The following is a 57,015-nucleotide window of genomic DNA, read 5'->3' as shown; positions in this document are numbered from 1 at the left end:
AACCCCGAGACGAAGGCCCGCACCAACAGCGCCCTGTCGCAGCTGGAAGCAGCCATTTCCGGCCTGCAGGACGATCTCGCCAAGGCCGAAAAAGCCGGCGACCAGCGCAAGATCAAGGGGGCCCGCGAAGCCCTCGAGGCGAGGCAGGCCTGGTTGGACCAGATCCAGCGCTCGGCCAGCGAGCTTTCCTAGTCAGTAGTTTGTAGGACGCCTTTCGTAAGGCGCCTGTCGCAGGACGCATGGGCCCGGTCCCGGTTATCCACATAGCCGGAACCGGGCCTGTGCGCGTTAAGGGAAGGCGCGGCAGGATGGGGGGATGGCCACCTCCCCACCACCCCAATACCCGGACCTGTATTCCCCGGGCAGGCCTTTCGCGTGGCCCGAACTCCAGTCGCTGGCAGCGGACGGTGTCCTGGCGCAGTTCCACCAGCGCGGCTTCACGTTGCCGGATGCTCCCGCGTCACCCCAGGTGCGGGCCAGAACGGTGGCCAACGCGGTTCCGGCGGCCGTCAGGCAACGCGTGGTGGCCGGGCGGATGACGGCGGCCTGGATCTACGGCTGTGCGGCTGAACCGGACCGGCTGGCCTTGCTTGTGGATGCGAAACGGCGGATTTCGAGCCTCCGCAACACAAGGGGCTGCACGCTCCATGAAGTCCGGCTTGGTCCGTTCGACGTTGTCAGCATGGGCGGGCTGATGGTGTCGAGTCCACTGCGCACCGCCGTCGACATCGCCCTGCATGTCGACGCCCACCGGGCCTTGCCGGCGCTGGCGGGGTTGCTGGCCCGCCCGGAGCGGGACGTGCGGCTGCGCCTGCTGATCCTGGCCATTGAGGCCAGTCCGCGAGTCCCCCACAAACGGGCCGCACTGGAAAAGCTGGCCTTGCTAGCTCCGCCGCTTGTTACCGGTGGTCCGGTAGACGTCGAACACGCCGTCGATGCGCCGCACGGCACTGAGGACGTGGCTGAGGTATTTGGGGTCGCCCATCTCGAAGGCGAACCTGGAGATGGCCACCCTGTCGGTGGACGTGTTCACGCTGGCAGCCAGAATGTTGACGTGGTTCTCGGACAGGACACGCGTGACGTCGGAGAGCAGGGACTTCCGGTCCAGCGCCTCAACCTGGATCTCCACCAGGAAAACACTTGACTGGGTGGGTGCCCAGTCCACCTCGACAATCCTGTCGGGCTGGTCCCGGAGATCCGAAATGTTGGTGCAGTCCGTGCGGTGCACCGAAACCCCGGAGCCGCGGGTGACAAAGCCGAGAATCGGATCAGGCGGAACGGGCGTGCAACAGCGCGCGAGCTTCACCCAGACATCGCCAACGCCGCGCACCACCACGCCGGAATCGGAGAACTTGGTTTTGGCCACCTGCGTGGGGATGCTGACTTCAGTGATGTCGTCGTCAGTGCTCTCGTTGCCGCCCAGGCTTTCAACGAGTTTCTCCATGACCGACTGCGCTGACGTATGACCGTCTCCCACACCGGCGTAGAGGCCCGAGATGTCAACGTACTTGAACTCTGCGGCTACCGCCGCGAGTGCCTCGTGCGTCATCAGGCGCTGCAGAGGCAGGTTCTGTTTACGCATCGCCCGTGTCAGGAGTTCCTTGCCACGGTCGATTGCTTCTTCGCGCCGTTCCTTGCTGAACCACTGACGGATTTTGTTCCGGGCGCGGGCGCTCTTGACGAAGTGCTGCCAGTCCTGGCTGGGCCCGGCACCTTCGGCCTTGGAGGTAAAGATCTCAACCCAGTCACCGTGGTTTAGCTCGCTGTTCAAGGGCACGAGCTTGCCGTTGACCCGTGCGCCGATGGTGCGGTGTCCCACTTCGGTGTGGACGGCGTAGGCAAAATCCACCGGAGTCGATCCAGCGGGCAGTGCCATGACTTCACCCTTGGGGGTAAAGACAAAGACTTCGCGGGCATTGATCTCAAACCGCAGCGAGTCCAGGAACTCTCCGGGATCGGACGTTTCCTGCTGCCAGTCAACCAGGGACCTCAGCCAGCCCATGTCACCGTCGCGGGGGCTGCCCGGCCCGACAGCCGTACGGCTGGGCTGATCCTTGTACTTCCAGTGGGCGGCCACACCGTACTCAGCACGGCGGTGCATTTCGTGGGTCCTGATCTGGATCTCCACGGGCTTGCCGCCGGGTCCGATCACCGTGGTGTGCAGCGACTGGTACATATTGAACTTGGGCATGGCGATGTAGTCTTTGAACCGCCCCGGCAGCGGGTTCCAGCGCGAATGCATGGTGCCCAGGGCGGCGTAACAGTCCCGGACCGAATCGACGAGTACACGAACGCCCATGAGGTCGTTGATGTCGTCGAAATCCTTGTCCCGGACGATCATCTTCTGGTAGATCGAGTAATAGTGCTTCGGCCTGCCGGTAATGGTGGCCTTGATCCGGGCAGTACGGAGATCCTCAGTGATCTGGTCCCGGATGACGCCGAGGCTTTTCTCCCGTTCCGGGGTGCGGTCGCCCACCATCCGGACGATTTCCTCATAGACTTTTGGATACAGGGCCGCGAAGGACAGGTCCTCCAACTCCCATTTGATGGTGTTCATGCCCAGGCGGTGGGCCAGGGGCGCGAATATTTCCAGGGTTTCGCGGGCTTTTCGGGCCGATGACTCCGCGGAGACGAACCGCCAGGTCCGGGCGTTGTGGAGCCTGTCCGCGAGCTTGATCATAAGGACGCGGATGTCCTTGGCCATGGCCACAACCATCTTGCGGACGGTCTCTGACTGCGCGGCTTCACCAAAGCTGACTTTGTCCAGCTTGGTGACGCCGTCTACCAGCATGGCAACCTCTGGACCGAAATCCCTTTTGAGGTCCGCCAGTGTGTAAGGGGTGTCCTCGACCGTGTCGTGCAGCAGCGCCGCGGCGAGTGTGGTTCCGCTGAGGCCCAGCTCGGCGAGGATGGTGGCTACGGCCACGGGGTGGGTGATGTAGGGATCACCGCTCTTGCGCTTCTGCCCACGGTGGCTCTGCTCAGCCACCTCGAAGGCGCGCTGGATGAGATCAAAATCTTCTTTTGGGTTGTTCGCACGGACGGTACGCAGCAGCGGCTCAAGAATGGGCGAATAGGTTGCCGTGCCGCGGCCGGTCAGCCGGGCCAGGCGGGAGCGGGTACGTTCGCGGCGTCCGGGAAATGTAGGGCGGGCGCCCGATTTGTCCACGGGAACAACTGGCGCCGGGCGTGCGGAAGCGGTCAGTCCGGTCTGAACTCCGTGTCCCGGACTGTTATCCCCGCCGGCCGTTGGCACCGACGCCGAACGTTCTTCCAATGAAGCACCCCTCACGACTGTTTAATTACCCCAGTCTATTCCCCCGCCAGTTCACTTATGTAACCGGCGCCTAAATGCGAAACGGACCGGGCGACGTCGGTATTCCGACGCCGCCCGGCCCGCTTTGATGCAAAAGGTCAGGCCTCTGCGGGCTCAGCCGATTCTTCGGTCCGGGCGTTGTTGGCGGACCTGCGGTGTTCGACGCGCTTCGCCTGCTTCACCAGGTCAGGTTCGTTCTGGCGCAGCCAGGCATACATCGGGGCAGCGATGAATATGGTGGCCGCCGTACCTATCAGAATTCCGACGAACAGTGCCAGCGACAGGTCGCGCAGCGTGCCTGCCCCCAGGAGGCCGGCCCCGATGAACAGGATGGCACCGACCGGGAGGATGGCCACCATCATGGTGTTGATGGAACGCACCAGGGTCTGGTTGACGGCGAGGTTGACTTCCTCACCGAAAGTACGGCGCGTGGACGCATCGAGATCCGCGGTGTTCTCACGGATCTTGTCGAAGACCACCACCGTGTCATAGAGGGAGTAGCTGAGCACCGTCAGGAACCCAATGATGGCTGAGGGCGTCACCTCGAAGTCACTGAGGGCATACACGCCGGCGGTGATCATCATCGTCACCAGCATTCCAGCCATTGCAGACAGTGACATCTTCCAGGTCCGGAAGTACAGCGCCATCAGCACCGCGGCCAGGGCCACAAAGACGATCAGGCCAATCAGGGCCTGCTTGGTGACATCCGCACCCCAGGTGGGTCCGATAAAGGTTGATGTCACCTCGTTGTCAGTGACGCCGTAGGCCGAGATGAGGCCTTCCTTGATCCGGAGGGTCTCGTCATCCGTGAGCTTGTCCGTCTGGATCCGCATGGTGGTACCGGCGACATTGGCGACACGCGGAACGCTGCCGGCCACAACGTCTTCGACAACTTTTTCACCAAGGGCCGAGTCTGTGCTTTGCACGTTGGAGACGGTGAACTCCGAACCGCCGCGGAATTCGATGCCAAGGTTGAAGCCACCCTTGGCAACCGGAATGAGGATGGACAGCGCCACCGCCACCGCCGCGATGATGAACCACAGTTTCTTGGCACCGACGAAGTTGTAGGAGCGCTTCCCGGTGTAGAGCTCGTTGCCGAAATTGGCGAAGCTGCTGGACATTACTTGTTCTCCTTGGCTGCGCTCTTGGAGGAGCCGGTGAGCTGCTCCTGCTTTTCCGCGAGGCGGCGTTCTGCGATGGTCATGCGTCGTTCAGCCTCGGCCGCCGCGCCTGTGTTCTTGGCGCGGACCACGGACGGCTTGGCCTCCGGCGTGCGCAGGCGCCCGGCGCCGCGGTAGAGCGGCACAACACCCAGCCGCTTGGGATCCAGGCCGGAGAGCCGGTGGCCCTCCCCGAAGAACTTGGTGCGCGCCAGGAGCTGCAGCGTCGGGTGCGTGAACATAAAGACCACGATGAGGTCGGCAATGGCCGTCAGACCCAGCGTGAAAGCGAACCCACGGACGTTGCCGACGGCCACAAAGTAAAGCACCAGCGCGGCCAGCAGGTTCACGGCCTTGGAGGCCAGGACAGTGCGCTTGGCCCGCTTCCAGCCGTTCTCCACCGCAGAGACCAATCCACGGCCTTCGCGGAGTTCATCGCGGATGCGTTCAAAGTAGACGATGAACGAGTCAGCGGTCTGGCCGATGGCGACGATGAGGCCAGCCACGCCGGCCAGGGAAAGCCGGTAGTTTTCGGTCCAGCCCAGGAGGGCGATGGCCAGATAGGTCAGGGCGCCGGCCACCACCAGCGATGCAATGGTCACCAGGCCCAAGGCCCGGTACTGGAAGAGTGAGTAGACCACCACCAGGAGCAAACCGATGATGCCTGCAAGGAGGCCCATACGGAGCTGTTCGCCACCCAAGGTGGCGGAGATCTGCTGGTCGCTCTGGATCTCGAAGCTGATGGGCAGTGCACCAAAGCGAAGCTGGTCGGAAAGGACCTTGGCGGTCTGTTCGGTGAATCCGCCGGTGATCTGCGGACGTCCGTCGGTGATGACGGCCAAGGAGCGCGGCGCGGAAATGACCTGGTCGTCGAGAACGATGGCGAACTGAGCCTTGGGGTCGTTGCCGGTTTCGCCGCCGGCTGCCACATAGAACTGGTTCAGGCGTTCGGTGACCGACTTGAACTTGGCGGTGCCTTCGTCGTCGAACTGGATGTTGACGGCCCAGTCGTTGGTCACAGCGCCCTGCGCACCCTGCTGCAGCTGGAAGGAGGACGTGACAATGTTGCCGCCCTTGACCTCCACCGGACCCAGGATGTACTTGATGGCCGGCGTGGTCTCAGTTGCCGGTTCACACGTAACCAGGGGTTTTGTCGGATCGGAGGCCTCCGGGCTCTCCGGCGCAGGATTGTTGCAGTCCATGGTTTCGAACTGCCGGTAGATGTCCGCGGTGATCCAGTTGATATCGCTGCCGTTGGCGGGCTCCGCCGTGGGCTTCGGAAGCTGATCTTCGGGGGTGAGGGATTCCGTGGGAACGGGCGCGCCGTCCCCGTTCAGCAATACGGGACGGAAGTTCATGTCCGCGGAGGCCTGGATCAGGTCGCGGGTTTCCTTCGTAGGTGTACCCGGAAGGCTGACCACTACGTTGCGGCCTGACTGCGTGCTGATTTCCGCTTCGGCAACACCTGAACCATCCACACGTTGGCGGATGATGGCTACGGCCTGGTTGAGCTGCTCTTCATTGATGTCCGAACCGCCCTCAACCTTGGGCGCCAGGATCATCTGGGTGCCACCCTCGAGGTCCAGTGCCAGCTTGGGTGCCCAGCTTGCCTGTCCGGCAAGGGTGCCGCCGGCCAGGACGGCGGTCAGCACGGCGAGGACTACGCCGAGCCACACCAGTACCCTCAGGCCTGAGTTGTTAGGGCCAGTTCGTGCCATTGTCGATCTTTCTCTTATTTACGGAGGAACCACCGGCGGGAGCTATCTGTCCCACCGGCGGTTGTCCCCAGCCGTAGAGGTGTTGTAACGCGGGCTGCCGTGCGGCGTGGACTAGTTGTCCTTCTTGCCCTCGTCGTTGAGGCGCTTCAGGGTCTCGTCCGGGGTTTCGGCGGATGCTGCCGGGGTGCCTGCTTCTTCAGTGGTGAGTGAGGAGGCGTCATCCGGGACGGCCGGAGTCTCGGCTTCGACGGGCGGTTCCACAATCTTGGTCACAGCCTGGCGGTGGACAGTTGCCAGGTTCCCGGGGGAGAGCTCAAGGACAACTTTGTTCTCGGCGTCGTCCATGGAGACAATCCGACCAAAGAGTCCGAAGCTCGTCATAACCTCAACACCGGGCTCGAACTGGGACTGCAGCGTTGCCTGCTGCTCCTTGGTCTTCTTGTTGCGGCGGAACATCATGAAGATAAAGATTCCGAGCATTGCGAACAAGACGATGTTCATTGGATCCACAGGGAAGATTCCGTTCTGTACTGGCGTATCGGGTGTTTGGCAGCGTCCGCGTCGTTCCCCGTTGCAGAGAATCCTGCCTGGCAGGCAGCGGCTCCTCGAAGCCGTCGCGGGAACACAGACCCGAACGTGCCGGGTGTCATACCAGTCTAAAGGGAAAAGCTGGGAGGACAGTGCTATTGACCGTTCGGTGCCCATTCGGCCGCGGACTCGGCGCTGTCCGGGTCCGATTCGAACAGATCCAACGGCTCCTGCCCGAAAACTCCGGCCGGTACGGCGAAGCCCAAGTGGGTCCAGGCCGGAGCCATGGCGATGCGGCCCCGTGGCGTCCGGCCCAGCAGACCTTCGCGCACCAGGAACGGTTCCGCCACCGTTTCCACGGTCTCGGTCTCCTCCCCCACCGCAATGGCAAGGGTGGAAAGCCCCACGGGTCCCCCGCCGAACTTCGTAATGAGTGCTTCGAGGACAGCGCGGTCCAGCCGGTCCAGGCCTCGCTTGTCCACTTCATACATGTCCAGGGCAGCGGAAGCGGCGCGGGCATCAATCTGCTCAATCCCATGCACGAGTGCCCAGTCCCGGACCCGGCGGAGGAGGCGGTTGGCGATACGTGGCGTACCGCGGGACCGGCCGGCAATTTCGCTGAAGCCCGCAGAGTTGACCTTGAGGTCCAGCAGGCCGGCGGAGCGCCTGAGCACCAGTTCGAGCTCGGCCACGCTGTAGAACTCCAAATGCCCGGTGAACCCGAACCTGTCCCGGAGCGGTCCTGGCAGCAGACCGGCGCGCGTGGTGGCACCCACCAGGGTGAAGGGCGGCAGTTCCAACGGAATGGCGGTGGCCCCGGCGCCCTTGCCCACCACAATGTCCACACGGAAATCTTCCATGGCCATGTAGAGCATTTCCTCTGCCGGCCTGGACATCCGGTGGATCTCGTCCAGGAAGAGGACCTCCCCTTCGGAAAGGGAGGAAAGGATGGCGGCGAGGTCGCCGGCGTGCTGGATGGCCGGACCGCTGCTGATCCGCAGTGGCGCGTTCATTTCAGCGGCCACTATCATGGCCAGGGTTGTTTTGCCGAGGCCTGGAGGGCCGGAAAACAGCACGTGGTCCGCGCTGCGCCCCCGCATCCGGGAGGCCTGCAGGACCAGCGAGAGTTGCCTGCGGACCCGGTGCTGGCCGACGAAGTCATCGAGGTTCTTCGGCCGGAGGGCGGCTTCGATCGCCCGTTCCTCGGGTTCCTCCCCTGCTGCCACCACCGAAGGCTCAGCCACGGCTGCCTACGCGGTTACCGGCCCGCGCGCCGTCCTGGCCCAGCCAGCGCAGCGTGGTCCGCAGGATCTCGGCCACATTGCCACGGAATTCCACCTCGGGATCGTCTGCAAGGGCCTTCTCGATGCTGGCACCGGCATCCTTTTCCGACCACCCGAGGCTGGTCATGGCCGCCACCACCTGGGGCTTCCAGGCCGCTTCGGCCGGAGTGGACACGCCGGTGGCACCTGCCGTTCCGTGGGGCACCAGCTTGCCGGCCAGTTCCAGCACAATCCGGCCGGCCACTTTGGGGCCGATGCCGGGCACCGTGGTGAACGTCTTGCTGTCACTCGTGTGCGCGGCAACCCTGATCGTTTCAGGCTCGTGCACGGCGAGCACCGCCAGCGCGAGCCGCGGACCTACGCCGCTGACGCTGAGCAGGACATCGAAGACCTCGCGTTCGTCGTCGGTGGCAAAACCGAACAGGGTGAGGGAATCCTCGCGCACGATCAGCGACGTGAAGAGCTTGCCTTCCTCGCCGGTGCGGAGGCGGCTGAGGGTCTGCGGCGTGGCGTTGACGCTCATGCCCGCCCCGTTGAGGTCGATCACGGCAGCGGAAAGGCCAACGTGCGCTACGGTTCCGCGAAGGAAACTGATCAAAGCCGGGCTCCTGGTGTACTGCCGGGCTCTTGGGGGTAGGACCGGCTATCCGAACATATCTACGAATACCCTAGCAAGCGCCCCGGACATTCAGCGTGCGCGGCGCGCTTTCGCCTCGGCATCGGCCCACGCGCGCTGGGCCGGCGTCAGCGACAGGCTGCCGGGGCCGGTGGTGGCCACCGCGGCTCCGCTGCCCGCGCGCCAGGCGTGGGTGATGGCAAGGGCCAGGGCATCTGCGGCGTCCGCCGGCCGCGGCGGCGCGTCCAGCCTGAGGATTTTTGTGACGAGTTTGGTCACGGCTTCCTTGTTGGAGGTACCGCTGCCGGTCACCGCTGCTTTCACTTCCGACGGCGTATGCAGAGCCACCGGGATCCCGCGCCGGGCGGCGGCGGCAATCACGACGCCGGAGGCCTGCGCCACGCCCATTACCGTACTGACGTTGAGCTGGGAAAAAACGCGTTCGACGGCGAGCACCTGGGGTTCGTAGCGGTCCAGCCACTCGTCGATGGCCAAGGCAATAACCAGCAGGCGCTGGTCCAGGGTCTCCTCGGGAGAGGTACCCACCACTCCGACTGCCACCATTGTGGCGCGCCTGTTCCGCTCGACGTCGACCACGCCGATGCCACACCGGGTGAGGCCCGGGTCAACACCTAATACGCGCAGGGTCACCCTGGGACATCCGCCTTAGGCCACAAAGCGAAAGGTCACTCAGCTTCCAGGGCGGCCTGGACTTCGTCGCTGAGGTCGGCGTTGCTGTACACGTTCTGGACGTCGTCGAGCTCTTCCAGGGCGTCCACGAGCTTCATGAACTTCTTGGCGGCATCGAGGTCCAGCGGCACCTGCATGGACGGCACAAACTCGGCCTCGTCGGTCTCGTACTCGATTCCGGCTTCCTTGAGGGCATCGCGGATGGCCTGGAGGTCGGTGGGCTCGGAGTGGATCTCGAAGCTTTCCCCGTTGTCCTTGACTTCCTCGGCTCCGGCGTCGAGGACGGCCATCAGGACGTCGTCCTCGCTCAGGCCGTTCTTCGGCAGCGAGACAACGCCCTTGCGGCTGAACAGGTAGCTGACCGAACCGGGATCGGCGATGGTGCCGCCGTTGCGGGAGATCGCCAGGCGGACCTCGGAGGCGGCGCGGTTCTTGTTGTCCGTGAGGCACTCGATCAGCAGCGCCGAACCCTGCGGGCCGCGGCATTCGTACATAATCTCGGTGTAGTCAACCACTTCGCCGGTGAGGCCGGCACCACGCTTGATGGCACGGTCGATGTTGTCGGCTGGAACGGAGGTCTTCTTGGCCTTGGTGACGGCGAGTTCCAGGCCCGGGTTGCCGGCGAGGTCCGGTCCGCCCATACGCGCGGCGACTTCGATGTTCTTGATCAGTTTGGCGAACGATTTTGCACGGCGACTATCGAGGATGGCCTTCTTGTGCTTGGTAGTCGCCCATTTGGAGTGTCCTGACATGCTTTACGCGTCTCCTCTGATCATGCGGATAAAAAGTTCATGTACGCGTTTCTCCCCAGTCACTTCCGGGTGGAAGGAGGTGGCCAGCAGGTGGCCGGAACGCACTGCAACAATTCTAGCTGTCCCCGGCAGAGTCGCCGCGTGGGACGCGTGCTCAGGGTCTGCGGGCTCCACCTGGGCCAGTATCTCCACGCCGTCGCCGACGCGTTCCACCCAGGGGCCGCGGATGAACACGGCGTGTACTGGAGCGACACCGGATTCCGTGGCGCTGAAGTCCAGGCCCTTGAAATCCAGGTCCGTTTCGAACGACTCGCGCTGCCGGCCGAAGGCGTTGCGCCGCACTGTGATGTCCAGGCCACCGAAGGTCTGCTGCGGGTGGCCGGCCAGGTCTGTGGCGGGATCGGCGATCTCGTCGGCGAGGAGGATCATGCCGGCACAGGAACCGTAGACCGGCAGTCCGTCGCGGATCCGGTCCTTCAACGGTCCGGCCAGCTCAAAGGCGCGGGCCAGCTTGTCGATGGCCGTGGATTCTCCGCCGGGAATGATGAGGCCGTCCAGGCCGTCCAGTTCGGAGGGGCGGCGGATTCCGACGCCGGCGGCACCCGCGGCTTCCACGGCCCGGAGGTGTTCGCGGAAGTCGCCCTGAAGTGCCAGGACGCCGATCCGGAGGCCCGAGCCCACGCGTGCAGAAGCAGCCGAAAGGGGGTTTGTCATCCAATCAGCATAATGTGCGCTGGTCCCGGGGCGGCGCCGGAAGCGCTTCCGGGAAGGGTTCTATGCCGTTGCTGGGATATATTACAGAGCATGCTTTACATCAGTGTTCCGCTCGGCAAGCTGGTCCGCCGGGTGTCCCGGCTCAGGGGCGGAGGGTCCGCGCTGCCCGGGCTGGTGGTCGAAAAAATCGATCCCGGCTTTATGCAGCGGACACTCTCCACGCTCCCTCACGGCGTCGCCGTGGTGAGCGGAACCAACGGCAAAACCACCACCACCAAGATGGTGGTGGAACTCCTGGAAAGCCAGGGCCTGAAGGTCTTCACCAACCGCACCGGCAGCAATTTCACCCGCGGCGTGGCGGCCGCCCTGCTGGGCGAAGTGGACTGGCGCGGCAGGCTCAGGGCCGACGTCGCCGTGCTGGAGCTCGACGAAGCCCACGCCACGCATTTTGTGAACCGTGTTCCGCCGCGGTACAGCCTCCTGCTCAACGTCCTGCGTGACCAATTGGACCGGTTCGGCGAGATCGACAAGACGGCCCAGCTGCTGCAGCACATCGCCGACAAAACCACCGGAACAGTAGTCCTCAACCGGGAGGATCCGCGGGTGGCCCGCATCGCGGAAACCCTCACCGGCCAGGACGTCCAGTACTTCGGCCTGGACGATTCGCTCCTGAGCACCTTCCCCAACGACGACGACATGCGGGCAGCGCCCGGCAGCCCCGCCCCCGCAGCGCTCCCCCACAAGCCAGCGGCCGACGTCGTACTCCGCAAAGTGGGGCCGGACACCGCCGATTTTGAGTACGACGGTGCCACGGTCACCACCGCGATGAAGCTCCGCGGCGTCTACAACATCTTTAACGCGGCTGCGGCGCTGACCCTGGCCCGCAGCATCTGTGGTGGCGGTGCCGCCACAGCCGACCACGCCACCCTGCTCACCGCGCTGTCCCAGGTGGAGCCGGCGTTCGGCCGCGGCGAAAGCCTTACGGTGGACGGCCAGCCCCTGGACCTCGTCCTGGTGAAGAACCCCAGCGGTTTCCGGCTGGGACTGAAGTCCTTCCCCGCGGGCGGTTACGCCACCATGATCGCCATCAACGATAACTACGCCGACGGCCGTGACATGTCCTGGCTCTGGGACGTGGAATTCGATTCGCTCCGCGACGGCGGTGTGGACCAGCTGACAGGTTCCCGCGCCTACGACATGGCGCTGCGGCTGCAGTATGACGACGTCCGGATCGGCGGGGTCCAGCCGGAGATCGCGCCCGCACTCGCCGCGTTTATCCGGGACGCCAAGGGCAAACCGAAGCGGATCTTCTGCACCTACACAGCCATGCTGGCCATCCGCCGCGAGCTGTCCAAAATCACCACAGTGGAGGTGGTCTCATGACCGCTGAATCAACCGGCATCGGGCCGGACGGCGTCGAACAGAATTCCAAGGGAACCATCCGGGTCCTGCAGCTCTACCCGCGGGACATGAACATCTACGGCGACTGGGGCAACGCCCTGGTGCTCAAGCAGCGGATCAGCTGGCACGGCTACACCCCGGAGCTGCTGGAGTACAACGTCGGCGACGAATTTCCCGCCGACGTTGACCTGATTGTCGGGGGCGGCGGCCAGGACAGCGGACAGCTGGTCATCAAGGACGACCTCCAGTCGCAGGCCGGCGTCCTCACGAAGCTGGCCGAGGACGGCGCACCCATGCTGGTGATCTGCGGGCTGTACCAGCTGTTCGGGCGCTTCTTCAAGACCCGTTTAGGCTCGGTCATACCGGGCATCGGTGTCCTGGACGTGGAGACACACGGCACGGACGAGCGCCTGATCGGCAACGTCAGGGTGGCCACCGAAGAGTTCGGCGAGGTGCTGGGATACGAGAACCACAGCGGGCAGACCACGCTGGGTGCGGGCGTCCGGCCGTTGGGGACCACCGCGAAAGGTACCGGCAACAACAGCAGCGACGGTCACGAGGGCGCACGCTACAAGAATGTGGTGGCCAGCTACCTGCACGGTTCGCTGCTGCCCAAGAACCCTGCCATCGCCGACTTCCTCATCAGGACCGCCGCCGAGCGTAAATACGGCACCTTCACGGCCGGCGCCCCGGACGACCGCTACGCGGTGCTGGCCCGGGAGCACGCAACGCGCCGACCGCGCTGATCGTTGCCGCGCTGAGTAGCGCTGCGCGGACGATTTCCCCGTCGAACTGTCTCAGGGATCCTTGGTGATCAGCAGTTCATGCGCGCCGGCAGCAGCCGCGCCCATCGAGTCCACCACCGTGGCGGTCCTCAACCTCGTCGCGGCGTCGGCCTCGGGAGTTGCACAGACGCCCTGCGGTGCATCGGTTGCCACCGAGCACCAGCGGTACGGATCGCGGACAATCACCGAGGGGGCCCAGGCCAGGTCCGACGCCGTCCACTTCCCGGCTGCGTCCTGGCTGAACTGTGCCCGCACCAGCAGGCCCTCGTTGTTCACCACATACCAGGGCGACAGTTCGGTTACCCCGTTGCCTAGCCCATAGACGATCCAGGTTCCCTTGTAGTTTTCGATGGGCAGCACCGAGTGGGTGTGGTGGCCGTAGATCATGGTGAACTGGCCGCTGTCCACCAGGGCGTGGGCCACCTCCTGCTGCTGGGCGTTGGCTTCACTGGCATACTCGTCGCCGGCGTGCATGGCACCGAGCACAATGTCCGCACCGAGCGCCCGTGCCTTCACGGCCTTGGCGATCATGGCGGGCGCATCCAGCATGTCCACCTGCCAGCCGTATTCAGGGTACTGGCCGTTGAGCCCGTAGGTGCCCGCGATGATGGCGATCTTGGCGGCATTGGTCTGCAGGATCAGGATTCCCTGCGACTCGGTCTCGGTGCGGTAGGAACCGGTGTGCTTCAGCCCCGCCGCATCCAGGGCGTCCACGGTACGCAGTACTCCGTCCGTGCTTCGGTCGATCGTGTGGTTGCTCGCGGTGGTGCAGGCCCGGTACCCCACCGCCTTAGCGGCTGTGATGATCTGCGGCGGGACGTTGAATGACGGGTACGCGGAGAACGGGCCATCGGGCCCGGCCACAGGCGTTTCCTGGTGGCAGATAGCGAGGTCGCTGGCGTGGATGTACTTTCGTTGGCCTTCGAGGAGCGGGGTGAAGTCCAGCCCTGGTTTGCCTGCTGCGGCGGCATCGTCGCGGGCCTGTTGCCAGAGTTGGGTGTGGACCAGCATGTCGCCGGTCACGACGACGGACGTGCACCGCAGCGTGGGGCAGGCCGGCCCCGCGCCGGGGGTGGGAGTGGGCGTCGGGGTGGGGGACGCCGTCGGGCTTGGCTGCCTTGTCCCGCCGCCGGTACTGGCAGCACCGGAGGACGGAACAGTCTGTTCGGCGACCAGGCCGCATCCTGCCAGCAGGGCAGCGGCCAGGACGCCGGCGGACACCGCAGCAGCGGAACGAACAGCAACAGCGCGCACCGAAGCAGCGCCCAACCTTTTCCCCATAGGCGTCATTGTAGGTCTGGCCGCCGCGCAAATTCGACAAAGCCGCGCGTTGAGAAGCATGCGCCAGTATGAAAGGTTAGCGTGATGACGAATCCCCTCCTCAGCGCCAGCGCCCTGCCCTATGGGCTGCCGCCTTTTGCCCGGATCAAACCATCCGATTACGCCGATGCCATCGACGCTGGCCTGACGGAACATCTGGTGGAAATCCATGCGATCGTGGACAACCCGGCGCCGGCGGACTTCGAGAACACGGCCCTGGCCATGGAGAAGTCCGGCCAACTGCTCCAGCGGGCGGCCGACTCCTTCTTCACCCTTGCCTCAGCCGACGCAACAGACGAAATCCGTGACCTGGAAACCGAACTCTCACCCCGCATTTCGGCGCATCAGGACGAGATCTACCTCAATCGGGCACTGTTCGACCGGTTCGCGGCGATTGATACCTCCGGGCTTGACCCTGAGTCAGTCCGGCTCGTGGAGGAGTACGTGAAGGAGTTCCGCCAGTCCGGGATCCAGCTCGAAAAGCCGGGCCAGGAACGGCTGAAGGAAATCAACGCGGAGCTGTCCAAACTGGGCACGGAGTTTGGCCAGCGGGTCAAGGAGGCCATGAAATCGTCTGCCTTGCTGCTGGACACAGCAGCCGAGCTGGCCGGCTTGCCGGCAGACGATGTCGCCAGCGCCGCTGAGGCGGCCCGCGCCGTTGGCCACGACGGAAAATTCCTGCTGACGCTGATCCAGCCCAGCAACCAGCCCGCCCTGGCTGCCCTCGAAAACCGGGACGTCCGCCGTCGGCTGTTTGAAGCTTCCATCGGCCGGGGCAGCGGCGGCAGCCTGGACGTCCTGGAACTGGCCAGGTCGACGGCACGCCTGCGCGCTGAAAAGGCAGCCCTTCTGGGTTTCGCCAACTATGCCGAACTCGTGGTGGACCGCCAGACAGCCCGCGACTTTGACGCGGTCCAGTCCATGCTGACCAGGCTGGCCCCGGCGGCTGTGCGCAATGCCGACGCCGAGGCTGCGGCCCTGACCGAGGCGGCAGGGCATCCGCTGGAGGCCTGGGACTGGGCGTTTTACTCAGCCAAGGTGCAGCGGGAAAAGTACGCCGTGGACGAGCAGGCACTCCGCCCCTATTTCGAGCTGGAACGCGTACTCCGGGACGGCGTCTTCTTCGCCGCCACATCCCTCTACGGCATCACGTTCCACGAACGCAAGGACCTCGCAGGCTACCACCCGGACGTCCGCGCCTGGGAAGTCCGGGACCAGGACGGCAGCGGACTGGGATTGTTCCTGGGCGACTACTACACCCGCGAATCCAAGCGGGGCGGCGCCTGGATGAACTCGCTGGTGGACCAGTCGGGCCTGCTGGGCACCCGGCCCGTGGTGATCAACAACCTCAACATCTCCAAGCCGCCGGCAGGCGAGCCCACACTCCTGACGCTGGACGAGCTACGCACCACTTTCCACGAGTTCGGACACGCACTCCACGGCTTGTTGTCGAACGTGACGTATCCGCGGTTCGCCGGGACTGCTGTCCCCCGCGACTTTGTGGAATACCCGTCGCAGGTCAACGAGATGTGGATCCTGTGGCCGGAGGTGCTTGCCAATTATGCCCGGCACCACGCCACCGGCGAACCGCTTCCGCAGCAGGTGGTGGACAAGCTGAACGACTCACGGCTCTGGGGCGAAGGCTTCGGGACCACGGAATACCTCGGTGCTGCGCTGCTGGACCTGGCCTGGCATGTGCTGGACGAAACCGAAATTCCCGACGACGTCCTGGCGTTTGAGGCGAAGTCCCTCGCGGCCGCGGGCGTGGCTCATGCCATGATCCCGCCGCGTTACCGCACCGGCTATTTCCAGCACATCTTCGCGGGGGCTGGCTATGCGGCCGGCTATTACTCGTACATCTGGAGTGAGGTGCTGGATGTCGAAACCGTGGACTGGTTCACCGAAAACGGCGGCCTAACACGCGACAACGGCGAACGCTTCCGCCAGGAGCTGCTCTCCCGCGGCAACAGCAGGGACCCGCTGGAATCCTTCCGCGCGCTCCGCGGCCGCGACGCCCGGCTGGAGCCCCTGCTGAAACGCCGCGGCCTGGAGTAGTACCCGTTAACTGACGACGCCGGCCCCTCACCAAGAAAGGTGAGGGACCGGCGTCGTACTTCAGAGACCCCAGGCGCCCCTAAGGCGCCCCAATAAAGCGAGTTACCAGCCGCGCTCGGAGAGGCGGTGCGGCTGCGGGATCTCGTCCACGTTGATGCCGACCATGGCTTCGCCGAGGCCGCGGGAGGCCTTGGCGATGACGTCGGGGTCATCGAAGAACGTGGTGGCCTTGACCACGGCAGCGGCGCGCTGGGCCGGGTTGCCGGACTTGAAGATGCCGGAACCGACGAACACGCCGTCGGCGCCGAGCTGCATCATCATCGCAGCGTCGGCCGGGGTGGCGATGCCGCCCGCGGTGAACAGCACCACGGGGAGCTTGCCGGCGGCGGCAACTTCCTTGACCAGTTCGTACGGGGCCTGCAGTTCCTTGGCCGCGACGTAGAGCTCGTCCTTGGGCAGGGCGGCAAGCTTGGCGATCTCGGCGCGGATCTGGCGCATGTGGCCGGTGGCGTTGGAGACGTCGCCGGTGCCGGCCTCACCCTTGGAACGGATCATGGCCGCGCCTTCGTTGATGCGGCGCAGCGCCTCACCAAGGTTCGTGGCGCCACAGACGAAGGGAACCTTGAAGTTCCACTTGTCGATGTGGTGGACGTAGTCGGCCGGGGTCAGGACCTCGGACTCGTCAATGTAGTCCACGCCCAACGACTGCAGGACCTGGGCCTCCACGAAGTGGCCGATCCGGGCCTTGGCCATGACCGGGACGGACACGGCTGCGATGATCTTGTCGATCATGTCCGGGTCCGACATGCGGGACACGCCGCCCTGGGCACGGATATCGGCCGGAACGCGTTCCAGCGCCATCACTGCAACGGCACCGGCGTCTTCGGCGATGCGGGCCTGTTCAACGTTGACGACGTCCATGATGACGCCGCCCTTGAGCATCTCAGCCATGCCGCGCTTGACGCGGTTGCTGCCCGTGACGCTGTTCGCGGACGAACCGGCTTCGCTGCTTACATCAGGTGTAGACACAAAAACCCCTATGGGTAGATAGATGATCTTCGCCGGGCGTGAGGGCGGCAAGAAACCGAAAGTACACGCACCGGGTTGCCGGATCCATTGACCGGGCAGTCACAATACTAGTCCCACGGCAGGCGGCGGGCTTAATCAGGCTTAATCCGAAGCGGCGGACTCCGCAAAGGCCTGGCGATGGACGGTGGCTACGCGCTGGATGATCGTGATGAGGCTGGCCAGGGCCAGGAGTCCAAGCGTCACCAGAAGAACCACCGGGGGCAATCCCAGGCCGGTAAATCCGGTGACCACCAGCACCGAAACCAGTCTCTCGGCGCGCTCGGCGATGCCTACATTCGCCGTGAAGCCAAGGGATTCGGCCTTGGACCGCGCATACGAGACCACCATGCCCAAAACGAGGCACAGCATGGCGGCGACGGCGATGGCGTAATCGTCGCCCCCGGTGAAAAACCAGATGGCCACACCCGCGAACAGCGCGCCGTCGGCGATCCTGTCCAGGGTGGAGTCCAGGAAGTTTCCCCAGCGGCCGCCGGTGTCCCGCAGCCGGGCCATAATGCCGTCAAGCACGTCCGAGAAAATGAACGCGGTAATGAACAGGGTCCCCCACCAGAGCTGGCCGAGGGGGTAGAAGACCAACGCACCCACCACCACGCCGGCGGTTCCGATGACCGTCACAGCATCAGGGGAAACACCGATTTTCAGGAGCCAGCGCGCAAGCGGAGTGAAAAGCGCGGTGAAAAACCCGCGCGCATGCCTATTCAGCATCCGTCTCCCCGGGCCAGGCCTCTGCAACCTGCTGGCGGACTTCATCCAGGGTCTGCGTGATGGCCTTGGTCTGGGCAATGATGGGGAAGAAGTTGCCGTCCCCGCCCCAGCGCGGCACGATGTGCTGGTGCAGGTGCGCGGCGATTCCTGCCCCGCCCACTACGCCCTGGTTCATGCCGAGGTTGAACCCGCCCGGGTTCGCCACCTTGCGCAGGACCCGCATGGCCGTCTGGGTGATCTCCGCAAATTCCGCGGTCTCCTCCACCGTGAGGTCCGTGTAGTCCGGGACATGCCGGTACGGGCAGACCAGGAGGTGCCCCGGATTGTAGGGAAACAGGTTGAGGACCACGTAACAGGTCTTCCCCCGGTAGACGATCAGGGCTTCCTCGTCAGTCCGGCCCGGACCTACGCAGAAGGGACAGTCGTTCTCGTTCTTGAACTGGTGCTGGCCGCCCTTGATGTAGGCCATCCGGTGCGGAGTCCACAGGCGCTGGAATGCATCCGGCACGCCCGCGAGCTCAAAGTCATCTGTCACACCGGCATCCCCTGGATAGCCTGCGCCTGTGTTCTCCTGCACCGTGTTCTTATCCGTTTCCGCTAGCTGGTCCGGTTACGGACGGCTTCCGTGATCCGCTTGACGGCCTCGGCCACCGGCACGCCGTTGTCCTGGCTCCCGTCACGGAAGCGGAAGGACACCGCGCCCGCCTCGGCGTCGTCGCCGCCGGCGATCAGGACAAAGGGGATCTTGTCCTTGCTGGCGGTGCGGATCTTCTTGGGGAACCTGTCCGAGGACGTATCCACCTCGGCGCGGATGCCCGCCGCCTTGAGCTGGTCAACGACGTCGAACATGTATTCGTTGAACGTTTCGGCCACCGGGATGCCCACCACCTGCACGGGGGAAAGCCACGCGGGGAACGCGCCGGCGTAGTGCTCGGTGAGCACACCCATGAACCGCTCGATGGAACCGAAGAGTGCACGGTGGATCATCACAGGACGCTGGCGCGTGCCGTCGGCTGCCTGGAATTCCAGCTCGAAGCGTTCCGGGAGGTTGAAGTCCAGCTGGATGGTGGACATCTGCCAGGTTCGCCCGAGTGCATCCTTGGTCTGGACGGAGATCTTCGGGCCGTAGAAGGCCGCGCCGCCCGGATCCGCGACCAGTTCCAGGCCGGATTCCTCAGCCACTTCGGCGAGGGTCCGGGTGGCTTCTTCCCAGGCTGCGTCTTCGCCGACGTACTTCTCCGGGTCCTTGGTGGACAGCTCCAGGTAGAAGTCGTTCAGGCCGTAGTCCTTCAGCAGGTCGAGCACGAACTTGAGGGTCTTGGTGAGTTCGTCCTTCATCTGCTCGCGGGTGCAGTAGATGTGGGCGTCGTCCTGTGTCATGCCACGGACCCGGGTCAGACCGTGTACAACGCCGGACTTTTCATACCGGTACACCGAACCGAATTCGAAGAGACGCAGGGGCAGTTCGCGGTAGGACCGTCCACGCGAGCGGAAGATCAGGTTGTGCATGGGGCAGTTCATCGGCTTCAGGTAGTAGTCCTGGCCGGGCTTGCGCACGGTGCCGTCCTCGTTGAGTTCCGCGTCCACATGCATGGCCGGGAACATGCCCTCCTTGTACCAGTCCAGGTGGCCCGAGACTTCGTAGAGGTGGCCCTTGGTGATGTGGGGCGTGTAGACGAACTCGTAGCCGGCGTCGACGTGGCGCTGGCGGGAGTAGTCCTCCATCTCCTTGCGGATGATGCCGCCCTTGGGGTGGAACACCGGCAGGCCGGAGCCCAGCTCGTCCGGGAAGGAGAACAGGTCAAGTTCGACGCCGAGCTTGCGGTGGTCGCGCCGCTCAGCCTCGGCGATGCGCTCCTGGTAGGCCTTGAGCGCGTCCTTGGTGGGCCAGGCGGTGCCGTAGATGCGCTGCAGCTGCTGGTTCTTCTGGTTGCCCAGCCAGTACGCGGAGGAGGACCGGGTCAGGGCGAAGGCGTTGGAGATGAGCTTGGTGTTGGGCAGGTGCGGGCCGCGGCAGAGGTCGCACCAGACCGTGGTGCCCTCTTTGCGCTCGACATTGTTGTAGATGGTGATGTCGCCGGCGCCTACCTCGACGTTGACGCCCTCGCCGGCTTCGGCGGCGTTGTTCTTCTTGCCCAGGAGTTCGAGCTTGTAGGGCTCGTTCTTCATGGCCTCGCGGGCCTCGTCCTCGCTGACCACGCGGCGGACGAATTTCTGGTTCTGGTTGACGATCTTGAGCATCATCTTCTCGAGGGTCTTGAGGTCCTCGGGGGTGAACGGTTCTGCGACGTCGAAGTCGAAGTAGAAGCCGTCGGTGATGTACGGGCCGATGCCCAGCTTGGCGTCCGGGCGCAGCTGCTGCACTGCCTGGGCCATGACGTGGGCGGTGGAGTGGCGGAGGACGTCCAGGCCGTCCGGGGAGTCGATGGTGACGCCCTCGATCTCGGCGCCCTCGGGCAGCTCCTGGTCCAGGTCCTTCAGCTCGCCGTTGACGCGGGCAACAACAACATCGCGGCGCTCAAAGAAGAGTTCCGCACCGGTTGTCCCGGTAGTCACCTTGGTCTCTTCGCCATCGACGATGAGGGTGATCTGCTGGGCATCTGACACGGGTGTCTCCTATTCAAAGTTTTAGGCTTCATAGCTTGTGGCGTACGGGGACCACAGCCAGCCATCGTCAATGCTATCGGTTTCCCGGGAGGCCGACCAACGGGACCCGCGGCCGTTCAGCCGCCCATTCCGGTAATCGCAAGGCTTCGGCTGATCCCGTCCAGGGGATGCGGTACATCGGTGCGTTCCACCCGGTCCGCCGCGAACGGCAGGGATTCCACCCGGCTCAGGTCCCAGGCCATGCTGGCGCTCAGGCTGATTCCCCGGGGACCTGTCCGCCGGGTGGTGCCCCGGATCAGCAGCAGCCTGGTGCCGAACAGCAGCAGCCCCGCCTGTTCCTGGGCTTCGTGGAAGAACACGGAGTCGACGCAGCCGGTGCCGTCGTCGATGCTGATGAACACCACCCGCCGGCCGCCGCGCATGGGCGGTGTCTGGGTGGCGATGCGCACCCCTGCCACCAGCACCTCGGTGTTGTTGCGCAGGCTCAACAGTTTGTCTGCAGTGGTGACCCCCAGCCGGTCCAGCATGGGCCGGTGGCTGTCCATCAGGTGCCCGCTGACATCCATGGCCATCAGGTCCAGTTCGGCCCGGACGTTTTCCACCAGGGTGGGTGCGGGAAGCCCTGGTTTGACGTTCCGCAGTTCCACATCCCCCAGCGGAAGGGACAGCTGCCCTTCCATGATGTCGACGCCCTTCCGGGTACCGCCCGCGGCCTGGAGCTGTTGCAGGTGCTGGACGAGGTCTGCACGGTTGGCGGCGCCGCCCGATTCCCGGTGCAGGGAATCAAAGGCACCCAGCTGGGCGAGCCTTTTGATGCTTGGCTTGCTCAGCCTGGACCGTGCCCGGAGGTCAGCCAGGGAGTCGTAAGGCTGGCCGGCGACAATCCGTTTAAGCTCGGTCCCGGACAGGCCATAGATGCCGTTAAGGCTCAGCCTGATCGCCAGCTTGCCGGCATCCGGCCCGTCCGCGACCCGTTCCACCCGGTACTCGGCCTGGCTGCGGTTGATGTCCAGCGGCAGGATGGGGATGCCCAGCCTGCGGGCCTCTGCCACCAGCAGCCGTTTGGGGTACATTCCGGGATCGTGTTCCCACAGCCCGGCGAGGAAAGCCTCGGGGTGGTGCGTCTTGAGCCAGGCGGACTGGTAGGTGGGAACGGCAAATGCCGCGCCGTGCGCCTTGCAGAAGCCGAAGCTGCCAAAGGCTTTCAGGGTCCCCCAGACCTTGTCCACCACTTCCGGGGAGTACCCCTTGATCCGGGCCTCCTTGCGGAAGAACTCTTCCACTTTCAGCTCGTGGACCTCGTTGCCGAGCGCCCGGCGAAACTCATCCGCGCGCGCCAGGCCGCAGCCGGTCATCACGTGGAAGGTTTTCAGGATCTGTTCATGGAAGACAGTGACGCCATGCGTTTCCTGCAGCACGGGTTTCAGGTCGGGGTGCGGGTAGACCTCCGGCGCGAAGCCGTGCCGGTGCTCCAGGAAAGGCCGCACCATGTCCGATTTCATCGGGCCCGGCCGGAACAGCGAAATGTCGATGATGAGGTCATTGAACTCACGCGGCGCCAGCTTGCCGATCAGCTCGCGCTGTCCGGGCGACTCGATCTGGAAGCAGCCCAGGGTGTGGGTACTGCGGATCAGTTCGTAGGTTGGCTCATCATCCAGCGGCACGGCATTGAGGTCGATGCGGCCGTTCTCGGCGATGTAGTCCGGCCCGGTTCCGTCAGGACCTGCAGGGTGGGCCCCTGCCGCCACCACTTCCGCCTTGGAAGGATGGATCCGGATGACTTCCCGGACGGCAAACGCCATGGCGCTCTGCATCCTGACCCCCAGGACATCAAGCTTGAGCATGCCCATGGGATCCATGTCGTGTTTATCGAACTGGCTCATGGGCAGCCCCAGCCCGCTGGGCTGCACCGGGGTCCGGTCAAGCAGCGTGGCATCGCCCAGGATCACCCCGCAAGGATGCATGGAGATATGGCGGGGCAGCCGGTCCAGCCGTTCCGTGAGGTCCACCAGCAGGTCAAGCTGCTGGTTTTCGGTGAAGTCCCGTTGTTCCACCCGGCCAGCGAACTCCCGTAACTCAGGTTTCTCAACCAATGCCTCACGGAATTTCCGGGCCGAAAAACGCCACAGCTGCTTGGCGATCTCACCGACGTCGTCATCGTCCATCCCCAGGGCCATCCCGGCGTCGCGGACGGCACCGCGGGCGCGGTACCCGTTCTGCATGCTCATCAGCGTGACGCGCTCGGAACCGAAGCGGTCAAAGATCCGCCGGTACACGTTGTGCCGTTCGGCGCTTTCGACGTCGATGTCGATATCCGGCAACGTGGCCCGGTCCCGGGACAGGAAGCGTTCGAAGATCAGGTCGTGTTGCAGGGGGTCCACCTGGCTGACATCAATCAGGTAGTTGACCAGGCTGGAGGCCCCGGAACCGCGGGCGGCTGCCCTGACCCCCATGTCCATGATCATCCGGGAGACCTCCGCGACCGTGAGGAAATAGGAGGAAAACCCGAGGTTCCTGATGATTCCCAGCTCGTGCTCCAGCCGCGAGCGCATGTCCTTGCGGGCTGAGCCTGATATTCCGGGGAACCGCCTGCTGATCCCGGCCTCACAGCGCTGCACCAGTTCATCGTGCGGGTCCTGGCTGATGCCAATGACCGATGCCTCGGGGACCACCGGCTGCTTCCAGCCCATGTCAGTCACCGGGTCAATCCGGCAGAAGTCGGCGAGCGCCTCGGTCTGTGCCATCAGCTGTTTGAGGTCCGCTGCGCCATACCCTGCGGCGCGGATGATTTCCTTGCCGAGCTGAAGCATCTGCGCTGATGATTTGAGCCAGGCCTGCCCGTTGGGCTGGAGCAGCGGTTCGGCCGCGAGTTCGGGGAGGGACTTCAGCGTCCGGGCGGAGTCGAGCACGTCAGCTGTGGCGGCCCCGTCCTCTGCGCAGTAGCGGACCGCGTTGGTGAGCACGGCCGGTACGTGGTGTTCTTCCGCGAGTTTGAGCATACGCACTGCGTGGGCGGTGCTCAGGGGCGCTCCGGGGGCAGTGAGCTGGGAAACGACTTCCGCCACCAGGGTTCTTGGGGGCATGGCGTCCAGCCAGCTTTTGAAAAGGGTGCGCGGACGGAGGTAACGCCGGCCGCTCATGGCCCGTCCGACGTCGGAATCCGGGCCGATCAGGACCGTCAGGACCGGTTTCAGGGTTTTGGGGTCGAGCGTGCGGGAGGCGAGTTCGGCGCGGGTGACCGCCACGGGCACCGCTCCCCCGGCTTTGCCGGAGGTGCGGGCATGGGCATCGGACACCAGCCGGCACAGTGCGCGGTAGCCCGCCCCGTTGTTGTGGCCGCGGGCGAGCACCACTACCCTGCCGGCGAGCTGGGTGCGGTGGTCGCCGTCGTCGTCGAAAACCGCAAGGTCCACCCCCACGATGGGGTCGATGCCGGCTTCCATGCAGGCTTTGAGGTGTTTGATGGTGCCGTAGAGGCCGTCCCGGTCCGTGCAAGCGAGCGCGGTTGCGCCGTCCGCGGCGGCAACCTGGGCCAGTTCGTCGGGCCAGGCAACGCCATAGTGTGCGCTGAAGGCCGTGGAAACGTGAAGGTGGGAGAAGCTCATGCTGTTTGTGGCCGGAGGGCGTCGTGGATCCGCAGGAGCCTCCAGCGGCCGCTGCCGGTATGCCTGCTCAGGTCCAGGGTGAGCGGCTCTCCTGCATCCCGGGGGCCGGTACTCCGCGGGTCCGCCTGCACTTGGACGCGCCAGATTTCGTGGTCCACCAGCCCCGGCCCGCTGCCGAGCGGCGCACGGCGTTCCTCGGCCCACCACTGCCGGCGTTCATACCACCGGACGGGTTCGGCGCACACCGTGTAGTGCCGTCCGGCCCACTGGAGGTTCAGCGGCTGGCCGGCGGGGGTGCAGACGACGTCCACGGACTCGCTGAACATACCCATGGGCGCCTCCCGGAACTGAACGGAGCTGATGCAAAATGCTGATGCAAAAGCAAGGTATTCGAATACATGTTCGAATACCTCGAGTCTACGACGACGCTCCGACAAAACCTAGACAGGGGTGGACGGACGGGCAGCAGGGAGGCAGGATTGTGGCATGAGCACCAATGACGCACTCCTCAAGCACGTAAGCATCAAGGCCCAGGACGAAAAGCTCGTGGCAACCTTTGATATCGACGGCAACATACCGGGGGCAGGTGCGTACGTAGTGGGACTGGTGGCGGCGAGCCCTGATTACTCATCGCAAAGACGCTTGGGCATTGAGTTCATGAACGGGGAGGCCATTGCCTTCTACTCGTTCAGCCATGACCAGAGCGCCGAGGAAAACTATGATCTTGGCGGCGTGACGCACTCGGGCAGCACCATCACCGGCAACTTCCCCGTCGCGGCCGTCCATGGCCTGGGCAAGGGCCACATCATGTCGGCCTTCAGCGAGGCTGACGGCAGGGAGTTCCAGTCGGGCGTCGCCGTCGACGAAGCGCTCTAAGTCGACGAAACGCTCTAGGTCGACGAAACGCTCTAGGGAACACCGAGCAGGTGCTGCCGCAACCGTGTCCGGACAGCACCTGCGGCAGCGTCAGCTGCTTTCTCTGTGGACCTTCATTTCGAGTTTGATGAACCCCGAGATCATGGCCCGGTAAGTTGATTCCACAATGTCCGGATCAATGTCCTTCTTTTTCGCGGCGGCCCGGACATGCTCGATCACCCGTTCCACCCGGCCGGGGGCGCGGACTTCAGCGTCGTCCCCCTTCAGGGTTCCGGCGATCCGGATCAGGCGTTCACGCCGCGCAATGAGGGTGACAATCTGCTCGTCAACTTCGTCTACCGCAATCCGAACGGCAGCGAGCTGTTCTTTGTCGGCCAAAGCGTCCCTATCGTTTCCTTGAATTGTTGCCATCTTCTGACAGTATCGAAGCATGCAGCCCAGAGTCGACTTCATCTCACTAGGCGTTCGCAGTGTTGACGCCTCCCGCCGGTTCTACGCGGAGGGCCTCGGCTGGCCTGTCCACCGCGAGTTTCCCGGTGATGTGGTGTTCATCCAGGTCAACCACGGCCTCATCCTTTCCCTGTGGGACGCAGCGCAGATGCACGCCGAGGCGGGGGTAGGTGTCCCCGGCCCGGTCCCCTGCATCACGCTCAGCCACAACCTGCCCAGCACCGAGGCGGTGGACCGGGTCATGGCGGAAGCGGCATCGGCCGGGGCCACTATCGTCGCCGCGCCGGTCACCCAGCCCTGGGGCGGGTACAGCGGCTATTTCGCCGATCCGGACGGCTTCCGCTGGGAAGTTGCCTACAACCCCACGTGGACAGTGGACGACGCCGGCAAGGTCACCGTTTAGGGGCATGCCGCCCCGAATGCCGGTTTAGAACAAGGCTTCCACCGGCCGGATCAGTTCCGGGGAGTTGTTGCGTACGTTGCCCACCTCGGTGCCGACCGAATCCACATGCCAGTCGGCCGCGACTTCCTTCACGTGGGCCCGGACCAGGTCCACGAGGAAGGCGGCGTCATCGATCTGCGGATCAAGCCACGACGCCATCGTGGCCCGGTCCATGGGCAGCGGCACGCGGTCGTGCAGGGCGGTGAGCTTGCCGAAAATTGTGGACTCGGCACCGGGCGGCGGCGTATCTGCCGTCAGGATGGATGTGGAGAGCATCCACCGTCCGGGATCGCCCTCGGCCTTGGACGGATCCTTCCACCACTCATACAGGCCCGCGAACACCAGCCCGCTGCCTTTGCCTGGATGGACGTAGTAGGGCTGCTTGGCTTTGCCGGTGCCCTGCTTCCATTCGTAGTACCCGTCCGCCGGGACAGCGCAGCGACGTGACTTCACGGCCTTGCGGAAGGCCGGCTTCTCCAGCACAGTCTCGCTCCGCGCGTTGATCATCTTGGGGCCGATACCAGGATCCTTCGCCCAGGACGGCACCAGGCCCCAGCGGGCAACATGCAGCTGCCGCACGGGGCCGTCGTCGATCAGCCGTTCCAGGACGATCGGCACGTCGTCGGTGGGCGCCACGTTCCATGACGGGGGAAGATGCACTTCCTCCTCCAGCTGGGCATCAAAGTCGGCCAGCAAGTCACCCACGGCCCGTGCCATCACATAGCGTCCACACATGGCTCCAGCATGCCATCAGCGTTATGTGCTGTCATCCGGCACCGCATCTGCCGGGGCCGGCTCAGGGAATAGCCCGCCCCGGGTTACCGTTGACGGGAACGAACCCCCTCAACGATTTCAGGAGAGCTCCGTGGACTTTACCCCCGAGAACGGCACCATCACCATGTTTTCCACCACCTGGTGCGGCTACTGCAACCGGCTGAAGAAGCAGCTGGACGCGCAGGGCATCGGCTACACGGAAATCAACATCGAAGAGGTGGAGGGCACAGCCGACCTCGTGGAGAAGCTCAACGGCGGCAACCGCACCGTCCCCACCGTGCTCTTCCCGGACGGCACCGCCGCCACCAACCCCTCCGCTGCCGAGGTAAAGAGCCGCCTCGCAGCCTGACCACGGCAGCTCGTGTGGTAGACAGAACGGGACCAACATCCGTGTTGGTCCCGTTCTGTCTATCTGCATTGAGGGAGCCTTTCGTGGTCCATAAAGTCAAAGGTGTCGTAGCCCGCTCCAAAGGGGCCCCGGTCACTCTGGAGACCATCCTGGTCCCGGAACCGGGCCCGGGCGAGGCCCTGGTGGACATCATCACCAGCGGCGTCTGCCACACCGACCTGCACTACAAACTGGGCGGCATCAGCGATGACTTCCCGTTCCTCCTGGGCCACGAGGCCACCGGAGTGGTCAGCGCCGTGGGCCCCGACGTCACCGACGTCGCCCCGGGCGACCGCGTGGTGCTCAACTGGCGGGCCGTCTGCGGCAACTGCCGCGCGTGCAACCGCGGCCAGGCACAGTACTGCTTCAACACCCACAACGCCACCCAGAAGATGACGCTTGAGGACGGCACCGAACTGTCCGCCGCCCTGGGCATCGGCGCGTTCATCGAAAAGACCCTCGTGGCCGCCGGTCAGTGCACCAAGGTGGATCCCGAGGCCGATGCTGCCGCCATCGGCCTGCTCGGCTGCGGCGTCATGGCCGGACTGGGCGCCGCCATCAACACCGGGGGCGTCAAGCGCGGTGATACGGTCGCCGTCATCGGCTGCGGCGGTGTGGGCGTGGCCGCCATCGCCGGCGCCGCGCTCGCCGGCGCAACCACCATCATCGCCGTCGACATCGACGCGAAAAAGCTGGACCGCGCCAAGGGCCTCGGCGCCACCCACACCGTGGACTCCTCCGCAACCGACCCCGTGGAGAAAATCCGGGAACTCACCGGCGGCTTCGGCGCTGACGTGGTGATTGACGCCGTCGGCCGTCCCGAAACGTACAAGCAGGCGTTCTACGCCCGCGACCTCGCCGGCACCGTGGTGCTGGTGGGCGTCCCGACGCCGGAGATGACCCTGGAGCTGCCCCTGCTGGACGTCTTCGGCCGCGGCGGCTCGCTGAAGTCCTCCTGGTACGGTGACTGCCTGCCGTCCCGGGACTTCCCCATGCTGATCAGCCTTTACAAGCAGGGCAAGCTGGACCTGGATGCGTTCGTCACCGAGCGGATCACCATCGACCAGGTGGAGGAAGCGTTCGAGAAGATGCACTCCGGTTCCGTGCTGCGTTCGGTGGTGGAACTGTGAGCGTCCGGATCGATCGTCTCGTCACGTCCGGAACGTTCTCGCTCGACGGCGGCACCTGGGATGTGGACAACAACGTCTGGATCGTGGGCAACGATGAGGAATGCGTGGTCATCGACCCCGCGCACGACGCCAAGGCCGTTGCTGCCGCCGTGGGTGGCCGGAAGCTCAAGGCGATCCTGCTGACCCACGGCCACGACGACCACATCCGGTCAGTAGCTGACTTCTGGGACCTCGTCCAGGCACCGATCCACCTTCACCAGGACGACTGGATGCTGTGGCACAGCGTCTACCCTGACGTGGAACCCGATGTCGCCATCAAGCACGGCGACGTCATTGAGGTGGCGGGTGCCAGCCTGACGGCCCTGCACACGCCCGGGCACTCGCCCGGCTCGGTGTCCTTCCACCTGGCTGACGGGCCCGACGGCGAGGGCTCGCTCTTCAGCGGGGACACCCTGTTCCAGGGTGGCCCCGGCGCCACTGGCAGGTCCTACAGCGATTTCCCCACCATCATCGAGTCGATCCGGACGTGGCTGCTGCCGCTGCCGGCCGAAACGGTGGTCCGGACCGGCCACGGCGACAGCACCACCATCGGGGCCGAATCCCCGCACCTGGACGAGTGGATCGCCCGGGGCCACTAAGAGCCCCGGCCGGCCCGGCAAGCGCGGGCTACGCCTCCCGAGTATCCAAACCTGCATAGCTGCTGAAGTCGGCATGCTGGAGGGAGGCGTGGCCCGCGTACGCGGCAATAACGGCGTCCTCAACATCCTGGACCGTGAGGCCAGGCACCAGATCGTTGGCCGCGCCGGCGGTGGCCGGGTCCCAATCCAGGCCCAGGGCTGCATAGCTGTCCGTCAGGACGCTGCGGATGGGGGCGGAATTTTCCACCACGATCACGGAACTGAACAGCCACCCGCCGCTCACCACGCGCTGCGCTGTGCCCACGAGTTTGATCCGGTGCGCCGGGTGGGCCGGGTGGGTGCCGTGAACGCTGAACTCCCCGGGGCAGTACTCCCCCGGAATTTCGCCAACCGCTGCCTGCACACCGACGTCCCGCAGGGACTGCGCCAGCAGCTCACCAAAGAAGCTGAACCGGCCTTTGGAACCGGCAATGGCGTCCGCATGGGGCATCACGTGGTCCACCACCAGCGTGCCCTCGTGGTAGGCGGCGGCGCGTCCGCCGGCCTTCCGCACCAGGGGTTCAAATCCGTGCTCGCGGCAGGCCCGGGCGGCCGCGTCGAAGCCGGGCAGGCGGGTATCCCGCTGGCCGAAGGCAACAGTGGGCGCGGGCCGGTACAGCCGCAGCGTGGGGCCGATCCTGCCGGTCTTCGCCTGGGTCAGCAGTTCGAGGCCGAATTCCAGGTCACGTGCGGCGCCGAGGGAATGATCCTGCCGCACCACAGTGAGCGTCCGGAGTCCCGCTTCGGCGTCCTGCATATTGCTAAGCTCCCTTATGGTCATATTGCAATTCCTTGTCGTCGCGGCTGCGTTCGCGGTCATCGACGCCGTCTGGCTCAAGCTCATGAACCCGTTCTACCGCAGCCACATCGGTGACCTGCTCGCAGACAAGCCACACTTAGGTTACGCCGTGGCTTTCTATGTCATGTACATAGCGGGGATTGTCTTCTTTGCGCTGCGGCCGGCGCTCGACGGCGGCAGCTGGCTGACCGCCGTCGGCTATGGGGCCGCCCTGGGCGCCTTTGCCTACGCGACGTATGACCTGACGAATGCCGCCACGCTCAAGACGTGGCCGCTGCAGCTCATTGTTGTTGACATCCTGTGGGGTGCCGCCCTAACGGGACTGTCCACCCTCGCCGGCTGGCTGGTGTTCCGCGCCACCTGACATCCAGCGGTGTATTGCTGCACCGTCCCCCATCGGGTGGCTAAACTCAGGAACTGGGTCCACCCGCTACTCCTCAGAAGAGGTAATCCACTGATACGCGTCATTAGCTACAACCTCCGCAAGCACCAGGCCAGTGGGGAACTGGTTGATCTTGCCCAGAATTTCGGCGTCGATGCCTTGTGCCTCCAGGAGTGTGACACCTCGGACCTGCCGGACACGCTGGGTCCGCTGCGGCTCGCCGACTCCACCAAGGGCAACCGCCTTGGGCTGGCCATCTACTACCGGCCCGACCGGTTCACGGCCCACGGCACCAAGACCTTCGCACTCAAAAAGTCCCTGCACGACATGGTCCTGGCGCCCGCCCATGAGCGCCTCATCGGCACGCGCGTGCGGGACAACGAGACCGACCACGAACTGGTTATCGCCTCGTTCCACGCCGCTCCGCTGACCGCCACCAACTCGCTGCGGCGCAACCAGATCCACGCGGCCCACGCCGAACTCCTGGGCATGGGCACCGGCCTTATGACTCTGATGGTGGGTGACTTCAACTACCCCTTCTTCACGAAAAACCTCAACGAACACATGAAGAACACCGGCTACGAACTCTCCCTCAGTGACCGCCGGACCTACACACGCTACAAAGTATTTAAGGGCCACTTCGACTTTGCCACGTCCCTGGGACTAAACATCGAGAATGTGGAAACCCTGCCCCGCGGCGCCTCCGACCACCTGCCGATCCTGGTGACCGCCGAATATGGCCAGGATTCGACGCCGTTCCAGGAGCCCCCCGCGTCCTGATTTCACCAATTTGGAGGCCCGAGTGCGGCACGACTGGATCAACAAGGCGCTACCCGGCGTTGGTGTTGCGCGTGGCTACAAACGGTCTTGGCTGAAGTCGGACCTGGTGGCCGGGGCAGCCTTGAGCGCAGCCCTGGTGCCGGCAGGGATGGCGTACGCCGAGGCCAGCGGGCTTCCTGCGGTGAACGGGCTGTATGCCTCCGTGGTGCCCATGATCTTCTATGCCGTGTTCGGGCCATCCCGGGTTGTCATTGTGGGGCCGGATTCAGCGCTGGCACCCATGATCGCGGCCGCCATTCTTCCGCTGGCGGGCCGGGATCCGGAGCAAGCGGTGGCCATGGCCGGAGTGCTGGCCATCCTGATCGGCGTCTTCCTGATAGCAGGCCGGATCTTCAAGCTGGGGTTTGTGACGGGATTGCTGTCCCGGCCTATCCGCGTTGGATACCTGAACGGCATCGCACTGGCCGTCACCGTCAGCCAGCTTCCGCGGCTGCTGGGGATCGACGTCTCCGCCGATGGCCTCTTTGAACGCCTCACGTCCCTGGCCGGGGCGGTCTTCAGCGGCGGTATCAATCCCGTCGCCCTGGCTGTGGGTGCGGGCAGCGTGGCCGTCATTGTCGCCGGCCGCTTTCTTCCGTGGAAGGTGCCCAGCGTCCTGTTCGCGGTGGCCGGCTCCATCGCCGCAGTGGCCGTACTGGGCCTGGCCGGACAGCTGCCCATGGTCGGCGCCCTGCCGCAGGGACTCCCGGCCCCTGCGCTGGGCGGAATTGGCACGGACGACGTCCTGGCATTGGTGGGCCCTGCAGCAGGCATCGCGCTGATCGCTTTTGCGGACACCTCCACCTTGTCCAAGAGCCTCGCCGCGCGCCGCGGAGTGAGGGTCAACGGCAACGAGGAAATGGGGGCACTGGGCATTGCCAACGTGGCAACGGGGGTGCTGGGCGGCTTTCCGGTGTGCGGAAGTTCCTCCCGCACACCGATTGTGCTCGACGCCGGGGCGAAGACGCAGCTCAGCGGTGTGGTGGCAGCCTTGCTCGTGGTCGTTTTTATGGTCGTCGCACCGGGGCTGACGGCTTTCCTTCCCACCGCCACGCTCGCCGCCGTGGTGATCGTGGCGGCGTCGTCGCTGGTTGATGTGAGAACGCTGGTGCGCCTCGTCAGGATAAGCCGGATCGAGGCCCTCCTCCTGGTGGTGACGTTCCTCGGCGTCGCCTTTGTAGGGGTCCTGCCGGGAATTGCCGTGGCCATTGGGCTGTCCCTTCTGGCCTTTGTCCAGCGCGCCTGGGATCCGTACCGCACCGAGCTGGCGAGCCTGGCGGACGTTCCGGGCTTCCATGACCTGGACCGGCATCCCGAAGGCCGGCGGGTGGAGGGGCTGGTGATTGCCCGCTTCGATGCACCGCTGTTCTTTGCCAATGGGGACGTTTTCGCCGAGCACATCCACGGCCTGGTGGACGCCGCACCCTGGCCGGTGAAATGGGTCATCGTGGCGGCGGAGCCGATTACCGGCCTGGATACCACGGCGCTGGATGAGCTCATCCGGCTCGACGATGAACTGGCGAAGGACGGCATCAGCATGGTCTTCGCGGAAATGAAGGGACCGATCAAGGACCGCCTGATCCGGTTCGGTGCCAGCGCACGGTTCACTGCCGACCATTTCTTCCCCACCCTGGACAACGCGGTGCACAGCTACAAAAGCGTCACCGGCGCCGACTAGTCACACAGGTCAGGTAGTCACAGCGGTCCGGTAGTCAGGGCAAGGCCGTCAGGTCCCGCGAAGCGTGAGGATCTGTTCGGCGCGACCGAAGGGGCCCTGGAGATCGTGCAGGACGGTGGACGTGAGGCCAATCCCGTCGGTTCCGAAGGAGACGGCGTTGTCCAGGCCCAGCCATTCGCCCTCGGGCCTGCGGTACATGTGGATCTGCAGGTCCAGGTTGGGGAAGGCATAGCTGTCTTTGCCCGGCGGAACCCTGGCCGCGATGCCGTTGGCCGTGTCCACGAGGCCCATCAGGCGGGCCAGGTCGCCGCTGTCGGCTTTATCCGTCAGGGGGTGCTGGGTGCGGAGCCAGACGATGCCGGCGCCGGGCCGGTGGCCCTCGGCCACACGCATCTCCAGGGACCGGATGTAGCCGCCTGGCCAGATGGCAGGGCCGTCGAGCGGTTTGCATTCATCCGGTGCCGGGATAGCGGTGTCCTCGACCGCGGCAACCGCGGCCGTGTCGCTGGTGATCATTCGCCATGCGGTGGCGCGGATGGCCACCCGGCCGTTGGCAACCAGTTCTGCCTGCAGGAGCTCGATGGTACGGCCGGGGCGGAGGGTGGTGGTTTCGATCTGGAACCCGCCACCCGGGATCAGGCCCAGGATCTCGTAGCTCAGCCGGGCCATCCGCATGTCGGCGCGGGGCTCGTGGCGCTCCAGGCTGTCCGCCATCAGGCCGGAGGCGGGCGCCATGTGCTGTTCGTGCTCGTTCCAGGCCCCCTGGGCGTGGATGGTGGAGCGGAAGTGCCCGCCGCCGAGCGACTGGTAGTAGTAGTCACCGTCGGCCAGGTCCGGGAGTGCAGCAGTCAACATTGACCCTTTCGCTTGTTCGTGTGCGGCTCTTCCCACCTTATCTGCTGTGCCCGCCTCCGCCTGCTCGGCAGCGCTCCCCTGCGGCTGGCGCCGCCGTCGTACCAGCAGCCACGCGATAAGTCCCGCGGCCGCGGCGGCCAGCACGGCAAGCCCCCACGGGGACCTGGCTACCAGCGCCAGCCACGCCTCAACCGCGGCGAGCCCGATGGTGGCATAGATCAGGGCCCAGAGGATGGAACCGGCGACGGCGGCGGGAAGGTAGCGCCGCAGCGGCATCTTCGCAGCACCGGCGGCGAGGTTGACGGCCGTCTGCAGGCCGATGGTCAGGAACGAAAGGGTCACGGCGAACGGTCCCCACCGGCGGACGAGCGCCTTCGCCTGGCCGGCCCGCTGGCCGTTCCAGGACGACGCGAACCGCGTGTGTTCCATCCCGGCTGCCGCTCCCCGGCCGATCCAGTACGTCGCATTCACGCGCAGCATAACAATGGCGAACAGGCTGGCCGCCGCCACGCCGAAGGGCAGATCCAGGAACTGGTCCATGGGTCAGGCCGCGGGCTGCGGTCGGGCCCCGACGGCGAGCTGCAGGTCCGCGAAGATGTCGCCGTTGAGCCGGAAGGCATGGGCGGCGTGCGCGAGCACCTCCTCGGTCCCGTCCTTGTCCAGCGCCAGGGCGTCCAGCCGGAGCCGGTAGCCGTCCTTGTACTGCTTCATTTTCCCGATACCGGGAAAGAGGTAAAAGTTCAGGCCGTCGTCCGGGATTCCGTAGTGCCGCTGGACCAGGCGGTGGATGATCTGCCCGCCCGACAGGTCCCCGAGCAGCCGGACGTAGTGGTTGGCGAGCATAAACTCGGCACTGTGGTGTTCGCGGATCAGGGTGGCGTAGGCCGTGGTGGCCGGGACGGTGACAATCCGGCCGTCCGCCAGCCGGTCCTGCCAACCGGCACCGTAATGGAACGCCATGTCCGCCTCGAGGGCAGGCATGCGTTCCAGGGCGGGGTCCAGGCACCCTGCCAGCAGCGGATCAGAACCGTACTCGGACCGCGCCACCGATTCCATGGCACCGTACACCGTGTACAGCTGGGCAGTGAGGGCAGCGACGGCGGCCGCGTCCAGCCTGCCCTCGAGCAGGTCGCCCATAAACGGGGACGACTCGGCCTCTTCGTGGGCCGCACTGGTGGACTGTTTGAGCAACACGGAGAGCGGGGCGGTCATGTTCTTCCTCACGCGCAGCAGGGGGTCGGAACACCATTATGGCGCACCGCACTTAGGCAACCCTAATCCCGCCCTTCCAGCATGCGCGTCCGCAGGTCCGGCCACGATGTTGCAAAACCGGGATGGAGCTCCTTTGCGTCCACCTCGTCCAACCGAACCCACTGGAGTTCGAGGCTTTCCGGATCGCTGATCACGGGCTCAAAAGGCGCGGTCACCAGCACCACAACGGTGGTGTAGGACCAGTAGCCGACGTCCAGCACAGACGTGAAGAGGACTCTCACATCCGCGGCCGGTACCGCGGCTTCCTCGTGCGCCTCGCGGAGGGCCCCGGTGACTGCGTCCTCGCCCTGGTGCAATGCTCCGCCGGGCAATCCCCAGGTACCACCGTTATGGCTCCACAGCGCGCGGTGCTGCAGGAGAACGCCCTTGCCGGGGTCATAAGCCAGCACGCCGGCGGCACCGAACCTGCCCCAGAACTTGCCGCGGCCGCCCTCCACCCAGGCGTCACCGGGGTCCCGCGGACCGGTCCGGACCGGCGGAATTGTGAGGTTCGCGTCAGGGGACGTGGCAGCCAAGGAGTGATCCATGCCACCAGTCTGACAGGTGCCCGGTGGCCCGGACGCGCGGCCGCCCGCGGCGGGTCAGCCGGCCTGTCCCGCGTGTCCGCGTTCGACGGCGAAATCACCGCCCGGGTACATAACGGTTTCGTGTCCGTCGTCGAACCTGACCAGGTAGGGCGGATGACCTTCCTGACCACGGACTTCCACGATCACGCCGTGCCGGTCCGAAGATCCAACGGTCCTCCCCCGGACGATAATCCTGTCGCCCTGCGCTGCCTCCATGGCAATCACCTCCAAGCCCCAGAGTACGACTGACGGGGACCGGGGAACAGGGGTCAGTCGCGTTCCGCGCCGCGGTTCCCGGAAATGCGCTGCAGGTCAGGTCCCTGAGACGCGATGAGCCGGGCAGCGTGGCGCAGCGCATCGTCGGGGTCCTGGTGCCAGCGGGTGATGACGACGTCGGCGCGCTGGCGGCCGCTTTCGCCCAGTCCCTGCAGCAACGGAACCACAACGTCGGCAATCAGGGGGTCCACCAGCTCACCGGTCTGCGCGGTTCTGATGAAGCCCTCCAGCCGGGTCAGGTCAGAGTGGCGAAGGAGGGCAACCTTGGACTGCAGCAGCACCACGGCGGCGAGCCGCCTCTCATAGACCGGCCGCCTGCCGGCACCGGGCCGGCCCCAGAGGAGAGATGCCAAAGCGGTCACTTCATCGTGGCCAAGATCCTTGAACTTCCTGCCGGCGTCGCGGACGGTGCCGCGTACGGCTCCCACCGACGATCCGTAGGAGCCTAGGACACCGCCAACCCGGGCCTCCACGTCCTCCGCCCGGTACCAGGCGCCCTCATTCTGCAGGGTGGCATCGAGAAGCCGGCAGCCTCCTGCACACGCCCGTTCACAGCACCCTCCCGCTCACGGCACTTGAAGTCACGGCACTGGAGTTCACGACACCTGGGTTCATGGCGCCGCTACCGTCCCTGCCGGCCGGCCGCGGCGTGGAGGATGCAGAACGGCGTCGACGGGCGGGCTTCGAGCCGTCCCTCCGCGATGGGGTCCCCGCACACGGCGCATGTGCCGTAGGTGCCCGCCGCAATCCGCGCCAGGGCCGCGTCCACCTGGTCAAGTCCCGCAATGCTCTGTTTCAGGAGCGCCGAGGCCTGCGATAGCTCGAACGCAATGGTGGAACCCTCGGGGTCGTGTTCGTCATCCACGTTGGAATCCTGGCGTGCGGCGTTCGCCGAGGAGATGTCCGCACGGAGCGCGGGGAGCAGCTCGAGTTTCCGGGCGCGCTCTTCTTCCAGCAGGACCCGGAACCGTTCAAAATCGGGCATGGGAAAAGCCTAGTGGTTTGGGTCTCGACAAGCGCCGCCGGCGGGAGGATGCTGGCAAGCGTAAGCGCCTCAGATGCGGTCTGGCAGCCAGGGACAGAAAGCTGCCGGACACAAAACCAACAGAGAAAGTCTGTGTGTCATGCCTACAAACATCGTCACAGAACTGGCAGTCAAGTCCCACAACACACCGGATGAGAAGCGCCGGCCGGAGAAAACCGAAGTGGATGTCGTCAACCTGGGCGACTACACGGTCGGCCGGTTGACGTTCAGTCCCGGCTGGCGCTGGTCGGACTGCATCAAGCCGGTGGTCCAGACCGAGTCCTGCCAGAACAACCACGTCGGATACTGCGTTTCCGGTGCCCTCAACGTCGAGACCACCGGTGGCAACCGGATCAGCATCAGCGCCGGCGATTCGTACACCATTCCACCCGGGCATGACGCCTGGGTGGACGGCGACGAAGCCTTCGTCGGCATTGAATTCTTCAGCGCCGCGGAATTCGCCAAGCCCCCGGGAACGTGACCCGGCTGCCCTCCCCCGGCAGGTCAGTACCAGTTGTTGGCCACGGAATGGTTCCACGCGCTGCACGGTGACCCGTAGCGGTCAGCGATATACGACAGGCCCCAATTGACCTGGGTCCGGTAGCTCGTGAGCCAGTCGCTGCCAGCGCTGGCATACTTGCTGGCCGGCAGCGACTGGGCGATGCCGTAGGCGCCCGAGTACGGGTTGGTGGCGGTGGTCAGCCAGTTCGACTCCTTGGTCCACAGCGACGCCAGGCACGGAAACTGGTCCTGGCCCCAGCCGTAGGCGCCGAACTGCCCGGCTGCGTAGTTCTTGGCGCCCGCGGGGTCGTTGACAGCGCCGCCCGGAACGGAAGGCACGACGACGACGGGCGGCGGGACCGGCGTCGGGCTCGGGACTGGAGGCGGGGCGGGCACTCCCGGTACAGCAGGTGGGGCCGGAGCCGGTTTCTGTGCAGCGGCGAGGGCCGCCGCCTTGGCTGCCGCCTCCGCCTGTTGGCGTGCCTGTTCCTGCGCCGCGGCCCGCTTGGCGGCCTGCGCCGTTTCGTATGCGGCCAAGGCCACCTGGCCCTGCCGGAACTCCCCCTCCACCGCAGCGGTGGTGCCCTTGAGGGAGGCCAGCTGCGCGGTCAGTTCCTGGCCGTGCTCCTGCTGCTCCGCGATCTGCCGGGACATGGCCTGCCGGGCGGACTGGGCGGCATTGAGCTTGGTTCTGGCTTCGCCGGACAGGCGCTCGCGCTCGGCCCTGGCTGTCTGCTCCTGATCGGCCAGGGCGCGGGAAATGCGTTCGGCGGCTGCGGATTTGTTCACCAGGGCGGCAGTCTTATCGCTGACGATCTGGACGATATTCAGGCCTTGGATGCTGTTGTTCTGCACGGCGTCGAGGGCAACGAAGAAGCCCACGTTGGTGCCACCGGTCTTGTACGACTGGGCGGCAAGAGCCCCGATTTCCTTCTTGTACTGTCCTAGTTCGGCCGCGGCGCGTGCGGTCTGCGCGGTCAGTGCGTCCACAGTGGAAGTGGCGGACTGAAGCGCCGCTTCGGCCACGGCGTACTCCGCGGCGGACGTTACGGCCGCATTGCCCAGCGCCTCCGCTTCGGTCTGGAGTCCGCCCAGCAGCCCGTTGATCCTGGTGACCTCTGCCGCTTTGCCGGCCTCGCTTTGCTTGGCGTTCTCCACGTCCTGCCACGAGGGATAGCCGCCCGGCGGCGCGTCATCGGCGGCATGTGAGGGAAGCAGCGCAGCCGACCCCGCCAGGGCGACCGCCAGCAGGCCGGCGAGGGCGGGCAGCCGCATTTTTTGAACAATCCGGGACATAGTTGGTGAGCTTACCGGGCATATACGGATTACGGGGCCTGACCTGCAACATCGTTACCGATGAGGAGGGAATCCACGCTGAAACACGGGTGGATTTCACACCTACATTCCGTTACCGGAATGTGACATTGCCGATAATTGGAAGTTATGGTCGAACGGTGGCCCGGCTCAAGCCGGACCATTCCCGCCAGTATGCCGAGCCCTGCCGCTGACCGGGATCCAGTCGCTTTCCAGCTGGCAGGGACGGGGGAACCACGTTTCCACGGCTTCTTGCGAAGCCTTGGGGTTAAGTCGGTATCGCTCCGTTCCGTGCGGCGCCGCTACCGGCCGGGTATCTCCGACCCGAACCCGACAGCTCACCCCGCAGGCATGGGAGAGGCGATCAACCGTGTCCAAGAATTTCACTTCCGCACGCCACCGTGCTGTTTCTAACCGCTCAACCGTGCTTGTAGGCCTGTCTTCGACGGCCAAAGCGCGCGCCCTGACGTTCGGCCGGCCGGCCCTTGTGGCCGTTGCTGCATCCGGCCTGCTGTTCAGCGTCGGCGCCCCGGCACAGGCCGGAGTCCACGGCCCGGACAACTTCGGGAGTGTCAACGTTCAGGGCCAGGCCAGCGCACCCGCCCCGGCCGCAGTTGCCCCGGCTCCCGCCGCAGCCAACGTCCACACTGTCGTTGCAGGCGACACACTGGGCGCAATCTCCACCCAGTACGGCGTCGCACTCAACGACGTGCTGGCTGTCAACGGTCTGTCGCTGACCACCATCATCTACCCCGGCGATCAGATCCAGATCCCCGGTGCTGGCTACACCGCACCGGCACCGGCACCGGCACCCGCGGCACCCGCCGCGGCAGCACCAGCGGCTCCGGCGAACACCGGCATCCGCCTGGCCTCCACCGCCGCACCGGCGGCCCAGGCTCCGGCAGGTTCACTCGGCGCGCCCATCCTGGCCTCCGCCTATTCGCAGCTCGGAGTGCAGCAGGACTGCACCGCGATGGTGGAGAAGGCACTGCGCTCCGTTGGCAAGAGCGTCGGAGACCTCGCACCCGGCCAGTTCTACCAGTACGGCACCGTGGTGGGCACTCCGGCCGCCGGTGACTTGGTCATCACGGCCGGCCACGTCGGCGTCTACGCCGGCAACGGCCAGGTAGTCAGTGGCGGGGTGGACGGTTACAAAACCGAAGTGCACTCCATCAGCTGGCTCGCCGGAGCGTCCTTCGTCCGCGTAGCGTGATCCGACCATGCTCGACGGCGGCGGGCGGCACCCGGCCGCGCGCCGCCGTCGTCCATCCCTGGTGTTCGCTCAGGTCCCGCAGAAGGTCCGGTAGCTCCCGAAGTCTTCAGGGGCGGGGCCGGCGTAGCGTTCCAGCCCGGGGCGCTGCGTGTACGGATCGGCCAGGACGTCCACCAACCGGTTGAATGGGTCCAGGTCGCCCGCAATAGCAGCATCCAGAGCCTCTTCAACCAGGTGGTTCCTGGGGATGTAGACGGGGTTGACCCGGTCCATCAGGTCCGCGTCCGGCGCCAGGGCCAGCCACCGTGCGGCCCAGGCGTCGAAGGCGCCCGGGTCCGCAAACATGGACCGCGCAGTTTCCGGGGTGCCGCGGGCCGCCGAGCCGAGGCGCCGGAAGAAGGAGGTGTAATCCACCTGGCCTTCCTGGAGCAGCGCCAGCACGCCGTCCACCAGGGGCGACGCGACGTCGTCGTGCGTGTCCGGGAGCAGCCCAAGCTTGGACTTCATGCCGGCTGACCAGGCAGCGCTGTACAGCGTGCGGAAGGCGCCGAGGGATTCCACGGCGAGCGCCACGGCCTGGTCCTGGTCTTCATGGAGCAGGGGCAGGAGTGCTTCGGCGAGCCGGGTGAGGTTCCACTCGGCAATGACCGGCTGGTTGGCGTAGGCGTAGCGTCCGTCCGCGTCGATGGAGCTGTAGACCGCGCCGCGGTTGAAGGCGTCCATAAACGCGCAGGGACCGTAGTCGATGGTCTCGCCGGAGATGGCCATGTTGTCGGTGTTCATCACGCCATGGACGAAGCCCACCAGCATCCATTGCGCCACCAGGGACGCCTGCGCGGCTATGACCGCCTCGAAGAACGCGAGATAGGGCTTGCCGGCGAGCGCCGCGTCCGGGTAATGGCGGCTGATGGCATGATCGGCCAGACGGCGCAGAAGGTCCGTCTCGCCGTTGACGCGGGCCAACTGGAAGCTGCCGACGCGCAGGTGGCTGCTCGCCACCCGGGTGAGCACGGCACCGGGCAGCATGGTTTCGCGGCGGACGGGTCGGCCCGTGGCCACCACGGCGAGGGACCTCGTGGTGGGGATGCCCATGGCATGCATGGCTTCGCTGACGATGTACTCGCGCAGCATGGGACCGACGGCGGCGAGACCGTCACCTGCGCGGGCGAACGGTGTCCGGCCGGAGCCCTTGAGGTGGATGTCCCGAAGCTGCCCGTGGATGTCCGTGACCTCACCCAGCAGGAGGGCCCGCCCGTCGCCGAGCAGCGGTGAGTAGCCGCCGAACTGGTGGCCGGCATAGGCCTGGGCCACCGGTGTGGCACCTTCAGGAATCTGGTTGCCGATGAGCAGCCGCGTCCCCTCGGGCGTCCGCAGCGAGGACGGGTCCAAGCCCAGCTCGGTGGCCAACGGCTCGTTCAGGACCAGCAGCTGCGGGTCAGGTGCTTCTTCCGCCTGCCAGGGAACCGCCAGCTCCTCGAGTTCCCGGGCGAATTGCCCGCCGAAGGTGAGCGTTAATGGGATTGCGGTGCTCATGTTTCAAGACTACCCGCGGCCGCGGGTGAGTGCCCCGCCCTCCCAGCTAAGTAGCGCTATCTGTCGTTCTGGAGGATCAAAACGTCAGATGGCGCTACTCAGATCCGACGTACTGGCGTCACCCCTCAGACGTGCTGTCCGAACCAGGCGAGGGTGTCGTTCCAGGCAGCCGTGGCCTGGGTTTCGTTGTAGCGCTCGCCGGTGTCGTTGTGGAAGGCATGGTCCACGCCGGGGTAAACGGTGAGCTGGTGCGTCACCGTGGTGGCGTCCAGGGCATCGCGGAGGCCCGGCATCGCGCCGGTGATCCGCGCGTCGCGTTCGGCATATACCCCGAACACCGCGGCCTTGATGGCCGGCACCTTGTTCAGGTCCGGCGCCGGACCATAGAACGCCGCAGTGGCCTTCAGCCCGGCCAGCTCGGTTGCCGCCTGCCAGGTAATGCCGCCGCCGAAACAGTACCCGTTCATGGCGATGCGTCCGGAGTCCACGAAGTCCTGGCCCTGAAGGTAGTCAAAGGCCGCGGCGAAGTCAGCAACATGGCGTGGGGCCCCGGCGCTGGTCAGTGCACCGGAGACGGCGTCGGAATCAAGGCTGGCGGTGCCGCCTTCCCTGCTCAGCAGGTCAAGGGCCAACGCCGCATACCCGGCCTTGGCAAAGCGCCGGGCAACGTCCTGGATGTGCGGGGTCAGTCCGCGGTTCTCGTGGCAGACCAGCACCGCCGGGCCGGCTGCACCGGATTCGGGCCGGGCGAGGTAACCACTGATATCGGTTCCGTCTGCAGGGAACAGCACGGTCGCCGTCGTAAGCCCCGCGGCGCCCTCCGGGACGGAGAGCGGACTCTTGGCCCCCGGCACTGCCCCGGCAGCCGCGGTGCCGGTGCCGGCCGTCGACGATGACGGGGTGGGCGTGGGCATGGGGTCGGTGCTGCGTGGGACTTCCTCGGGTGTGCATCCCACGAGCAGCATCGCGCCAGACGCCGCCGCCATGCTTCCCATGATGAATGCGACCCGGCGGGTGAAAGTGCGGTGGGTCATTGCGCCGGCACGGTAGTCGTCGAAGAATTCCTCGATCAGGTACCGCTCAAACTTTCCAAGCTGGACCATGGCTGGCCTCCTCGAGTGAGGCTCATATCCTTCTCCGATAATGGCGGTCCTGCAAGGGGTCCCATGCGCCCGGTCAGAACTGCTCGGCCGGGATGGAAAACCCTAGGTCCAGAAGTCCGCGGCCTGCCTGCTCCAGAATCGGATCCATGGTCAGCGAGGCGTGGTTGAGCAGTACGTTGACATCGCGCTGGATCCGCTGGAGCGGGTGCGTCAGCCGGTGCACACTCCCGCCGGATCCCGTCAGGATGAGGCGGACAGCCTCGGCCGACGCCGCGCCGCTGAGACCCAGCGAAAGCCGGTACCGCGCCCGCTCCTCATCGGTGAAAGCGACAGGCCGCCGGCCGTAGGAATCGGCCACCACTCGGACGGCTTCCTGCCAGTGCAGCCGCGCAGTCGCCACCTCCCCGTAGGCCTGGGAGAACCGGGCCTGCGCGAGCGGCGAATCCGCCTGCCGCGCCTGCGTCGTCTGCTTGACCTTGCGCACCATCATCAGGTCCTGGAACGCCTCGATGGCGTGCTCAGCAGCCCCCAAAGCGGCGGCCGGGGCAACCATGTTCAGAAACGTGGCCATCGGGGTGTGGATGCTCGGATCCGGGTGGATGCGACTGCCGGGGTTATCAGCGGCGGCCAGGAGATTCCATTCCAGGGCGCGGTGCGCCGGGACAAAGAGATTCTCCGTCCGGAGATCGTTGCTCCCGGTCCCCCGCAGGCCGGCCGTGTGCCAGACGTCCAGGAGCTCAAGATCGGACACCGGGACCAGGCACTGCAGGCGGACGTCACCGTGCTGCACGGCCAGGAGCGCCCACTCGGAGTGCATGATGCCGGAGGCGAAGCTCCAGCGGCCCGAGATAATGAACCCGCCGGGAGCCCTATCTGCTTTCCCTGGAGGGGCGCCGGTTGCGGCAGCCAAAGGGGCCGGCCCGGTGGCAAAGACTTCATCCTGGACTTCCTGCGGCCAGCGGGCCAGCATCCAGACATGTTCCACCAGGTGCCCGACGCTCCAGGCCGTGGAGACACATCCCCGGGCGAGGCGGCGAACCACCTCCACGTAGGTTTCCAGCCCCAGGCCGAAGCCGCCCACGGCCTTCGGCGCGAGCATCTGAAACACGCCCGCCGCCTTCAGTTCAGCCATGGTGGCTTCCGGAATGTGGCGGATCTCCTCGGTTTCCGCAGCACGCTCCCGCAGCCGGGGAACGAGGGCATCCACCCGGGACAGCAGCTCGTCATGGGAAGGAATGATCTCTGCCGGCAGGGTCTCCGCTGTCTGGACTTCTGCCGGAAGGACCTCTGCGGGCAGCTCGATGGTGTGCGCTGTATGGCTGCGCTTCGCGGCCAGGTAGCGGTGATTGGCCGCCGAGAGGTGCACCCCGGTGGGGACCTGCTCCGAGACGTCAACGCCGAGGGCGGTCAGCTGCCCTACCTTGTCCGGGTTGTTGGTGAGGAGGCGGATCCGGCCGGCGCCAAGCGCGCCGAGCATCTGGGCGGCGGCGCTGTAGTCCCGCTCGTCCTCGCCGCGGCCCAGGGCAACGTTGGCTTCGTAGGTGTCCAGTCCGGTGTCTTGCAGGGCATAGGCGTCGAGCTTGGAGTACAAGCCGATGCCGCGCCCCTCCTGCCGGAGGTACAGCAGGAAGCCCCCGACGGCGGCAATTTCCTCGACTGCCTCGCGCAGCTGGGGTCCGCAGTCGCAGCGCTCGCTGCCGAACACGTCGCCGGTAAGGCACTCGCTGTGCAGCCGGACCAGCGGAGCTGTACCTTCCGGGCCCTGGTCCAGGAGCGTCTGCTCCCATTCGCCGAGGGCGAGCAGCAGGTGCTCCTTGCCGTCGGCCAGCCCGTGGAACGTCATGATCTCAGCGGTGGCCGCGAAGCCGTCAGGGAACCGCAGCGGGACGGTGACCTGGCTGCGGACGGCGGCCGGTTGTTCGAACGGCCGCGCGACGGTCTCGGACATAACGGTCATCTGGGCTCCTCAGGAATGTCAGGGCAGGAAGTACTTGAATATTGAAGTAAAAGCTACCGCCTATTACTTCACGATGCAAGTGATTTGAGCGACATAAAACTTCATTCGTGAAGTAAAAGCGTAGACTCGGGCTATGGAACGTGCCGAAGAACCGCGATGGCTGAACAGTGACGAACGCGAAGTCTGGCTGACGCTGGTCGCCGTGATGATGAAGCTGCCCGGCGCCCTGGATGCCCAGCTGCAGCAGGACGCCGGCATAAGCCACTTCGAGTACATGGTCCTGGCCGGCCTGTCCGAGGCTCCCGCCCGCACACGCCGGATGAGCGACCTCGCAGGTTTCACCGAGTCCGGGCTCCCCCGCCTGTCCCAGGTTGTGAGCCGGCTGGAGAAGCGGGACTGGGTGCATCGCTCCACGGACCCTGCCGACGGACGCATCACGCTGGCCACACTCACCGACGAGGGCTGGGCGAAGATCACCCGAACCGCTCCGGGGCACGTGGAAGCAGTCCGGGCGCTCGTGTTTGATCCCCTCACGAAGGCGCAGTCGCGCCAGCTGGGCAGCATCGGAAAACGCATCATGGGCGCCATTGACCCAGAGGACCGCTGCCTGCGCGAAAGCGCCCCGCTCTGAAATGAGCAGGGCGCCGTCGGACGATTAGGTGTGACCGGTCGTCAGACCCGCGCGCTCTGGTGGGTGAAGGTCGTGACGGCCGGGCGCAGCGCAGCCACCGGCTCTATGCGCACATAGGCCTCGCCCGGCGCCGGACGGGCGTCCGCCTCTCCCTTGTTGGGCCAGAGCGAGAACGCGCGTTCCGCCTGGGCCGTGATGGACAGCGACGGGTTAACGCCGAGGTTGGCCGAGATCGCTGCACCGTCCACGATGTGCATGCCAGGGTAGCCCCAGACCCGGTGGTAGGGGTCAATGACGCCGCTCTCCGGGCTGTCGCTGATGCAGGCGCCGCCGAGGAAGTGGGCGGTGAGCGGGACGTCGAAGATTTCCCCCAGTGTCGCTCCGGCGTAAGTCCTGCGCCCGCCGCGCTCCTGCAGGAGCCGTGCGATGACGTTCATCGCCCGGTGGCCCGGCTCGATGTAGGTCGGGTTTGGCTCGCCGTGACCCTGCCGGGAGGTCAGCTTGCGGCCGCCGAAGAGCCGCCGTTTGCCCGATACAGTCAGCGAGTTGTCCCGGGTCTGCATCACGAGGCCAATGATGGTGCGCTCGCTGAACTTCCAGGGGGTCGGCTCGATGCTTGGGATCGCCAGCGGATTCTTGAGAGCGACGCCGATGAACCGCACCCAGCGTGGCAGCCGCCCATCACCCGGCACCGCCAGCGTCGAGAGGGCCCCCATGGCGTTGGAGCCCTTGCCGTAGCGGACGTTTTCGATGTGCGTGTCCTCGTCCGGATGGAACGAGGCCGTGATCGCCACACCCTTGGTCAGGTCCATGCCTTTCGGCGGGCGATGGGACGTCATGGCACCGAGCAGCGCCTCAGAGTTGGTCCGGGTGAGAACCCCCAGGCTTTCCGACAGCCCGGGCAACTGACCGCCGTCGCGCATCTCGTGAAGAAGCGACTGCGTCCCCCAGGTACCGGCCGCAAAAACCACGTGCCTGGCGGTGAGAACCTGCCGGTCCTTGCCCCGCCTGGTCCAGGCCCCCGTGCGCTCGGTGACGATCTCGTATGCCGGCGCTTCGGCGTCGGTGAGCGGGCGTACGGCGACGACGGTGCGCAGCGGCGTCACGCGCACGCCGAGCTTTTCGGCCAGGCCCAGGTAGTTCTTCGTCAGGGTGTTCTTCGCCCCCACTCGGCAGCCCACCATGCAGTTGCCGCACTCCGTGCAGCCGGTGCGCTCGGGCCCTGCTCCGCCGAAGTAGGGGTCCGGGACACGGACACCCGGCATGCCGAAAAACACTCCGGTGGGCGCCTTCTTGAACGTGTGGCCAACGCCGAGCTCGTCCGCGGCAGCCCGCATCAGCTGCTCCACCGGGCCCTCGCACGGGTTGGTCACCACACCCAGCATTGACTGCCCCATCCGGTAATGCGGCGCGAGCTCGTCCTGCCAGTCGGTGATGTGGCCCCACTGCTTGTCCTGGAAGAACGGCGCCGGAGGGATGTAAAGCGTGTTCGCATAGTTGAGGGAGCCACCGCCGACGCCGGCGCCCGCCAGGATCAGTGCGTCCGGGAGCCTGTGGACGCGCTGGACGCCGAAGCAGCCGAATTTCGGGGCCCAGAGGTACTTGCGGAGGTTCCACGATGTCCTGGCGAAGTCTCCGTCCTCGAACCTGCGGCCAGCCTCAAGCACGTGGACGTCGTAGCCCTTCTCGGCGAGGCGCAGCGCTGCGACCGAGCCGCCGAAACCGGAGCCGATGACAACGACATCGTGGTCAATGGCCGGGCCGTCGTCGTCCTGGGCATTCACTTCTTTCCCGCTGTCTTGAGCGCGCGCAGGAGGGCGGTCAGCAGTCTGGAGTGGTCGCCGTCGGACATTCCGAACGAGGGCCCGAACGGCAGCAGGTGCTGGGCCGTCACAGTCTGGCTCTCGGTGAAGCGCAGGATGCCCTCGGAGCCGTGCCGGCGGCCCACCCCGGAGGCTTTCATGCCGCCCATGGGCGAGCCGATGCTGCCCCACGCGACGGTGTAGGCGTCATTGATACTCACGGTGCCCGTTCGGATCCTGGCCGCAAGCTCCCGGCCGCGGCGGACACTGCCCGTGAACACGGTGCCGTGCAGGCCGAACTCGGTGTCGTTGATGAGCTGGATGGCCTCGGCATCGTCCGCCACGCGGTAAATTGCCACCACGGGGCCGAACGTCTCCTCGTTCCGGCACAGCATCGACTCCGTGACGCCTGACAGCAGTGTGGGCTCATAGACATATGGGCCGAGGTCCGGGCGGTGCCTGCCGCCGGTGAGGACGGTGGCGCCGCGCCTTCTCGCATCCTCAACGTGTGCCGTGACTGTATCGAGCTGCGATGACGAAGCCAGGGAGCCCATGTCATTGCTGTAGTCGAGCGATGTGCCGATCTTCATGGCCCCCACCGCGGCGATGAGTTTTGTGGTGAAGGCATCCGCCACCCCCTCGTGCACGATGACCCGCTCTGCCGACATACACAGCTGTCCCGCCGATGCGAAGCACGTGCGGATGGTTCCGGTCACGGCCTTGTCGAGGTCGGCGTCGCCGGCGATGTACACGCCGTTTTTCCCGCCGAGCTCCAGGGAGTAGCCAATCAGCCGGCCGGCCAGGGATTCCGCGACCTTCCGGCCCACGGGCGTCGAGCCGGTGAAGCAGACGTAGTCGGCCCGGTTCAGAACGGCCTGGCCGACGCGGCGGTCACCCAGGACCACCTCGAGGACGCCCTCAGGAAGCCCGGCATCACGCAGCATCTCGACGCCGAGGAGGGCCGACAAACTCGCCTGACGGTCGGGCCGCAGGACGACGGCGTTGCCCGCCACGAGTGCGGCGATCGCGTCGGTGACGGCGAGGCTGAAGGGGTAGTTCCACGGCGAGACGATGCCCACCACACCCTTGGGATGGCGCAGCTCGCGCGCCTGGGACAACACGGGGTAGGCGCCCGAACGGCGGCGGGTTTTGAGGTAGCGGGACGCGGCGCGGCCGTAGTGGCGTGCCGTCACCGCGACGTCGGCGACCTCTTCGAAGGCGTGGCCCCGGGACTTGCCCGACTCGAGCTGGATGAAGTCGAGGATCTCGGCCTGGCGGTCCAGGACGAGGTCATGGAACCGCTCCATGATCCGCTGGCGATCCTTGAACGACCTGCGCGCCCATTCGACCTGGGCTTGCCCGGCCCGGGCGTAGGCCTCCGCGACGTCAGCCTCAGTAGACAGCGGCAGCGACGCGAGCGGGCCGCCGGTGAGCGGCGTGTGAATCAGTTCAAGTTGGGCGTCCGCGGTATGCCGGGCATGGGCGACAAGGATCCGCACGCGGGCCGGATCCACGGCGAAGGTTTCGATGGGGGCGATGATGTGGCTGGCCAGCGTCTCTGATGACATGGACACAGAGTACCTGATAGTTGAGTATCGGTTTTCTCGGGTCCGGGCCAGGGCGCTTTATATGCCCGCTGGCAGGCGCGTGACATCACTGGTCAGTGGTCGAAATGGATCCGCACAGGGTTGGGCTCGTCCGCGGCGGCGACAATCTCGGCCGCCAAATCGCGGATGCTGACGTTGCGCGTCCGTGATGCCCGGAAGCGCCACTCGAGCGCAACATCGTAGCTGCACCGTTCCTGGCCGATGATGACACCCAGCGCGAGATCCGTGGGCGTCCGCGAAGCCATGGCCGCCCTAAGGTTCTCCTCAGTCTCCTGCAGTGACACGATCCGGAGGACAAGGCGCAGTCCCTTCGACGCCTCGGCGGCCAAGGCATGGGCTGCTGCCACGGCGTCCCAGCCGAATCCGTGCGGCCTGGAGCTGTAGAAGATCATTCCTGCGCTGGCCTGGCCCTCCAGGTGCAGCCGCAACGCCAGGAGCGACAGCACCTTCTCGCGCCGGGCGGCTTCGACGAAGCTGGGCCAGCGGTCCTAGCTAGGCGGGCTCCGTGGATTGACCGCAGGGACGCGGCCCGGATGACGAACCGCCAGGAGGCAAGGACGAAAAGGAGAAGCTGCGGGAGCACGGGCCACTGGCCGCCGGGCGCCAGCGGGGGAACCATGGCCGACATCATCACCGCATGGAGGCCATAGTCGATCCGCGCGGCCAGCGAGGATTTCCTGCTGGCGCAGAAGGCCGAGTACAACGTCGCCGCCAGCAGTACAGCGGTCATTGCCCAGCGAACGGCGTCGTTGGCAATCAACGTAGCTCGTCGTGGTGAATCCGCTCGTCGAGTTGCCTCAACGGCTCCCCGCTCCCGCTCCACTGCTTGGCGATGAACTCCGCGGCGATGGACACCGCCGTCTCCTCGGGGGTACGTGCGCCCAGGTCCAGCCCCACCGGGCTGTGGAGTCTGGACAGCTCAGCCTCGCCCAGCCCCGCCTGGCGCAGGCGGGCAATCCTGTCCTCATGGGTCCGCCGGGAACCCATTGCTCCGATGAAGGCCACGGGGCCGCCGCGCAGGGCCACTTCCAGCAACGGGATATCGAATTTAGGGTCATGCGTGAGGACACAGATGACAGTCCGTTCGTCCACCAGGCCCTTGGAGAGCTGTTCGGCCAGATAGCGGTGCGGCCACGCATTGACGACTTCCGCCGCCTCGGGGAACCTTGCGGGAGTGGCGAAGATGGCCCGGGCGTCGCAGACCGTGACGCGGTAGCCGAGGAAGGTCCCCAGCCGGGCCAGCGCCGCGGCGAAGTCGATTGCTCCGAAGACGAGCATCCGCGGCGGCGGGGCGTAGCTTGCGAAGAAGACCCGCATGCCGGTGTCGAGCCGCTCGCCGTCCAGGCCGTAGTTCAGGATGCCGGTCCGGCCGGCGGCGAGGAGGCCCTGAGTATCATCGCCGACGGCGTGGTTGGACCGCTCGGAGCCGAGGTCACCTTCGAATCCTTCCGGCCTTACGACGAGGTGCCGGCCAAGCCGGCTGCTGTCCGGGTGCTCGATCACCGTTGCGACCCCCACCCGGCGCTCGGCGGCGATGTCCTGTCCGACGTCGTCGAGCTCGACAAAGCTCTGCCGCGACACCGGTTCCACGAAAATGTCGATGATCCCGCCGCAGGTCAGGCCGACGGCGTACGCATCGTCGTCGCTAATCCCGTAGCGCACCAGGACCGGCTTGCCCTCCTCCTTGACCTGTGTGGCGAGCTCATAGACGGCGCCTTCGACGCAGCCACCTGAGACCGACCCGACAGCATCGCCTCCGGCAGTGACCAGCATGGACGCCCCCGGGAGCCTGGGGGCGGACTTGAAAGTGCTCACGACAGTGGCCAGGCCGGAGGTGCTGCCCTTCCGCCAGTCCGGCATCATTGCGGCCAGAACATCACGCATGGCGGTCCTCAGAGCCTGCCGCAGCGCCGGAGCATGCGGAATGCCGACCTGCGGCCGGCCCAGTAGGCGAGGCACGCAACCACAGCCACGAGGCCGAGGACCTTGCCGGGGCTGGAGAGCTGATCCGCGGCGATGCCCTTCGTGAGGCTCAATGCGTCCAGGCTGCCGGCCGGGTGCGCCGAGGGCCGGCTGGCTGCCGGGGGGACGCGCGCCGGAGCGGGGCCCGGGAGCTCCGACGACGGCGGGGCCGAACCCGCCGCCGAACCCGCCGCGATGACGGGCTCGGGCGCTGAGACGGGCGGCGGAGCCGTCTCGGAAACAGCGGCCTGCTCCGGAGCCGGCTCTGCCAGTATGGCCTGCAGGTTTCCGGCGAAGAGGGACATCATCTGCTCCGTGACGCTGCCGATAACGCCCTTTCCCATGGCGGCGGCCTTCCCGGAGAGTGCCAGGTCTGCGGAGACCGTCCCGCGCGTGGTGCCGCCATCTTCCGTCAGGACCATGGTGACCGATGCCTCGGCGGTGCCCTGCCCGCGCGTCTCCTGCGCCTTTCCGCCGAGCACGGCGCGGTGTTCGGCCGGATTGCGCTCGACGACGTTCAGCAGGCCCTTGTACTGCATGCTCACGGGGCCCAGTTTCACCGTCATGCCCACCTGGTACGCGTCGTCTGAGAGCTTGTTCAGGATCTTGGCCCCGGGGAGGCAGCCTGCCACCCGTTCAAAGTCCATGAGCGTGTCCCATACCTTGTCGATCGGGGCGACTACCGAGAATGTGCTGTCAATTTGCATTAGCTCGTCCTTTGCCTCTCAAGTGATGACCGGCCGTCGGCGCGGATTGCGGCTGCCACCTCTGCCAAAGCCGTGTAGCTGTGGCCGCTGACGAAGGCGTCACAGTACGGCAGGGCGGCTGCCATCCCGCCCGCCAGCGGCTGGTATTGTGGCGCAGCCTTGCGCGGATTCACCCAGACGATCCTGTACGCCAGCCTCCGCAGCCGGGCCATCTGCACCGCCACCTGCTCCGGGTCCTCCTGGGCCCAGCCGTCGGAGAGCACCACAACCACCGCGCCCCGGGCCAGTCCGCGGCGGCCGTGCTCGTCCACGAACCGTCGAATGCTCTCGGCGATCCGGGTCCCGCTTGCCCAGTCGGGGGCGGTGGCAGCGGCGCGGGCCAGCGCCTGGTCAGGATCGCGCTGCGACAGTTGCCTGGTCAGCCGGGTCAGCCGCGTGGAGAACACGAAGGCCTCGGCCCCCGCACTCGCCACCGCGCCCTGCAGTAGCGACAGGAAGATGCGGGCGTACGGTTCCATCGAACCGGAGACGTCGCACAGGAACACCAGCTTGCGCCGTTGCTCACGCCGCCGGGCATAGAGCAGCCGGGTGGCGTCGGAACCGGACCGCCGGGCCGCTCGCACCGTGGCCCGGACGTCCAGCCGGGCGCTGCTGTGTGCGGACTTGCGGGTGCGGCGGCTCAGCCGCGCCGGTGTCGCCAGCAGCATCCGGGCGGCCAGCCGCCTGACCTCGAGGACTTCCTCAGGGGAGAGCTCCGTGAAGGACATTTCGTGCAGGTGCTCCTCGGCCGAGGCCATGGCGAGGACGGCCTCCCGTCCAGGGCCGGCGCGGTCCTCGGAGCCGTCCCGGCCCGCTGACGCCACCGCCGGAAGCGGCTGCCAGCTGGGCGGATTCTCCGCTGCCCGTGCGTCGGCGGGAGAGGGCGTGATGCGTGAATCGGGGCCGAGCGACGGCGATGCGGCCGGCGCAGCCGGGCCGCCCAGCTGCGCGGCGGGGTCAAATCCGTTGCGGAACACGGCGTTGAACACGGCGTCGAAAACCGGCAGCTGCTCGCGGGTGGACACCAGGACCACCCGGCACGTCCAGTACAGCTGTTCGAGGGCGGTCGGCGGGACCATCTGGAGTGCCTCGGCCAGCCGTGCTGCCTGGTACGGGGAGCTCGAAAGCCCGACCCTCCGCAGTGCTGTGACGAAGGCGGCGGACAGGGAGGCTGCCTCAACCGTCGGCGACACGGAGCCGGTGCCCTCAGCCATCGGTGCCGCCCACGAGCCAGGCTGCCCCTCGCGCGCCGACCAGCTCCAGGTCGTCGCGGTTCTTGACGATCGAGCCCCAGGTCTGCTCCGCCGTCCCGGCGTCGATGCGTTCCACGCCCAGCACGGCGAGGGCGGAAACCCAGTCGATTGCCTCCGAAATCCCCGGGGGCTTGGCGAGGTCCAAGGTACGGAGTCTGGTGACCACGGCACCAGCCTGCAGCGCCAGCGGCCCGCTGCTGGCCGGCACCCGGCGGCGCACGATCTCGGCGATGCGGCCCGGCCCCGGGTAGTCGATCCAGTGATAGAGGCACCGGCGGGTCAGCGCGTCGTGCAGGTCCCTGGTCCGGTTGGACGTCAGGACGACGATCGGGGGATGGGTAGCCCGGATCGTGCCCAGCTCCGGGATGGTGACCGCGGCCTCGGCCAGCAGCTCGAAGGTGAACGCCTCGAACTCGGCGTCGGCACGGTCAATCTCGTCGAGGAGGAGCACTGCGGGTCGGGGCCCGGGGTGCTCAATCGCCTGCAGCAGAGGCCTGCGCAGCAGGTATTGCGGCCCGAAGAGGTCGGTTTCGGTCACGGCGGCATCGCGGACCTCGGCCAGCCGGATCCCGAGGAGCTGGCGCTGGTGGTTCCATTCGTAGAGCGCTTCTCCGGCGTCGATCCCCTCGTAGCACTGCAGCCGGTACAGCGGTGTATCGAGGAGCTGGGCCAGCGCCTTCGCGGCCTCCGTCTTGCCCACCCCGGCTTCGCCCTCCAGGAGGATGGGCTGCGGGAGGCGCACGGCCAGGAACAGCGCCGTGGCGAGTCCGACGTCGGCCAGGTAGTCGTTACGGTCCAGCGCTGCCATCAGGGACGCGACGTCGGGGACCCGCAGCTGCACATCCTCCTCCGCTCCGGACCGCGCCGCCCTGGTCATGCCGCCCCCTGCAACCTGACCAGGAGCCGCCGGTAGTCTTCCTCGGTGTCGATGTCCAGGGGGATGGAGCCCGTGGTGGCGACCTCGACGACGTCGGCCTCCCTCTGCTCCAGCAGCCTCCAGACCCCCTTGTCGCCGTGCAGGGCCGCTAGCTCCGGAAGGAGCCGCCGGGCGAACGCGAGGGGATGGCCGATGCCGTCCTCATAGCGGCACACGGCAATGCCGCCGCCCCCGGCGCCGCCCACAACGTTCGACGGGCCGCTGAACAGGGCGCCGAGCAACGCTCGCACGTTCTCGGACCGGGCCCCGGGCTGGTCCCCGAGCAGGAGGACCACAGCATCCGTCTCCGGCTGCAGCACCGCAAGAGCCGCGGCAATGGAGGAGGAACACCCGTCGCCATAGTCCGGGTTGAGCACGATGTCGCAGTCCCTGGTGTCGACGGTCTGCCGCACCTCCTCGGCGGAGCCTCCCAGCGCAAGGACCGTCTGGGCGAAGCCGCAGTTCCGGGCAGTCGCCAGGACGGCGTCGAGCAGGACGCCCTCGCCGTAGGGAAGTAGCTGTTTCGGCCGGCCGAGGCGCCGGGATCCTCCTGCAGCCAGAATGATGCCTGCAGTCCTGGGCTCAGGGAACGAGGGCATAACGCTCAGGATCCTTGCGGAAGGCGGCACGGCAGCCGGGCGAGCAGAAGTACACGGTGACACCTTTGTGCTGGACATGCAGTGACGACTCAACAGCCGGAACGTTCATGCCGCAGACGGGGTCGACCGCGCTCGCCGGCGCGGCCGGTGCGGCAGTTCCCGGAGATGGAGCCGCGTAAGATTCTGCCGCCGGTACGGCCGCCGCCGGTGTGGCGTGCCTCGCCTTGGATCGCTCCCCAATGAGCTGGGCAAGGATCGAGAGCGCGATCTCCCCGGGGGTGCGGGCCCCGAGCTGCAGGCCCGCGGGTGTGAAGACCCGCCCGCGCAATACGTCGTCGACGTCGAGGGAGTCCAGCACGGCGGCCCCGCGGATCTCGCTGGCCACGAGGGCGACGTAGGGCACACCGGCGCGCAGGGCCGCCTCGAGGGCGCCTTCTTCCGCCTTGCCATGCGAGGCGACGATCAGCGCGGCATCGTCCGTCCGGGGGTCCGCAGAGTCGCCGTCGGTGAGCTCGACTGCCAGGCCGACGCCGGATCCCAGCGTCGCGAGGGCCTGGGCCACCGGCGTCGTGCCCACCACCAGGACGCGGGGGGCCGGAATGCGCGGCTGAAGGAAGATCTCGATTGCCCCTCCGCTCAGGCACGGGTTGGAAACCTCGACGGCGCCCTCCTCAGCGGTTCGGGAGGGTTCGCCGGGAACCACGCGCAGGAGGAGCGGTTCCTGCGTAGCCAGCGCCTGGAGGCTGTACTCCCGCACCGAAGCCTCGACGCAGTTCCCGCCCACAAAGCCCTGGATCTCGCCGGTGGAGAGCACCAGTGCGGTATCGCCAGCGTGCGCGATGGTCGGCCGCTGGGCGCGGACAACGGTGGCGTGGACGAACGGCTCACGGCGGCCGGCGAGTTCGTTCGCGCGGGCCGCAAGGGATTCTGCGGTGGAGGTCATGTCAGATCGGAGGCCTTGCCCGGCCCTGCATGGCGGCCCAGACGCGGGCCGGGGTGCATGGCATGTCCATGTGCGTGACGCCGAAGGGTGCCAGTGCGTCGACGACGGCGTTCACGATCGCCGGCGGTGAGCCGACGGTGGCTGACTCTCCGATGCCTTTCGCGCCGATCGGGTGGTGCGGGGACGGGGTGACGGTGAAACCGGTCTCCCAGTCCGGCACTTCCATGGCCGTGGGGATCAGGTAGTCCATGAAGGATCCGCCGAGGCAGTTCCCGGCCTCGTCGAACTCGATGATTTCCATCAGGGCCATGCCGACGCCATCGGTCAGTCCGCCGTGCACCTGGCCCTCGATGATCATCGGGTTGATCCTCGTCCCGCAGTCGTCCACCGCGATGAAGCGCCGCACCTTGACGTGTCCGGTGCCCGGATCGACGTCGACCACACAGATGTAGGCGCCGAAGGGGAAGGTCAGGTTCGGCGGGTCGTAGGTCACCTCGGCGTCCAGGTTGCCGTCGATTCCTTCGGGCAGGGCCACCGTGCCGTGGGCGCCCATGGCGATCTCGGCGATGGTCTTCCCGACGCTGGGGTCACCCTTGACGAACCAGCGTCCCTTTTCCCATTCCAGGTCTTCGGGACGGGTTTCCAGCATGGCCGCGGCGATCAGCTTCGCCTTCTCGCGGACCTTGCGGGCAACGAGGGCCACGGCGCCGCCGCTGACCGGCGTCGACCTGCTGCCGTAGGTGCCGAGGCCGAAGGGGGTCTGGTCGGTATCGCCGTGGACAACATCGACGTTCTCCGGCGCGATGCCGAGTTCCTCCGCGACGATCTGGGCGAACGTCGTTTCATGGCCCTGCCCCTGGGTCTGCACCGAGATCCTGACGACGGCCTTGCCGGTCGGATGGACGCGCAGCTCGGCGCCGTCGGCCATTCCCAGGCCCACAATGTCGAAGTGCTTGCGCGGGCCTGCGCCCACGGTCTCGGTGAAGAACGAGACGCCGATGCCCATGAGCTCTCCGCGGGCCCGCTTTTCCTTCTGCTCACGCCTGAGCTCGTCATAGCCGGCCAGCTGCATGGACAGCCGCATGGCGGGTTCGTAGTTGCCCGAGTCGTAGATCCAGCCGGTCTTGTTGGCGTAGGGGAACTGCTCCGGTTTAATGAAGTTCTTCAGCCGCAGTTCCGCCGGGTCCATCTCGAGTTTCCGGGCCAGGATGTCTACCAGCCGTTCGACCAGGTAGACGGCCTCCGTGACGCGGAACGAGCAGGCGTAGGCGACCCCGCCCGGGGCCTTGTTCGTGTAGACGCCAGTGACGGTGCAGTACGCGGCCTTCAGGTCATAGCTGCCGGTGAAGATGGAGAAGAAGCCGGCCGGGTTCTTGGTCGGCTGCGCGGTGGCGTTGAACGCCCCGTGGTCGGCCAGCACGTTGGTCCGCACGGCGAGGATCTTGCCCTCCTTGGTGGCTGCGATCTCGCCCTGCATGATGTAGTCGCGCGCGAACGACGTCGACATCAGGTTCTCGGAGCGGTCCTCCACCCACTTCACCGGGTGGCCGGTGACGATCGAGCCGACGACGGCGAGAATGTAGCCGGGGTAGATGCCCACTTTGTTGCCGAACCCCCCGCCGATATCGGGAGAGACGATGCGGATTTTGTGCTCCGGGATGCCGGCGACAATCGCGTACAGGGTCCGGTGCGCATGGGGTGCCTGCGTCGTCTCGTACAGCGTCAGCCTCCCCTCGACCGGTTCGTAGTCGGCGACGGCGCCGCAGGTCTCCATAGGCGCGGGATGCACCCGCGGATAGACGATCTCCTGGCTGACGACCACGTCGGCGGAGGCGAACACCGCCTCGGTTTCGGCTTTGTCGCCTATTTCCCAGTCGAAGATCCGGTTGTCCGTCCGGCCCTCGATTTCATCACGGATCACGGGCGCGTCCGGGTCGAGGGCCTTGCGCGCGTCGACCAGCGGGGGCAGCACGTCGTATTCGACGTCGATTAACTCCAGGGCATCGCGTGCGGCGTAGCGGTCCTCGGCAACAACGAAGGCGACCTCCTGCCCCTGGAACCTCACTTTGTCGGTCACCAGCACTGCCTGGACATCTGCGGAGAGGGTGGGCGCCCACGCGAGCTTCAGGCCCAGCAGGTCCTTGCCGGTGATGACGGTCACCACTTTGGGATGCGCCAGGGCG

Annotated in this window: 54 protein-coding genes, 1 pseudogene and 1 riboswitch (2 of these 56 cut by a window edge); of the genes and pseudogenes, 15 read left to right on the top strand and 40 right to left on the bottom strand. The window is 66.2% G+C overall.

Annotated features, from left to right (window positions below):
* Positions 1-192, top strand: the 3' end of a protein-coding gene (locus AU252_RS20835) for a DUF349 domain-containing protein (RefSeq protein ID WP_083510503.1). 1,449 nt of this gene lie to the left of the window's left edge; 192 of the gene's 1,641 nt are visible here — the last part of the coding sequence; the start codon falls outside the window, past its left edge; the stop codon is at positions 190-192.
* A 691-nt stretch (positions 193-883) separates the two neighbouring features.
* Here AU252_RS20835 and AU252_RS20830 read toward each other — a convergent pair.
* From AU252_RS20830 to pdxT, 9 genes are all read right to left on the bottom strand, one after another.
* On the bottom strand, positions 884-3,277 hold the full coding sequence (locus AU252_RS20830) for a RelA/SpoT family protein (RefSeq protein WP_058932343.1): 2,394 nt from the start codon (positions 3,275-3,277) through the stop codon (positions 884-886).
* A gap of 137 nt (positions 3,278-3,414) precedes the next feature.
* Complete coding sequence (secF, locus tag AU252_RS20825; protein ID WP_058932342.1) at positions 3,415-4,437, bottom strand: protein translocase subunit SecF; 1,023 nt, start codon at positions 4,435-4,437, stop codon at positions 3,415-3,417.
* Positions 4,437-6,194, bottom strand: coding sequence for a protein translocase subunit SecD (gene secD / locus AU252_RS20820; RefSeq protein ID WP_058932341.1), 1,758 nt, complete (start codon positions 6,192-6,194; stop codon positions 4,437-4,439). Before secD ends, secF begins: the two co-directional genes overlap by 1 nt.
* Positions 6,195-6,305: 111 nt before the next feature.
* A complete protein-coding gene (gene yajC, locus AU252_RS20815) occupies positions 6,306-6,695 on the bottom strand; it encodes a preprotein translocase subunit YajC (protein WP_058932340.1) in 390 nt (129 codons plus the stop codon).
* 182 nt (positions 6,696-6,877) lie between these two features.
* Positions 6,878-7,966 (bottom strand): Holliday junction branch migration DNA helicase RuvB, encoded by a 1,089-nt coding sequence (gene ruvB / locus AU252_RS20810; protein WP_058932339.1) that lies wholly within the window; start codon positions 7,964-7,966, stop codon positions 6,878-6,880.
* Complete coding sequence (ruvA, locus tag AU252_RS20805; protein WP_058932338.1) at positions 7,959-8,603, bottom strand: Holliday junction branch migration protein RuvA; 645 nt, start codon at positions 8,601-8,603, stop codon at positions 7,959-7,961. The genes ruvB and ruvA overlap by 8 nt, the downstream gene beginning before the upstream one ends.
* Before the next feature lie 90 nt (positions 8,604-8,693).
* Complete coding sequence (gene ruvC / locus AU252_RS20800) at positions 8,694-9,272, bottom strand: crossover junction endodeoxyribonuclease RuvC (RefSeq protein WP_056340336.1); 579 nt, start codon at positions 9,270-9,272, stop codon at positions 8,694-8,696.
* Positions 9,273-9,307: 35 nt separating this feature from the next.
* Entirely contained in the window at positions 9,308-10,063 is a 756-nt protein-coding gene (locus AU252_RS20795) for a YebC/PmpR family DNA-binding transcriptional regulator (protein ID WP_058932337.1), read from the bottom strand.
* 3 nt (positions 10,064-10,066) lie between these two features.
* A complete protein-coding gene (pdxT, locus tag AU252_RS20790; protein ID WP_056340341.1) occupies positions 10,067-10,777 on the bottom strand; it encodes a pyridoxal 5'-phosphate synthase glutaminase subunit PdxT in 711 nt (236 codons plus the stop codon).
* A 90-nt stretch (positions 10,778-10,867) separates the two neighbouring features.
* On the opposite strand from pdxT, the gene AU252_RS20785 reads away from it, so the two are divergent.
* Complete coding sequence (locus AU252_RS20785) at positions 10,868-12,160, top strand: Mur ligase family protein (RefSeq protein ID WP_058932336.1); 1,293 nt, start codon at positions 10,868-10,870, stop codon at positions 12,158-12,160.
* Positions 12,157-12,924, top strand: coding sequence for a type 1 glutamine amidotransferase (locus AU252_RS20780; RefSeq protein ID WP_058932335.1), 768 nt, complete (start codon positions 12,157-12,159; stop codon positions 12,922-12,924). Before AU252_RS20785 ends, AU252_RS20780 begins: the two co-directional genes overlap by 4 nt.
* A 51-nt stretch (positions 12,925-12,975) precedes the next feature.
* Here AU252_RS20780 and AU252_RS20775 read toward each other — a convergent pair whose 3' ends face one another.
* The gene (locus AU252_RS20775; protein ID WP_058932334.1) at positions 12,976-14,244 is read right to left on the bottom strand and encodes a CapA family protein; all 1,269 of its coding nucleotides are present in this window, start codon (positions 14,242-14,244) and stop codon (positions 12,976-12,978) included.
* Between the two features lie 84 nt (positions 14,245-14,328).
* Here AU252_RS20775 and AU252_RS20770 point away from each other — a divergent pair, with 84 nt between their 5' ends.
* Positions 14,329-16,338, top strand: a complete 2,010-nt coding sequence (locus AU252_RS20770; protein WP_058932333.1) for a M3 family metallopeptidase — start codon at positions 14,329-14,331, stop codon at positions 16,336-16,338.
* A 102-nt stretch (positions 16,339-16,440) separates the two neighbouring features.
* On the opposite strand, the gene pdxS is transcribed toward AU252_RS20770, so the two are convergent.
* The 6 genes from pdxS to AU252_RS20740 all read right to left on the bottom strand — a co-directional run bounded on the left by pdxS (position 16,441) and on the right by AU252_RS20740 (position 24,676).
* Positions 16,441-17,367 (bottom strand): pyridoxal 5'-phosphate synthase lyase subunit PdxS, encoded by a 927-nt coding sequence (pdxS, locus tag AU252_RS20765; protein ID WP_058932332.1) that lies wholly within the window; start codon positions 17,365-17,367, stop codon positions 16,441-16,443.
* A 141-nt stretch (positions 17,368-17,508) separates the two neighbouring features.
* Positions 17,509-18,132 carry a phosphatidylinositol phosphate synthase gene (gene pgsA / locus AU252_RS20760; protein ID WP_058932331.1) on the bottom strand — a complete coding sequence of 208 codons (624 nt, stop codon included), beginning with the start codon at positions 18,130-18,132 and terminating at the stop codon, positions 17,509-17,511.
* Complete coding sequence (locus AU252_RS20755; RefSeq protein ID WP_056340364.1) at positions 18,122-18,709, bottom strand: HIT family protein; 588 nt, start codon at positions 18,707-18,709, stop codon at positions 18,122-18,124. Before AU252_RS20755 ends, pgsA begins: the two co-directional genes overlap by 11 nt.
* Positions 18,710-18,729: 20 nt before the next feature.
* Positions 18,730-20,739: a threonine--tRNA ligase gene (thrS, locus tag AU252_RS20750; protein ID WP_058932330.1), complete on the bottom strand. Its 2,010-nt coding sequence runs from the start codon at positions 20,737-20,739 to the stop codon at positions 18,730-18,732.
* A 116-nt stretch (positions 20,740-20,855) separates the two neighbouring features.
* On the bottom strand, positions 20,856-24,344 hold the full coding sequence (locus AU252_RS20745; protein WP_058932329.1) for a DNA polymerase III subunit alpha: 3,489 nt from the start codon (positions 24,342-24,344) through the stop codon (positions 20,856-20,858).
* Positions 24,341-24,676 (bottom strand): DUF6504 family protein, encoded by a 336-nt coding sequence (locus tag AU252_RS20740; protein WP_058932328.1) that lies wholly within the window; start codon positions 24,674-24,676, stop codon positions 24,341-24,343. Before AU252_RS20740 ends, AU252_RS20745 begins: the two co-directional genes overlap by 4 nt.
* Positions 24,677-24,830: 154 nt before the next feature.
* Here AU252_RS20740 and AU252_RS20735 point away from each other — a divergent pair, with 154 nt between their 5' ends.
* On the top strand, positions 24,831-25,220 hold the full coding sequence (locus AU252_RS20735; RefSeq protein ID WP_056340376.1) for a hypothetical protein: 390 nt from the start codon (positions 24,831-24,833) through the stop codon (positions 25,218-25,220).
* Positions 25,221-25,310: 90 nt separating this feature from the next.
* Here the strand turns inward: AU252_RS20735 and AU252_RS20730 are convergent, their stop codons facing one another.
* On the bottom strand, positions 25,311-25,631 hold the full coding sequence (locus AU252_RS20730) for a chorismate mutase (protein ID WP_058933088.1): 321 nt from the start codon (positions 25,629-25,631) through the stop codon (positions 25,311-25,313).
* A gap of 19 nt (positions 25,632-25,650) precedes the next feature.
* Between AU252_RS20730 and AU252_RS20725 the strand changes: the two genes are divergently transcribed.
* A complete protein-coding gene (locus tag AU252_RS20725; RefSeq protein ID WP_058932327.1) occupies positions 25,651-26,073 on the top strand; it encodes a VOC family protein in 423 nt (140 codons plus the stop codon).
* 24 nt (positions 26,074-26,097) lie between these two features.
* On the opposite strand, the gene AU252_RS20720 is transcribed toward AU252_RS20725, so the two are convergent.
* A complete protein-coding gene (locus AU252_RS20720) occupies positions 26,098-26,847 on the bottom strand; it encodes an SOS response-associated peptidase (protein WP_083510502.1) in 750 nt (249 codons plus the stop codon).
* 130 nt (positions 26,848-26,977) lie between these two features.
* Here AU252_RS20720 and AU252_RS20715 point away from each other — a divergent pair, with 130 nt between their 5' ends.
* The 3 genes from AU252_RS20715 to AU252_RS20705 all read left to right on the top strand — a co-directional run bounded on the left by AU252_RS20715 (position 26,978) and on the right by AU252_RS20705 (position 29,042).
* On the top strand, positions 26,978-27,235 hold the full coding sequence (locus tag AU252_RS20715; protein ID WP_056340387.1) for a mycoredoxin: 258 nt from the start codon (positions 26,978-26,980) through the stop codon (positions 27,233-27,235).
* Positions 27,236-27,318: 83 nt separating this feature from the next.
* Positions 27,319-28,404 carry an S-(hydroxymethyl)mycothiol dehydrogenase gene (locus tag AU252_RS20710; RefSeq protein WP_058932325.1) on the top strand — a complete coding sequence of 362 codons (1,086 nt, stop codon included), beginning with the start codon at positions 27,319-27,321 and terminating at the stop codon, positions 28,402-28,404.
* Positions 28,401-29,042 (top strand): MBL fold metallo-hydrolase, encoded by a 642-nt coding sequence (locus AU252_RS20705; protein ID WP_058932324.1) that lies wholly within the window; start codon positions 28,401-28,403, stop codon positions 29,040-29,042. The genes AU252_RS20710 and AU252_RS20705 overlap by 4 nt, the downstream gene beginning before the upstream one ends.
* 28 nt (positions 29,043-29,070) lie before the next feature.
* On the opposite strand, the gene AU252_RS20700 is transcribed toward AU252_RS20705, so the two are convergent.
* Positions 29,071-29,838: a lipoate--protein ligase family protein gene (locus tag AU252_RS20700; RefSeq protein ID WP_058932323.1), complete on the bottom strand. Its 768-nt coding sequence runs from the start codon at positions 29,836-29,838 to the stop codon at positions 29,071-29,073.
* A gap of 16 nt (positions 29,839-29,854) precedes the next feature.
* Between AU252_RS20700 and AU252_RS20695 the strand changes: the two genes are divergently transcribed.
* The 3 genes from AU252_RS20695 to AU252_RS20685 all read left to right on the top strand — a co-directional run bounded on the left by AU252_RS20695 (position 29,855) and on the right by AU252_RS20685 (position 32,759).
* On the top strand, positions 29,855-30,244 hold the full coding sequence (locus AU252_RS20695) for a DUF2177 family protein (protein WP_058932322.1): 390 nt from the start codon (positions 29,855-29,857) through the stop codon (positions 30,242-30,244).
* A 93-nt stretch (positions 30,245-30,337) separates the two neighbouring features.
* On the top strand, positions 30,338-31,042 hold the full coding sequence (locus AU252_RS20690; protein ID WP_058933087.1) for an endonuclease/exonuclease/phosphatase family protein: 705 nt from the start codon (positions 30,338-30,340) through the stop codon (positions 31,040-31,042).
* Positions 31,043-31,064: 22 nt separating this feature from the next.
* Positions 31,065-32,759, top strand: coding sequence for a SulP family inorganic anion transporter (locus AU252_RS20685; RefSeq protein WP_058932321.1), 1,695 nt, complete (start codon positions 31,065-31,067; stop codon positions 32,757-32,759).
* Positions 32,760-32,807: 48 nt separating this feature from the next.
* Here AU252_RS20685 and AU252_RS24215 read toward each other — a convergent pair whose 3' ends face one another.
* From AU252_RS24215 to AU252_RS20655, 7 genes and pseudogenes are all read right to left on the bottom strand, one after another.
* Complete coding sequence (locus tag AU252_RS24215; RefSeq protein ID WP_058933086.1) at positions 32,808-33,611, bottom strand: thioesterase family protein; 804 nt, start codon at positions 33,609-33,611, stop codon at positions 32,808-32,810.
* A gap of 216 nt (positions 33,612-33,827) precedes the next feature.
* Positions 33,828-34,094: pseudogene (locus tag AU252_RS24840) on the bottom strand (DedA family protein); the annotation flags it as partial.
* A gap of 63 nt (positions 34,095-34,157) precedes the next feature.
* A complete protein-coding gene (locus AU252_RS20675) occupies positions 34,158-34,826 on the bottom strand; it encodes a heme oxygenase (biliverdin-producing) (protein WP_058932320.1) in 669 nt (222 codons plus the stop codon).
* Positions 34,827-34,888: 62 nt separating this feature from the next.
* Positions 34,889-35,413 (bottom strand): NUDIX domain-containing protein, encoded by a 525-nt coding sequence (locus AU252_RS20670; RefSeq protein ID WP_083510499.1) that lies wholly within the window; start codon positions 35,411-35,413, stop codon positions 34,889-34,891.
* Positions 35,414-35,467: 54 nt separating this feature from the next.
* Entirely contained in the window at positions 35,468-35,668 is a 201-nt protein-coding gene (locus tag AU252_RS20665; RefSeq protein WP_056340407.1) for a DUF1918 domain-containing protein, read from the bottom strand.
* Between the two features lie 53 nt (positions 35,669-35,721).
* The gene (locus AU252_RS20660) at positions 35,722-36,156 is read right to left on the bottom strand and encodes a DNA alkylation repair protein (RefSeq protein ID WP_346425559.1); all 435 of its coding nucleotides are present in this window, start codon (positions 36,154-36,156) and stop codon (positions 35,722-35,724) included.
* Between the two features lie 194 nt (positions 36,157-36,350).
* Positions 36,351-36,713 (bottom strand): TraR/DksA family transcriptional regulator, encoded by a 363-nt coding sequence (locus AU252_RS20655; RefSeq protein WP_058932318.1) that lies wholly within the window; start codon positions 36,711-36,713, stop codon positions 36,351-36,353.
* A gap of 139 nt (positions 36,714-36,852) precedes the next feature.
* On the opposite strand from AU252_RS20655, the gene AU252_RS20650 reads away from it, so the two are divergent.
* A complete protein-coding gene (locus AU252_RS20650) occupies positions 36,853-37,233 on the top strand; it encodes a cupin domain-containing protein (protein ID WP_058932317.1) in 381 nt (126 codons plus the stop codon).
* Between the two features lie 23 nt (positions 37,234-37,256).
* Here the strand turns inward: AU252_RS20650 and AU252_RS20645 are convergent, their stop codons facing one another.
* Complete coding sequence (locus AU252_RS20645) at positions 37,257-38,549, bottom strand: hypothetical protein (protein WP_058932316.1); 1,293 nt, start codon at positions 38,547-38,549, stop codon at positions 37,257-37,259.
* Positions 38,550-38,763: 214 nt separating this feature from the next.
* A riboswitch (cyclic di-AMP (ydaO/yuaA leader) is annotated at positions 38,764-38,934 on the top strand.
* 3 nt (positions 38,935-38,937) lie between these two features.
* Between AU252_RS20645 and AU252_RS20640 the strand changes: the two genes are divergently transcribed.
* On the top strand, positions 38,938-39,780 hold the full coding sequence (locus tag AU252_RS20640; RefSeq protein WP_058932315.1) for a C40 family peptidase: 843 nt from the start codon (positions 38,938-38,940) through the stop codon (positions 39,778-39,780).
* 69 nt (positions 39,781-39,849) lie between these two features.
* Here the strand turns inward: AU252_RS20640 and AU252_RS20635 are convergent, their stop codons facing one another.
* From AU252_RS20635 to ribA, 3 genes are all read right to left on the bottom strand, one after another.
* Positions 39,850-41,313 (bottom strand): protein adenylyltransferase SelO, encoded by a 1,464-nt coding sequence (locus AU252_RS20635; protein WP_058932314.1) that lies wholly within the window; start codon positions 41,311-41,313, stop codon positions 39,850-39,852.
* Between the two features lie 125 nt (positions 41,314-41,438).
* Positions 41,439-42,416 (bottom strand): dienelactone hydrolase family protein, encoded by a 978-nt coding sequence (locus tag AU252_RS20630; protein WP_058932313.1) that lies wholly within the window; start codon positions 42,414-42,416, stop codon positions 41,439-41,441.
* Between the two features lie 73 nt (positions 42,417-42,489).
* Positions 42,490-44,373: a GTP cyclohydrolase II RibA gene (ribA, locus tag AU252_RS24835; RefSeq protein ID WP_058932312.1), complete on the bottom strand. Its 1,884-nt coding sequence runs from the start codon at positions 44,371-44,373 to the stop codon at positions 42,490-42,492.
* 133 nt (positions 44,374-44,506) lie between these two features.
* Between ribA and AU252_RS20620 the strand changes: the two genes are divergently transcribed.
* Positions 44,507-45,004, top strand: coding sequence for a MarR family winged helix-turn-helix transcriptional regulator (locus AU252_RS20620; protein ID WP_058932311.1), 498 nt, complete (start codon positions 44,507-44,509; stop codon positions 45,002-45,004).
* Positions 45,005-45,045: 41 nt separating this feature from the next.
* On the opposite strand, the gene AU252_RS20615 is transcribed toward AU252_RS20620, so the two are convergent.
* The 10 genes from AU252_RS20615 to AU252_RS20570 form a co-directional block, all read right to left on the bottom strand.
* Positions 45,046-46,788 carry a GMC oxidoreductase gene (locus AU252_RS20615; RefSeq protein ID WP_058932310.1) on the bottom strand — a complete coding sequence of 581 codons (1,743 nt, stop codon included), beginning with the start codon at positions 46,786-46,788 and terminating at the stop codon, positions 45,046-45,048.
* Entirely contained in the window at positions 46,785-48,374 is a 1,590-nt protein-coding gene (locus AU252_RS20610; protein ID WP_058932309.1) for a succinic semialdehyde dehydrogenase, read from the bottom strand. The genes AU252_RS20615 and AU252_RS20610 overlap by 4 nt, the downstream gene beginning before the upstream one ends.
* A gap of 92 nt (positions 48,375-48,466) precedes the next feature.
* A complete protein-coding gene (locus AU252_RS20605) occupies positions 48,467-48,859 on the bottom strand; it encodes an ANTAR domain-containing protein (RefSeq protein ID WP_058932308.1) in 393 nt (130 codons plus the stop codon).
* 310 nt (positions 48,860-49,169) lie between these two features.
* Positions 49,170-50,297 (bottom strand): XdhC family protein, encoded by a 1,128-nt coding sequence (locus tag AU252_RS20600; protein WP_058932307.1) that lies wholly within the window; start codon positions 50,295-50,297, stop codon positions 49,170-49,172.
* Between the two features lie 8 nt (positions 50,298-50,305).
* Positions 50,306-51,082, bottom strand: coding sequence for an SRPBCC family protein (locus AU252_RS20595; RefSeq protein ID WP_058932306.1), 777 nt, complete (start codon positions 51,080-51,082; stop codon positions 50,306-50,308).
* Positions 51,082-52,335 (bottom strand): vWA domain-containing protein, encoded by a 1,254-nt coding sequence (locus AU252_RS20590; RefSeq protein WP_058932305.1) that lies wholly within the window; start codon positions 52,333-52,335, stop codon positions 51,082-51,084. The genes AU252_RS20595 and AU252_RS20590 overlap by 1 nt, the downstream gene beginning before the upstream one ends.
* Positions 52,328-53,251, bottom strand: a complete 924-nt coding sequence (locus AU252_RS20585; RefSeq protein ID WP_083510498.1) for an AAA family ATPase — start codon at positions 53,249-53,251, stop codon at positions 52,328-52,330. Before AU252_RS20585 ends, AU252_RS20590 begins: the two co-directional genes overlap by 8 nt.
* Positions 53,248-53,889, bottom strand: a complete 642-nt coding sequence (locus tag AU252_RS20580) for a nucleotidyltransferase family protein (protein ID WP_058932304.1) — start codon at positions 53,887-53,889, stop codon at positions 53,248-53,250. The genes AU252_RS20585 and AU252_RS20580 overlap by 4 nt, the downstream gene beginning before the upstream one ends.
* Positions 53,873-54,832 (bottom strand): XdhC family protein, encoded by a 960-nt coding sequence (locus AU252_RS20575; protein WP_058932303.1) that lies wholly within the window; start codon positions 54,830-54,832, stop codon positions 53,873-53,875. The genes AU252_RS20580 and AU252_RS20575 overlap by 17 nt, the downstream gene beginning before the upstream one ends.
* Before the next feature lies 1 nt (position 54,833).
* Positions 54,834-57,015, bottom strand: the 3' portion of a protein-coding gene (locus AU252_RS20570; RefSeq protein ID WP_058932302.1) for an aerobic carbon-monoxide dehydrogenase large subunit. 212 nt of this gene lie beyond the right edge of the window; 2,182 of the gene's 2,394 nt are visible here — the last part of the coding sequence; the start codon falls outside the window, past its right edge — the gene reads right to left on this strand; its stop codon occupies positions 54,834-54,836.

It is taken from the genome of Pseudarthrobacter sulfonivorans (genome assembly GCF_001484605.1).
GTDB classification, from domain to species: Bacteria; Actinomycetota; Actinomycetes; order Actinomycetales; family Micrococcaceae; genus Arthrobacter; species Arthrobacter sulfonivorans_A.
This window is presented reverse-complemented; position numbering and strand designations above follow the sequence as displayed.

Coding starts and splice junctions, on each gene's coding strand:
- secF (WP_058932342.1), bottom strand. CDS start 4,437: ATGTCCAGCAGCTTCGCCAATTTCGGCAACGAGCTCTACACCGGGAAG.
- secD (WP_058932341.1), bottom strand. CDS start 6,194: ATGGCACGAACTGGCCCTAACAACTCAGGCCTGAGGGTACTGGTGTGG.
- yajC (WP_058932340.1), bottom strand. CDS start 6,695: ATGAACATCGTCTTGTTCGCAATGCTCGGAATCTTTATCTTCATGATG.
- AU252_RS20795 (WP_058932337.1), bottom strand. CDS start 10,063: ATGTCAGGACACTCCAAATGGGCGACTACCAAGCACAAGAAGGCCATC.
- pdxT (WP_056340341.1), bottom strand. CDS start 10,777: ATGACAAACCCCCTTTCGGCTGCTTCTGCACGCGTGGGCTCGGGCCTC.
- AU252_RS20785 (WP_058932336.1), top strand. CDS start 10,868: ATGCTTTACATCAGTGTTCCGCTCGGCAAGCTGGTCCGCCGGGTGTCC.
- AU252_RS20780 (WP_058932335.1), top strand. CDS start 12,157: ATGACCGCTGAATCAACCGGCATCGGGCCGGACGGCGTCGAACAGAAT.
- AU252_RS20775 (WP_058932334.1), bottom strand. CDS start 14,244: ATGGGGAAAAGGTTGGGCGCTGCTTCGGTGCGCGCTGTTGCTGTTCGT.
- AU252_RS20770 (WP_058932333.1), top strand. CDS start 14,329: ATGACGAATCCCCTCCTCAGCGCCAGCGCCCTGCCCTATGGGCTGCCG.
- pgsA (WP_058932331.1), bottom strand. CDS start 18,132: ATGCTGAATAGGCATGCGCGCGGGTTTTTCACCGCGCTTTTCACTCCG.
- AU252_RS20745 (WP_058932329.1), bottom strand. CDS start 24,344: ATGAGCTTCTCCCACCTTCACGTTTCCACGGCCTTCAGCGCACACTAT.
- AU252_RS20740 (WP_058932328.1), bottom strand. CDS start 24,676: ATGGGTATGTTCAGCGAGTCCGTGGACGTCGTCTGCACCCCCGCCGGC.
- AU252_RS20735 (WP_056340376.1), top strand. CDS start 24,831: ATGAGCACCAATGACGCACTCCTCAAGCACGTAAGCATCAAGGCCCAG.
- AU252_RS20730 (WP_058933088.1), bottom strand. CDS start 25,631: ATGGCAACAATTCAAGGAAACGATAGGGACGCTTTGGCCGACAAAGAA.
- AU252_RS20725 (WP_058932327.1), top strand. CDS start 25,651: ATGCAGCCCAGAGTCGACTTCATCTCACTAGGCGTTCGCAGTGTTGAC.
- AU252_RS20720 (WP_083510502.1), bottom strand. CDS start 26,847: ATGTGTGGACGCTATGTGATGGCACGGGCCGTGGGTGACTTGCTGGCC.
- AU252_RS20700 (WP_058932323.1), bottom strand. CDS start 29,838: ATGCAGGACGCCGAAGCGGGACTCCGGACGCTCACTGTGGTGCGGCAG.
- AU252_RS20695 (WP_058932322.1), top strand. CDS start 29,855: ATGGTCATATTGCAATTCCTTGTCGTCGCGGCTGCGTTCGCGGTCATC.
- AU252_RS20675 (WP_058932320.1), bottom strand. CDS start 34,826: ATGACCGCCCCGCTCTCCGTGTTGCTCAAACAGTCCACCAGTGCGGCC.
- AU252_RS20670 (WP_083510499.1), bottom strand. CDS start 35,413: ATGGATCACTCCTTGGCTGCCACGTCCCCTGACGCGAACCTCACAATT.
- AU252_RS20665 (WP_056340407.1), bottom strand. CDS start 35,668: ATGGAGGCAGCGCAGGGCGACAGGATTATCGTCCGGGGGAGGACCGTT.
- AU252_RS20655 (WP_058932318.1), bottom strand. CDS start 36,713: ATGCCCGATTTTGAACGGTTCCGGGTCCTGCTGGAAGAAGAGCGCGCC.
- AU252_RS20650 (WP_058932317.1), top strand. CDS start 36,853: ATGCCTACAAACATCGTCACAGAACTGGCAGTCAAGTCCCACAACACA.
- AU252_RS20645 (WP_058932316.1), bottom strand. CDS start 38,549: ATGTCCCGGATTGTTCAAAAAATGCGGCTGCCCGCCCTCGCCGGCCTG.
- AU252_RS20635 (WP_058932314.1), bottom strand. CDS start 41,313: ATGAGCACCGCAATCCCATTAACGCTCACCTTCGGCGGGCAATTCGCC.
- AU252_RS20630 (WP_058932313.1), bottom strand. CDS start 42,416: ATGGTCCAGCTTGGAAAGTTTGAGCGGTACCTGATCGAGGAATTCTTC.
- ribA (WP_058932312.1), bottom strand. CDS start 44,373: ATGACCGTTATGTCCGAGACCGTCGCGCGGCCGTTCGAACAACCGGCC.
- AU252_RS20620 (WP_058932311.1), top strand. CDS start 44,507: ATGGAACGTGCCGAAGAACCGCGATGGCTGAACAGTGACGAACGCGAA.
- AU252_RS20610 (WP_058932309.1), bottom strand. CDS start 48,374: ATGTCATCAGAGACGCTGGCCAGCCACATCATCGCCCCCATCGAAACC.
- AU252_RS20600 (WP_058932307.1), bottom strand. CDS start 50,297: ATGCGTGATGTTCTGGCCGCAATGATGCCGGACTGGCGGAAGGGCAGC.
- AU252_RS20595 (WP_058932306.1), bottom strand. CDS start 51,082: ATGCAAATTGACAGCACATTCTCGGTAGTCGCCCCGATCGACAAGGTA.
- AU252_RS20590 (WP_058932305.1), bottom strand. CDS start 52,335: ATGGCTGAGGGCACCGGCTCCGTGTCGCCGACGGTTGAGGCAGCCTCC.
- AU252_RS20585 (WP_083510498.1), bottom strand. CDS start 53,251: ATGACCAGGGCGGCGCGGTCCGGAGCGGAGGAGGATGTGCAGCTGCGG.
- AU252_RS20580 (WP_058932304.1), bottom strand. CDS start 53,889: ATGCCCTCGTTCCCTGAGCCCAGGACTGCAGGCATCATTCTGGCTGCA.
- AU252_RS20575 (WP_058932303.1), bottom strand. CDS start 54,832: ATGACCTCCACCGCAGAATCCCTTGCGGCCCGCGCGAACGAACTCGCC.